The following is a 57,671-nucleotide window of genomic DNA, read 5'->3' as shown; positions in this document are numbered from 1 at the left end:
TGGGGAAGGAGGCACCGATGACGGACGCCGCTGAAAGGCTCGAAGCGGCCCGTGCCGTCCTGGCCAAGGTCGAGGACGACCTGGGCCTGCGCGTGGGTGGGACCGGCCTTCGCCCCGGAGGGGTCCTCGAAGTGCCCAGAGGGTGTGGTGCGCGACTGCGGGCAGCGGCGGCCCTCACACCCGAGGGTGGCTGGGCAGCTTTCCTTGGTGTGCGCGACGTCGGATGGGAGGCGGCCGGGGTCTTCGGCCTGGACCTGGACCGGGTCCTCGTCGTTGCGGATCCGGGGCCCTTGGCACCGGAGGCGGCGGCTCTGCTCATCGAAGGGGTCGATCTGCTGTGCGTGGGAGAACTGTCCCTGAGCCGCATCCAGCAGCGTCGCCTCGCGGCCCGCGCCAGGAGTGAAGGGACGACGATCCTCGTCGAGTCCCCGTGGGTGGGACTTTCCCGCAGATGGGCAGGGGATGCCCCCGTTCTCGCACGGGGTGTGTCATGAGACGCGTGGTCCTGTGGGTCCCGGAGTGGCCGGTCAGTGCCTTGGCGGTCGATGCCCCACCCGGTGCCCCCACCGTCCTGGCGGAGGGCCCACGCGTTCTCCTGGCCTCGACGGCCGCCCGACGCCACGGAGTTCGCTCCCGGATGCCCTTGTCCACCGCACGTCACCTCTGCCCCCGTCTCCTGGTCCTCCCACGCGATGACGACAGGGAAGGCAGGGCCTTTGAAGTGGTCCTGGAGGCCTTCGACTCCCTTGCGGCGCATGTCGTCTGCCTCAGACCCGGGCTGGCGTGGGCCCCCTCACGAGGACCGGTCCGCTGGGCCGGCTCCGAGGAGGCACTCGCCGAGGAACTCATCGACGCCGTCGCCGCGGCCTGCGGGGCAGAAGCACAGGTCGGCATTGCCACGGGAGCCCTGACGGCCCTGGCCGCCGCCCGCAGAGGAGTCATCGTTCCCAAGGAGACACATCGTGAGTTCCTCGACACCGTTCCCCTGCCCGAAGCCCTCCCCCTCCTTCCTGCGCCCCGTCAGGACGAGACACAAGAGCTCCTCGACTCCTTGGAGGTCCTGGGCGTGCGCACATGTGGTGATCTGCGCGCCCTCGGCGCCCGCGCCTTCCTCACGAGATTCGGCGGGCCGGCGGAGCACCTGTGGGCCCTGGCCGCCGGTGGGGAAGTGCCCGTCGTGACGTCCGGACGAGTTCCCGGTGACCTGCGGACGGAGATCGACCTCGACCCGCCTGCCGTCCGGGTCGAGGACGCCCTGCTGCACCTGCGTGCAGGTGCTGTCGACTTGGCCGCCCATCTCCACCGCAGTGGCGTCGGCTCCCATCGACTCACCGCCTGCGCCAGGACTGAAACCGGTCAGGAACGACAACGAGTGTGGCAGGGGGTCGACGCCCGGGACGTCGACCGCGTCGTCGAACGCCTGAGGTGGTTGGTCCGCGGCTGGAGCGACCTGGTCGGCACAGGGGACGAGGGCGCCCCGAGCGGCGGCCTGGTCCACATGGTCCTGATCGCCGGCGAACTCGACCCCCGACCGGACCAGCAGGCCCTGTGGGGCCGCGGTGAGGCCGAAAGGCGCCTCGAACGCTCCGCCACGCGGATCTGTTCACTACTGGGGGACGAGGGGCTGTGTCAGCCGATTCGGCAGGGGGGCCATGATCCGCGCACACGAATCCTCATGCGCCCCTGGGGGCATGACGTACCGGGTGTGCCAAGAGACGGGGAATGGGACGGCGGGCTCGAAGACGCGCCTTCCACGGTGTTCGAGGCGCCGGTGCCCGTGGACCTGCTCGGTGCCACCACTGCAGGCGGGTGGGAACCCGTGCGAATCGACGAGCGTGGACGCGTGCACCCGCCCCCCGGGCTCATGCGCATGCCTGCAAGAACACTGCCCGATCCCTTCAGACAGGAAAGCCGTGCGAACGTCGCCCAGGTCCACGAACCGTGGCTGGTCCTCGGGCGTTGGTGGGAGGACCGGAACAGTGCCCGTGGCCCACGCGCCTACCTCCGCCTGGCCCTGACAGGCACGTCCACACGCTCCTGTCCGGCCCCCGACATGCTCCTCGTCCAGCGGGCGGGCCAGTGGTTCCTCGAAGGGTTGTACGACTGATGCCACCCCGCCACGACACTTCCTGGACGCGTGCCCCAACGCCTCGGCCTTCCCGCCGCCCGAACCGGGTGCCCTCGCCGAGGCGACGTAGACTGGCGGGATGGGCACGAACGCGGAACTCAGGGCGGCAATCGCTGCCCTGGACGACTCCGACATCATGGCCATGGTCGGTCCCGCCACATGGGGCGCCGCCCTCGTCCTGCGAAAGAACGGGTCTCCCGCGCAGGTGGAGGACCTGGAGGACGGGCGCATCCGCGGGCGTGTCGCCGCCACCGGCGTCACGTACAGCGCATGGGTCGGCCCGGGCCCCGGCGCCCCGCTGCTCACATGCGCGTGCAGCATCGGCCGCGACTGCAAACACGCGCTGTCGGTCCTCCTCGAAGTCCAAGAAGCCGAACGTCGTCGTGCGGAAACGACCCCCGAGCGGGACTGGCGCGACACCCTGGCCGACCTCGTCGGTGGCAGTGGAGCCACAGGAGAACCACTGGCCCTCCTCGTCGACGCGAGCGACCCTTCCCAGCCCGTGCGCCTGTCGCCCCTGCGCCCGGGACGCACCGTCACCTGGACGGCCAAACGCGCCAGCTGGGCGGACATCACCTCCACCCAATGGGCATCCGTCGTCGAAGGACTCAACCCCACCCACATCTGCCTCATGCGCGAGGGCTACCGGCTCTCCCGCGAAGGTGTGGCGTGGCGTTCCAGAGGAGAGGTCTGCCTGGAGGACCTCGGCGAGGGGGCCATCCCGTGGCTGCGTCAACTCGTGAGGTCCGGGGTGACCCTGCTTGCCGCCCTCGATCCGCTCACACCCCTGCACCTGGACCCCGCGTCCTGGGACTTGGCCCTGGACGCGCATCTGGGGCCAAAGGGCCTGCACCTGGAGGTGGTGGCCACTTTGGGGGACGAGATCCGCCCGACCACACGCCTGTCGGCAGACCATGGGCTGCTCCTGCTCGACGGAGGGACACGGATCGCGCATGTGCGAGTGGGGGAGACCTTCGCCGCCCTGCTCCCCGACGGCCTCCACGTCCCCGCAGCCGACCTGGCCGAATTCCGGACCCGGTGGTTCGACCGCACCCGCAGCCAAGTGCGAATCCTGTCCAGCGACGCCTCCTTCAGTGCCGAGGTGGAACAGAAGTGCGCGCTCGTGGCCACCGTCCGCGTCGAACACGGACGTGGTCTGGCCGTGCGATGGTGGGTCGAGTACGACTTCGACGGTGCCCGCTCCAGGACCCTGCTGGACCCGGCCGCCAGCGACCCGGATCTGCGTGAAATCTGCGCCAGGGTCGACGCCCAGGGCAGACGTGCGGCCGCCCATTGGTGGCAGCCCGGCCCCTCCACCATTCACCTGCAGACCTGGCGGGCCCCGGAGCTTCTCGCGGCAGTCGAGGCGATCCGCGACCCCGACCTCATCTGGGACGTCTCCGACGAGGTCCGCGCAATCCAGGTGGACCCCGAAGGCATGAGGGTCGACCTGGTGGTGGACGAGGACGACCAGCACGACTGGTTCGGCCTGCGCATGCGGATCCTCCTTGCGGGCCATGAGGTCGAGATCCGTGAGGTGCTCGACGCCCTCGCGCGTGAACAGGACCATGTCGAGGTCGACGGCGTGTGGGTGCGCTTGGACGGTCAGCGCATCGAGACACTGCGTGCCCTGCTCGCCCAAGCTGCCACTCTCACCGACTCCGACCCGGAGGCTCCACGCCTGCGCCCCATCCACCTGGGAGTCCTCGACGGTGTGTCCGACATGGTCGACACCGTCTGCGCTGCACCCAAATGGCGTGAACGCGTCGACGCCCTCACGCAGGCGGATGTGGAGGCACGCCTTCCCGCATCGACGCGCGCACGGGTCGACCTGCGCCCCTACCAGGAGCAGGGGCGCCAATGGCTCGTCACCCGGGCAATGCTTGGCCTTGGCGGAATCCTCGCCGACGACATGGGCCTGGGTAAGACCATCCAGATCCTCTCCGCGCTCCTGAGCCTCAAGGAAGCCGGACTGCTGGAGGGCCCCGTCCTCGTGGTCACCCCCACCTCGGTCCTGCCGACCTGGCGGGACGAAGCCGCCTCGCGATTCCCCGATCTCGTCCTGCGGGTCGTCTCGGCCACTGGCCGCAGGCGTGAGGAGAACCTGTCCACCATTGCCGACGGCGCCGACGTTCTCGTCGTCTCCTACACGCTGGTGCGCCTGGAGGCGCAGGACTGGGCCGAGGTCGCTCTGGGCGGACTGGTCCTGGACGAAGCCCAGGCGGTGAAGAACCCCAGCACCGCCATCCACGGGGCTCTGCGCGCCCTGGAGACCCCGTGGACCTTTGCTGTGACCGGCACCCCGGTGGAAAACTCTCTGGGGGACCTGTGGTCGGTGCTGGCCCTGGCCACTCCGGGCCTGTTGCCCGGTCAAAAGGCCTTCAACGAGCGCTTCCGCAAACCCGTGGAAGCCGGGGACAGGCGCATGCTCACCCGCCTGCACGCCCTCGTCGGCCCCTTCGTCCTGCGACGGACCAAGGACGAGGTCGCTCCGGACCTTCCCGACAAGACCGTCCAAGTGGTCCCGATCGACTTGGGAGTCGAACACCGGCGCATCTACGAGCAGTACCTCACCCGCGAGCGCGCACGGATCCTCGGCCTCATGAAGGACATGCGGCGCAACCGGATGGATGTCCTGGCCTCCCTGACCCGTCTGCGCCTGCTTGCCCTGGACCCCGCGCTGGTCGACGAGAGGCATGCCGGCGTCGGTTCCGCGAAGGTCGAGTACTTGGCCGACCAACTGGACCAACTGCTGCCGCTGGGACACAAGGTGCTCGTCTTCAGTCAGTTCACCTCCTTCCTGACCCGTGTCCGGCTGGTCGTCGAACGCCGTGGGCACACTGTGGCCGAATTGACCGGAGCCACCCGTGACCGTGAAGCCGCGGTGGGAGAGTTCCGCGGTGGGGAGGCTCCGGTCTTCCTCATCTCCCTCAAGGCCGGTGGGACGGGTCTGACCCTGACGGAGGCCGACTACGTGTTCCTCATGGACCCGTGGTGGAACCCCGCAGTGGAGGCCCAGGCGATCGACCGCGCCCATCGGATCGGGCAGACGAAGAAGGTCAACGTGTACCGCCTCGCGGCCTGCGACACGGTGGAACAGAAGGTGTTGGCCCTGCAGGAGAGGAAACGGGAGCTGGTCTCGGCGGTGGTCGACGGTGGTGCAAGCGGTACCAGGATCTCGGTGGCGGACCTCAGGGCGCTTCTGGAGTCCTGAGGTGCGTGTTGCGTGGACGCTGGCACCCGACTCGAACAGGTGTTCGATGTCCTGGTAGTCTGGCAGGGTGCATCTCGTCCCTGAGGCTGAGCCCGCCTATGCCGAGCTCCACGCCCACTCAGCCTTCACCTTCCTCGACGGGGCCGACCAGCCCGCTGCCCTCGTCGCCGAAGCGGCGCGCCTGGAACTCGACGCCTTGGCGGTCCTCGACGTCGATGGCATGTACTCGGCCGTCCAGACCCAGACGGCGGCCAGGACCCACGCCCTGCCCGTCGTCCACGGGGCCGAACTCACCCTGGAGCGGGCCGACCTTGCCCGGATCCTGCCCGGAGCGGGGCAGAACGGATGGGGGCTGGTCCCAGGAGCCGAGGACCCCGGCATCCGCCTGCCCGTCCTCACCTCCTCACCGCAAGGACGACGCCACCTGTGCCGAGCCATGTCCGAACACGTCCTGTCGCGCCCCGGGCAGCGCGAGTGCGCCCACCACCTGGCCGACCTCGCAGCCCAGGCCCACGACTGGACGATTTTGACCGGCACCGGCCGAGGGCCTCTGCGGCGCGCCCTCGCCGCCGGGGGCGAACTCGACGCGAAACGTCTACTCGATCACCTCATCAGCCTCTTCGGCGCGGAACACCTGGCCATCGAATCCGTCCTGACCCCCACCAGCCCCCCGCACTTGGCCGACACCCTGGCCGCCTTGGCCCGCCGCCGAGGCCTACGACTGGTCGCCAGTGGCGCGGTGCGTTGCGCCTCGCCCTCCTCCCAGGCCCTCGGTGACGTCCTGGCAGCCACACGAGCACGCGCCGACCTCGTGGGTGCGGAGAAGCACCTGCCGGCGCTGCGCGCCTTCCTGCGCAGCCCGCGGGAGATGCTCGCCCTCCACTCGCGCCACCCGCAGGCCGTTGCCGAAGCCGCCGCCCTGGCGGCCACCCACGCCTTCGACCTGCGCCTGTCCGCCCCGCACCTGCCACGCACCCATGTGCCCGACGGCCACAGCCCAGCGAGTTGGCTGCGTGAACTCACGGAAGAGGGGGCTCGGCGACGCTACGGCACACGTGCGCAGAATCCTCGCGCCTGGCAGGTCATCGACCATGAACTCGAGGTCATCAACACCCTGGACTTTCCCGGGTACTTCCTCATCGTCAAGGAGATCGTCGACTTTTGCGCCTCGCGGAGCATCCTGTGCCAAGGCCGCGGATCGGCCGCCAACTCCGCGGTCTGCTACGCATTGGGCATCACCGCCGTCGACGCGGTGCGCCACCGCCTCCTCTTCGAAAGATTCCTGTCCACAGGCCGTTCCGGGCCGCCGGACATCGACATCGACATCGAGTCGGGCAGGCGCGAGGAGGTCATCCAGCACGTCTACGAGCTCTACGGCAGACGCAGGGCCGCCCTCGTCGCCAATGTCATCAGCTACCGGCCCCGCTCGGCCGTGCGTGACGCCGCCAAGGCCTTGGGGTACGCCCCGGACCTTGCCACCCAATGGTCCAAGGCCTGCCGACGGGGCGCCGAGGGCGAGGAGGACGCCGTCCCACAACACGTCCTGTCGGTGGCTGCAGCCCTGCAGCGCCTGCCGCGCCACATGGGCATCCACCCCGGGGGAATGGTGCTCACCCAAACGCCTGTCGCCGAAGTCTGTCCCCTGAACTGGGCGGCCATGGAGAAGCACTCCGTCCTGCAATGGGACAAGGACGACTGTGCGGATGCCGGCCTGGTGAAGTTCGACCTGCTGGGTCTGGGCATGCTCACCGCCCTGCGAAAGGCCTTCGACGCCCTGGGGAAGATCGAGGTGCGAGGCCGTGACGGGCAGCCATTGGGATTGCACAACCTGCCGGAGGAGGATCCGCGCGTCTACGACCTGCTCTGCGCCGCCGACACCGTCGGCGTCTTCCAGGTCGAGTCGCGCGCCCAGATGAACACCTTGCCGCGCCTTCGCCCACGTTGCTTCTACGACATCGTCGTCGAGGTGGCCCTGATCCGCCCCGGGCCCATCCAAGGGCACGCCGTCAACCCGTATCTGCGCAGGCGGAGCGGACGTGAACCGGTCACCTACTTGCATCCGCTGCTTCGACCCGCACTGGAAAAGACCTTGGGCGTGCCCCTCTTCCAGGAACAGCTCATGCAGATCGCCATTGACGCGGCCGGTTTCACCCCGATGATGGCCGACCAGTTGCGCCGCGCCATGGGGTCCAAACGCAGCCCCGAACGCATGGAGGAACTGCGCCCGCATCTCATGGAGGGCATGGCAGCGCGTGGAGTCGGGCAGGACGTGGCCGAGAAGGTCTTCGACCAGCTGCTCGGATTCGCCGACTTCGGCTTCCCCGAGTCACACGCCTTCTCCTTCGCGCACATCGTCTACGCCTCCGCATGGGTCAAGGTCCACCACCCGGAGCACTTCTACGCGGCGCTGCTGGCCAGCCAGCCCATGGGTTTCTACTCGTCCTCGTCACTGGTCCACGACGCCAAGCGCCACGGGGTGAGGATCGGGCCGGTCGATGTCCAGATCAGTGCTGTCGAGGCCGAGGCGGCACCGTGGACGGGCATGGGGGAGGAAGGCCGTGCGGAGGAGTGTGCTCCGGTCCCCCTGGACGTCCACCTCGATCTGTGTGTGCGTGTGGGCCTGGCGTCGGTCAAGGGGCTGGGGGAGGCCGCCGAGCGCATCGTGGAGGCGCGGAAGGAGGGGCGCTTCCTCGATGTCGCGGACTTGGCGCGTCGGGCCCGTCTGTCCACCCGGGAGGTGGAACTCCTGGCGAAGGCCGGGGCCCTTGCTTCCTTGGGGATGAGCCGGCGGGAGGGACTGTGGGTGGCCGGGGCCGTCGGGTGCGGCGACTGGGTCCAACCCTTCATCCCCGGTACCGAAGTGGGGACGAGGGCGCCGCTTCTGCCGGAAATGTCTCCGGCCGAGGAACTTGTCCACGACCACCTGTCCATGGGGCTGACCTGCGGAGACCATCCCATCGCCCACGTGCGCGAGTGGCTTGCGACTCGGCAGGTGCGCCGATCCGAGGAATTGTCCGACATCGAGGACGGCGAGGTCGTCACCGTCGCAGGGCTGGTCACCCACCGGCAGCGGCCCCACACCGGGCGCGGCATCACCTTCATGTCTCTGGAGGACGAGGCCGGTCTGGTCAACGTGAGCTGTTCGAAGGACGTGTGGGCCGCGAATCGGCGCACGGCGCTGTCCTCGCGCGCGCTGCTGGTGCGCGGGCGCATCCAGAAGGGTGACGGCGCAGTGGGAGTACAGGCGCATCGCATGTGGGAGTTGCCCATGCCCCTGCCGGTGCGATCACGCGACTTCCACTGACACAGGTTCCGGACCCCCGACGCAGCACCAGCTCCCTGGGGCAGGTGGGGTTCGTCCGCGCAGGCTCGATCAGTGGGGCAGGAGAAGCCGCGACAGCGCCGCAGGGTCCGCGGCGAAGGCGTCCGCCCCGTCCAGCTCACCCTCGGACGCGTATCCCCAACCGACTCCGATGACCGGGACACCGACCGCTCGGCCTCCCTCGATGTCGAAATGGCGGTCCCCGACCAGCACCGGGCGAGAGGTGTCGGCGCCAGCGGCCCCCAAGCGGGCCAAGGCGTCGCGCAGCACAGTCGCCTTCGTGCACGCCGGATCCGGGGTTGCACCTGCCACCACCGTGAAGTGGTCGAGCAACCCCAGGTGTTCGAGCTGGGCCAGAGCCAGTGGCTCCTGCTTGGAGGTGGCGGTGGCCATGGCAACGCCTGCCGCCGACAGGTCTTTCACCACCTGGTCGATCCCCTCGAAGAGGGGCGGGTCGAGGAAACGCTCGTGGTAGCGGCTCCGGTAGTTCGCGATCACCGTTTCGAGCATGTCCTTTGGGGTCCCGAGTTCCAACAGTGAGCTCCACAGTGGGGGACCGACGTGGCGACGCAGGTGTTCCCGAGAAGGGACGGGCAGGCGGTACTCGGTGAGCACCTCGACGAAAGTGTCGATCACCGCTCCGCCCGAGTCGACCAGAGTGCCGTCCACGTCGAAGAAGACGCAAGTGAAGGAAAGTGATTGCTTCGGAGTTTCGACCATCATATTTGAGTACCAGTATTCAGACATTGAAAATCCGTGATTTTCGGGAATCCGTGCGCGTCGGGCATCGTCGTCGCAGATAGCATGACGGCGACAAACGCGCAACGGGCACAGGATACCTGTTGCGTCGGACCAACGAACAGGACAACCAGTGACCATGCCATCCCACATGAATCTGACCGAGGATTCCTCGAGCGAGAACGGCGTCGCTTGGCGCGCATTCTTCCGTACCCTCAGCCAGCTCACTTCAGTCCTCGAGACGCGCCTGAAGCGTCACGTCGGGCTGTCGCTGCCGGACTACCACGTCCTGCTGGCACTGTGGGAAGCCCCCAACCAGACCCTGCGCATGGGCCAGTTGGCGGAGTCCATCAGCTTCTCGCCCTCGCGTGTGTCCTACCTGGTGACCCATCTGGAGCGCGACGGCCTCGTCATCCGCGAGACTTCCGCAGGTGACAAGCGCGGCTTCGACGCCACCTTGACCGAGAGTGGACGCAACGCCACCGCAAAGGCGACCCGTATCCACCAGGATCTCGTTCGCGAGCAGATCCTGGACGGAATGGACGAGAAGACCCTGGGCGTCTTGGTCGACTTCTTCGGTCGCTTGGAATCCAGCCTCGACAAGGTCGCGAGCTGATCCGCACGGATTCGCCAGTCGATTTCATCCACACTTCGACGGGCCCCCTCAGTGACCCTCGTCACCATTCCCTCATTTGCGGGGACTCCGCTTCGACACCCTGACGGACGAATCTCGCAGGGCGACGGACGAATTTCGCGGGACGGCTGGGGCGGGTGGGAACCGACGGGAAAAGCCCGGGACATCATTTCGATGTCCCGGGCTTTCGTGCCGTGCGCGGAGGGGGACTTGAACCCCCACCCTCTAATACGAGGACTAGCACCTCAAGCTAGCGCGTCTGCCTATTCCGCCACCCGCGCAGGTGACCGACGAACGCTTCCATCCGTCGAGGGCGGGAAGACTCTATCACGAGGCCGGACACATCCACCAAATCGGTGGCCACACCTTGCCTGCCGTCCCTCCGGGCGCCGAGGAGCGCGAGCGGCGCACCGGGGGTCGGCGTCCACGTTGGTAGGGTGCATTCCAGGTCGGCCACCGCCCCGACCTCGCGGGAAGGAGCTGGCCGCCATGAGGATCGACATGTGGGTGGACCTCGGATGCCCGTGGTCCCACCTCGGTTTTCGCCACCTGAGGACCGCGCTGACGCAGGTCGACTTTGGGGGCGAGGCCGAGGTCCTCGTCCACCCCTACTTCCTCGAACCCGACCTTGACCGCACTCTGAAGGAGCCCTGGATCCAGCACCTCATGGACTCCGAAGGCATGGAACTCGAACAGGCGTTGGCGCACACGACCCGCCTGAGCGACCTGGGGGCCGCCGAAGGCATCCGCTACGACTTCGCGCGCCTTGTCGTGGCACCCACGGTCAGCGCCCATCGAACAATCGCCGCCGCGCGCGACCTCGACATGGAGGGCGAGGCCACCGAAGGGGCGGACACCCACGTCCTCAGGCTCACCGACGCGTTGTTCAGGGCCCGCTTCGAAATGGGACTGGACCTGTCGGACCCGGATGTCCTCGTCGGATGCGCCCAGGACGTGGGGATCGATGCCGAACACGTCATCCCCGCCCTGGGGGACGAAGCGCGGGCGAGCCAGGTGTGGTCCGACTTCCAGATGGCGATGCACATGGGCGTCGACGCGGTGCCCACCCTGCTGCTCGACGACACCTTCGTCGTCCAGGGAATGCAGCCGACCACCGCCCTCGTCAATGCACTGACCACCGCACACGCCGAGTCCCGGAGGAACTGACATGGCGATCACCCCATTCACCGTGGAAGGCACCAGGGTCAACCTGGTGCCCGTCTCACCCGAACACGCGGGGCAGTTGCACGTGATCCTCGACTCCAGCGACGAATACTCGCGGTGGACCAGCATCCCGTGGCCCTACACCGAGGAAATGGCCGAGCAGTGGACGGGCGGCGCAGCCGGCCGCTGGGAGGCGGGCAGCCCCGACTGGGCGCTGGTCGAGGTCGCCACAGGCGCCATGGTGGGAGTCATCAGCTTGTTCGCGGGCGTGAGGAACCCCGGCAGCTTCGAGATCGGCTACTGGTTGGACAAGGATCGCTGGGGTGAGGGTCTCATGTCCGAGGCCGTACGCCTGAGTGTCGAGGCCGCCTTCGAACACCTGGGTGCCACCCGGGTGGAGTGGCTGGCCGACGTGGGCAACTGGGGCTCGTGGAAGCCCGTGTGGCGCTGCGGATTCAGACGGGAGGGCGTCCAGCGTCGCGCCGGCAGGAGACTGTGGGTCGCGGGCCTGCTGGCCGACGACCCCCGCGAACCCGCGTGCCCGTGGGACGGCCCCGGCCCCACGGCCGCACACGGTCAGGCTCTGGACCCCTCCAGGCCCGGGGCGCTGGTCGCCCAGTTCCACTCCACCTACTCCATGCCCAACCGTTTGGCCGCACACCAGGAACCCACCCTGGACATCGAGCGCCTGGGAATGCGGATGAGCCTCATCGGCGAGGAGTTCGCCGAGTTGGTCGGAGCCGTCCACGGCGCCCGCGCCTGCGCCCTCGTCGAAGAGGCCGTGGCGCAGGCATCGGCGGCCGACGACGGGGCACGCGACGTGGTGGAGGCCGCCGACGCCTTGGCGGACATGATCTACGTCATCTACGGGATGGCGTTGGAGTGCGGGATCGACCTGGACGCCGTCCTGGCGGAAGTGCAGGCCTCGAACCTGTCCAAACTCATGCCCGATGGCACGGTGAAGCTTCGCGAGGACGGCAAGGTCCTCAAAGGCCCCAACTTCTTCCCGCCCGACGTGCGCCGCGCCCTGGGCCTGGTCTGAGCGCCTACGGGCCGGGTCGACGCGGGTGAAGTGGGTCATGTCGGCTCAACGTCCCAGCGCGTCAGCGGGCATGGATGAGACGATGAACCCAGATCGAACGAATCGAACCGAGGAGGCAACTGTGGCCCGAGTCGTGGTGGTTGGTGGAGGATACGGCGGAGTGACCGTTGCCAAGGGACTGGATCCCTTCGCCGAGGTCGTCCTGGTCGAGCAGAAGGACGAGTTCGTCCACCATGCTGCGGCCCTGCGAGCAGCCGTCGACGAGGTCTGGCAGCACACGATCTTCATGCCCTACACCAACCTGTTGAAGAACGGAAGCTTCGTACAAGGCACCGTCTCCAGGGTGGAGGGCACCACCGTCCACGTCTTCGGTCGTGAGCCCATCGAGGCCGACTACGTCGTCCTGGCCACAGGGTCCTCCTACCCCTTCCCGGCGAAGTACTCCTCCTCGCGCGCCCAAGTCGCCAAGGCCCGCCTGGACCAGCTCCACGCCAACCTGCGTGACGCCAAGTCCGTGCTGCTGGTCGGTGGCGGCACCGTCGGCATCGAGTTCACGGGCGAACTGGCCAGCTCCTTCCCCGACCTGGAGATCACGATCGTCGAACGTGAGTCCGACATCCTGTCCACCCCGGGATACTCCGAGGAACTGCGATCCGAGATCCGCTCCCAGCTCGAAGAGCTCGGGGTCCGCATCATCACGGGAACACAGCTCGCATACCTGCCTCCCCACAACGTGGGCGAACTCGGGCATTTCGTCGTCCACACGACCAGCGGTGAGGCCGTCGAGGCCGACACATGGTTCCAGTGCCACGGGGCACGCCCGAACTCCGGGTACTTGGCCGGCACCGAGTACGAGGCGCGCCTGCATCCCAACGGTACGATCCGCGTGAACGCGAACCTGCAGGTGGTGGGCTCCGACAGGGTCTACGCCGTCGGTGACCTCACTGACGTGCGCGAGTCGAAGCGGGCCGATGCCGCGCGCCAGCAGGCGCGGGTGGTCATGGCGAACATCTGCGCCCAGATCGACGGGGGAGAGGCCACCCACGTCTACCACCCGACGAAGGAATGGGTGATCCTTCCCCTGGGGCCGACCATGGGCGCCTCCCAGCTGCTCGACGCGGACGGGAACTCGCGTGTCATCGGCGCCGAGCAGACCGCGGAGATCAAGGGGACCGACCTCATGGTCTCGGTCATCCGCGCGCAACTCAACCTGCCGTGAGAGCGATAGGCTGAGGACATGGCACAGGACCCGCGACTCGCACTGAACCGCCTCATCGCGGCATTCGAACACCACTACGACGCCTCGCGGGCGGCCAAGGACGGTGACGGTCGGGGCTTGGAGGCGGCTGAGGAGAGGCTCCGCGACGCCTTCTTCACCTACGACGACGAGCTGTTCACGACCTTCGAGGTCGAGTTGCCCTTCGACCTGCTCGACGACTTCGACGACGACTTCGACGAGGACGATGACGAGGTCCTCGACATCCTCGCCGACTGAACCGCCGCCGGTCGCGGCCGCCCGGGGCGCTGGGCGGGCCAAAGCACGGTCGTGTCGCTCACGCCGACGGGCTGCTCACAGACCCGCGACCTCGTCGAGCACCGACCTGATCGGTGTGGGCAGGGGCTCGGTGGCGGCGAGCATCGACTCGAGTTGGCGCAGCGTGCGCGGTCCGACGATCGTGCTGGCCACCCCGGGGTGGTCCTTCGCCCAGACGAGGGCGACATCGGCCATGGACCGGTCCAAGCCCTGCGCGGCTCGCGCCAGCGCTTCGACGACGTTGCGCCCCGAGGCGAAGTAGGGGACCACCAAGTGGGACAGGTGCTCGGAGGCTGCGCGTGAATCCGGCGGAGTGGTGCGCCGGTACTTTCCGGTGAGCACCCCACCGGCCAACGGGGAGTGGCCGATCACCGCAATGCCGGCGGCCCGGGCACGATCGCGGAGCTCACGCCCTTGCGTGGCTCTGAGAAGGGAGAACTCCTCCTCGATCGCGACCACGGGAGCGCGCCCCGCGAACTCGGAGGCGGCGAGCGCCCTTGACGTGTCCCACAAGCCCCGATGGGACAGGCCCACGTAGGCTGCACGGCCACTGCGGTGGGCGCGCTCCAGAGCGGACAGGGACTCGTCCAGGGGGACGTCCGGGTCCGGGCAGGCCAACCACAGGTCGACGTGGTCCGTCCCGAGGCGCTGCAACGAGTCGTCCAGGGAGGCCAACATGTCGCCTGCGGCGCTCGACGGCACTTGGGTGCCGCCACCGACGAAGCGAGTACCTCCACGCCACACGATGACCACATGGCGCCGGCCGACCACTGGCAGGCACGAGCCGATGACGTCAGGAGCGGCTCCGTCCCCGTGCCACGGGGCGCCCTCGACCACGGTGCCGCCGGCCTCCAGGAAAGCCTCGAACATCTCCAGCGCCTCTGCCGCTTCGGTGTCACGACCCCAGGTGAGGGTGCCCAGGCCCAACTCGGAGACCCGCAGACCCGAGTGTGCGCACAGTCGATGTTCCATGCCTCAAGACTACCCGGGTGTGGGGTACCTCCCTCCGGCAGGTTCGAGGCCACCAGTGGGCACGACATACTCTGGTGGTCATGACTTGGATCGAGGCACTCATCCTCGGGATCGTCCAGGGACTCACGGAGTTCCTGCCGGTCTCTTCTTCCGCCCACCTACGAATCGTCGGGGAACTCTCCGGATCCCAGGACCCCGGTGCCGCATTCACGGCCATCACCCAGATCGGCACCGAGAGCGCCGTCCTCATCGTCTTCTGGAAGGACATCGTCCGCATCCTGTCGAAATGGTTCCGCGCCCTGCCGCTTCTTCCCGCCTCGCGCCGCGTCCCCCAGTCCGACCCGGATGTGCGCATGGGCTGGATGATCATCGTCGGATCGATCCCCATTGCCACCCTTGGGCTGCTCCTGGAGGACTGGATCGACTCCACCTTCCGCAACCTGTGGGTGACGGTGTCCATGTTGGCGTTCTTCGCGATCCTGCTGTGGATCGCGGATCACTACGCGCCTCGCCGCAAGACCTTGGAGCAGCTCACTTGGGTCGACGCGATCCTGTACGGGCTCGCCCAGGCCATGGCCCTGATCCCCGGGGTGTCACGCTCGGGCGGTACCATCACTGCAGGTCGCGCAATGGGATACTCGCGCGAGGCTGCCGCACGCTACTCCTTCCTGCTGGCCATGCCCGCCGTGTTCGCCTCGGGTCTGTACAAGGCGCTCAAGGTCGTCACCGGTGGCGACCACGTGGACGTGGGGCCGACCCTTCTGGCCACCGTCGTCGCCTTCGGCGTGGGGTGGGCCGTCATCATCTGGTTCCTCAAACTGGTCTCGACGAAGTCCTACGACATTTTCGTCTGGTACCGCCTCTTCCTGGCCGTCTTCCTCGCCACGCTGCTCCTCACCGGGGCCTTGAGCCCCGTCTCGGCGGCCGTGACGTCATGAGCAGTGACGTGGAGGAACCAGCCGTGAGCGACCTGCCCGCAGCCGTGCTGCTCGACTTGGACGGTACCTGCGTGGACTCCGAACCCATTTGGGAACACGTCGAACGCACCTATGTCGAAGCCCATGGCGCAGTCCTCACCGCCGAGCACCGACGCCGCGTCATCGGTGCCCCCATGTGGCTGACCACGCAGGTCATCGGAGAGGCCACCGGCGTCCCGCAGGACCCTGCGGTGCTGGAGCCGCTGCTGGTGGCCGGGGTGGCCGCACGCTACCGGGAGGTCGGGGTTCCGTGGATCCCCGGGGTGGCCCGGTTGATCCGATGGATGCATGACGAGGGCGTCCCGGTGGCGTTGGTGACCGCCTCGAACAGGGAGGTCGTCGACGTGGTGCTGGCCGACGCCCCGGGCGGCGGTTTCGACGCGGTGGTCTCGGGCAGCGACCGGGTCTCCCCCAAACCGGCTCCCGACCCGTACCTGCTGGGCGCCGAGCGCGCAAAGGCCGACATCTCTCAGTGCCTGGTCATCGAGGACTCGGAGACCGGCATCGAGGGGGCCATGGCCAGCGGAGCCCGCGTCCTGGGAATTCCCCGCTTCGTGGACATCGCGCCCCGGCCGGGCCTGAATCGCCTGCGCGACATCCGGGACCTCGACGCGCCGACCCTCGCACGAATGATGCGCGGTGAAGGCGTCGACGCCTTCGACGGGGAAATGGGGCTGGCTCCCTTCGCCGTGCGCGACTGACGACTTGACGAGGGAAGCAATCCCCGGTGAGACCTCGCCGAGGTGGTGCCCGGCCAGAGCCCGCAGGCGGTCCCGCCCTCGTCAGGCGCTGACACGGGTGGCCAGGAGCTTGGCCACCCCCTCTTCCGGAAGGTCGGGTGTGACCCCGTCGAAGAGCGGGCACATGGCGCGCACCCCGCACCAATTGCACAAGGGATTCTTGCGCGCCTCGAAATGGCCCCGGCGGGCGTCGGATTCGATGCGCTGCCAGAGCTGTTCGATCCTGTCGGCGAAGGAGCGGATGTCCTGGGGCTGCGGGTCCAAGGTGAGGACCTGGCCCGAACGCAGGTAGAGCAACTGCATGCGACGCGGCAGGCGGTCGGCCAGGTCCAGCAGCAGTGCGTAGAAGCGCATCTGGAACAGGGCCTCTTCCGTGTAGCGCGGGGACGGGGCACGCCCCGTCTTGTAGTCCACCACCCTCAGGTCGCCCGCGGGGGAGCGGTCGACACGGTCGACGATTCCGCGCAGACGCAACCCCTGTTCGGTGACCACGTCGATGCGGTGTTCCCTGGCCACTGGTTCCAGCCAGCGGGGGTCCTCCACGCCGAAGTACTGGGTCAGGACCTCACGCACCTGCTTCCACCACTGCTGGCGGTCCGCCTCGTCGTCGAAGAGGTCGAGGACCGCCGGGTCACGTTCGACCGTCGTCTTCCACGCCGCATCCAGCAGTGTGAGCGCGTACTCGGCCTGCCTGAGCGCCGCAGGCGCATCGAAGAGTCCTTCGAGGGCCGAGTGGATGAGGGTCCCCATGGTCGTGGCCCGGGTCGGAGGCTCCTTGACGCCATCGACCACGTGGAGGCGGTACTGGAGCGGGCAGCGTTCGTACTCCTTGGCGCGTGAGGCCGACAGAGCCGGCAGCCATGTACGGGTCGTCATGGAACAACCGTATGACGCCGCAGCCACATCTGTGACGGACCACCCCGAAGGCCGCGACGCCCTCGGCGGTAGGATCGTGCGCGATGAGCACAGACAACTCCGCCCTCCGCAGCCCCACGACGGGTACCCCCGACGATGCGCAGACACTTGGCCCCATCGGGCAACAGACCCGACGAGGCCCCCTGCGTGAGGGGGACCGCGTCCAGATCAAGGATCCGAAGGGCAGGCTCCACACGATCACCCTGGTCAAGGGCGGCTACTTCCAGACCAACCGCGGTGACATCCACCACGACGACCTCATCGGCCGGCCGGACGGACAGGTGCTCACCACCGCCGAGGGACGCCAGTTCCAGGTCCTGCGTCCTCTGCGCCACGACTACGTCATGGGAATGCCCAGAGGCGCCGCCGTGGTCTACCCGAAGGACGCCGGCACCATCGTCCACTACGGAGACATTTTTCCCGGCGCCGTCGTCGTCGAGGCCGGTGCCGGATCGGGGGCGCTGAGCCTGGCACTGCTTGACGCAGTCGGACCCACGGGGCGTCTGGTCTCGGTCGAAAGACGCGAGGACTTCGCCGACATCGCCCGTGCGAACGTCGACCTGTGGTTCGGACGCCCTCACCCCGCGTGGGACCTGCGCGTGGGCGATGTGGCAGAGGAACTGGCCGCCATGGATGCGGGCACGGTGGACCGAGTGGTCCTGGACATGTTGGCCCCCTGGGAGAACATCGAGGCCGTCGCGCGTGCCCTCGTGCCCGGAGGCGTCGTGGTCTGCTACGTCGCCACGGTCACCCAGATGTCGCGTCTGGTCGAGGACCTGCGCAGGCACGGCGGTTTCACCGACCCCGAGGCGTGGGAGACCCTGGCACGCGGTTGGCACCTGGACGGCCTCGCCGTGCGGCCCGACCACAGGATGGTCGCACACACGGGTTTCCTGCTGACCACACGACGTCTGGCGCCCGGCGTCAGCTCCCAGGAACGCAGCACACGTCCCTCGCCCTCGGCCGAAGGCAAGGGCGGCATGTGGGACCAGGAGGAGGCGTGGAGCGATGCAGCGGTGGGTCAGCGGGTGAGCAGCCCCAAGAAGGTCCGCAAGGTCCGTCGGGACCTGGCGGCCAAGTCCGCCGCCTGGGTCCGTGGGGACCAGGACGGCGCCGGTCCGGACCCCGACGGGACGAGGACGGAGGACGGCGATGAGTGAGGACTTCCAGGCCCATCGTGCCGAAGAACTCCAACGCCTCGTCGAGTCGATGGAGGCCAAGAACCAGCGCCTGTCCAATGCGCTGACCCAGGTGCGCGGCGAGATCCTGAAGATGCAGGAGAAGTTGCGGCAGGTCAACCGCCCCCCGCAGACCTTGGCCGTCTTCCTCGAGGCCGACGTCATGGCACGTCAGGTGGTCGTCATGGTCGCCGGCAGGCGGATGCGCCTGGCGGCGGGCCCCGACCTGGACATGAACACCCTGTCCGTGGGCCAGATGGTGCGCCTGGACGAGTCCATGGTGGTCGTCGCCCTCGACTCCTTCCCACGCACCGGCACCATGGCCGCCGTCCGAGAGATCGTGGGGCACGACCGGGTCCTGGTCACCACCGAAGGAGGTCAGGAGCACCTGCTGGAACTGGCCGGGCCGCTGCGGCACGGAAACCTTCGCCCCGGGGACTCCGTCATGGTGGACCTGCGCGTGGGCCTGGCCGTTGAAAGGCTCGTGCGCTCCGACGTCGAACAGTTGCTCACCCCCGAGATCCCGGATGTCACCTACGACGACATCGGCGGCCTGGACGCCCAGATCCAGCAGGTGCGTGACGCGGTGGAGATGCCTTTCCGCCACCCCGAGCTGTACAGGACCTTCGGGCTCCGCCCACCCAAGGGCATCCTCCTGTACGGCCCTCCCGGATCCGGCAAGACCCTCATCGCCAAGGCGGTTGCCAACTCCTTGTCGACGGCGCAGGCGGGACAGCGCACGTACTTCCTGTCCATCAAGGGGCCCGAGCTGCTCAACAAGTTCGTGGGGGAGACCGAACGCCAGATACGCGCGATCTTCGCCCGGGCCCGTACCCTTGCCCAGGGCGACGTGCCAGTGGTCCTCTTCTTCGACGAGATGGAGTCCCTGTTCCGCACGCGCGGATCGGGAATCTCCTCCGACGTCGAAACGATGATCGTCCCGCAGCTGTTGGCCGAGATGGACGGTGTGGAGGCCCTGGACAACGTCGTCATCATCGGCGCCTCCAACAGGGCGGACATGATCGACCCGGCGGTCCTGCGCCCCGGACGCCTCGACGTGCGCATCCGCGTGGAAAGGCCCGACAGGGACGGCGCCCGCGACATCTTCCACAAGCACCTGGGTCCGGACGTCCCCCTGGTCGGCGGCCTCGAAGCGGCGGTAAGTCGCCGGGACATGGTCGAGGCCGCCCTCGACCTGCTCTTCACCCGAGACCAGGACACCGCCCTCTTCGATGCCGACCTGCCGGGAGGGCGCACCCGACGCATCCACTTGGCCGACGTCATCTCCGGCGCCATGATCGCCGGCATCGTGGAGCGCGCCAAGAAGGCGGCCATCAAGGACTCCATCGACTCCGGCACGGTCGGCATGAGAACCGCACACCTGCTGCACGGGGTGGCGGAGGAAATGCGTGAATCCATCGACTTGGCGGCCACGACCACCGCCCAGGACTGGGCGCGCACCATCGGACTGGGCGAAGAGATCCTGGCCGTCCACCCCATCGGGAGGCACGCATGAGCGTCGACCGGATCATCGGCACCGAAACCGAGTACGGCGTCTACCAGAGCGGCAACACGTGGGCGAACCCGGTGGTCCTGTCCACCCGGGTCGTCGAGGCCTACGCGCGCCGCTCCCGGCGGGGCAGTGCCTGCGAGGGAGCCGAGGCCGTGCGATGGGACTACACGGCGGAGGACCCTCTCAACGACCTACGGGGCACCCGCATGTCGAGGGCAGCAGCCGACCCGTCACTGCTCACCGACGACCCCTACCACCTTGCCCCCTCCGGAGGCAGCGAGAGGATCAAGCGCCCGAGCGCCGAGGAGATGCTGCTTCCCGCTGCCACCACCGCGGTCCTGACCAACGGGGCGCGCCTGTACGTCGACCACGCCCACCCCGAGTACTCCGCGCCCGAGACCCGCGGCCCGAGCGACGCCGTCCTGTGGGACCGCGCGGGCGAGGTCATCGCCCGGCGCATCATGGAGGACCTGACGGAGGCCGAAGGCGGCGACATCGTCCTGGTCAAGAACAACACGGATGGCAAAGGCGCCGCCTACGGCACCCACGAGAACTACCAGGTGCGCCGCGATGTCGACTTGGAGGACCTGGTCCGCTGCCTGACCCCATTCTTCGTCACCAGACCGGTGCTGTGCGGGGCAGGGCGAGTGGGCCTTGGCCAGAAGAGCCAGACACCCGGCTTCCAGATCTCCCAACGGGCTGACTTCGTCGAGAACGAAATCGGCCTGGAGACCACCTTCAACCGGCCCATCATCAACACGCGCGACGAACCCCACGCAGACCCGGCGCGCTTCCGCCGCCTGCACGTCATCGGTGGGGACGCGAATCTCTTCGACGTCTCCGCATTCCTGCGATTCGGAACCACCGCCCTGGTCCTGTGGGCCATCGAAGCCGGAGTCGGCCTGGAGTGGGACGCCTTGGCCCTGGACGATCCGGTCGAGGAGACAAGGCAGGTGAGCCATGACCCGTCACTGCGCCACACCCTGTCCACCGTTGGCGGCCGCTCACTGAGTGCCCTGGAAGTGCAGCAGGTCATCCTGGACCTGGTCCTGGCCACCTTCGACCGCCTCCGAATGGACCCCGACCCGGCCAGCCGGGAGGTCCTCGACCTGTGGCAGTCCGTCCTGGACCGGATGCGCGCCGACCTGTTCAGCGTCGCCCACGAGGTCGAATGGGTCGGCAAGTACCAACTGCTCCAACGCCAGATGCAGCGTCTGGGCACCGACTGGTCCGACCCGCGCCTTGCGGCAATGGACATCCAGTGGGCGGATCTGCGCCCCGAGAAGTCCCTGGTGGCTGCCCTGGACCGGGCCGGGCGGGTCCACCGCCTCTTCACCGCCGAGGAGGTCGAGGCCGCGGCCGACACGGCGCCGACGAACACCCGGGCCCATCTGCGGGGGCTGGCGGTGGCCAACGTGCCGAACCTCGTCAAGGCCTCGTGGACCTCACTGGTCCTCGACCCGGGTGACGGGCCGCTCATCCGCGTGCCTGTGCCCGACGCCAGTGAAGGATCCGCCGACCTGGTACGGCGGACACGGGAGGGGCGGCCCCTGGTCGACTGAGCCGCACCGCCCACAGCCGCACACCACCACTGAAGGAGACAACGACCCATGGAACGCACACAAGTCAACGCCGGCGGCGGCGACCACGGTTTCGACGAGGACGAAGGCGCAGGCCTCGTCCAGGCGCGCACCAGCGAGATCGACGACCTGCTCGACGAGATCGACACGGTGCTCGAAACGAATGCGGAAGCCTTCGTCCAAGGATTCGTCCAGAAGGGCGGCCAGTGAGGTGAGACGACGGGTCGTCGGGATCGAGACCGAGTACGGGATCACCAGCGCCACCACGACGGGTGAGTGCTCGTCGATGGACGCCGAGGGCGCCGCACGTGAACTCTTCGATCCGCTGCTCGACAAGGGACGCTCCTCCAACCTCTTCCTGCGAAACGGGGGACGCCTGTATCTCGACGTGGGCGCCCACCCCGAGTACGCGACAGCCGAATGCGACCAACTTGAGGACCTCCTTGCCCAGGACCGTGCCGGCGCACGCATGCTCGCGGACCTGGCCGCGCAGGCGGATGCGCGATTCGCCGCAGACGGGCGACCCGAACGACTCCACCTCTTCCGCAACAACCTCGACTCGCAAGGCAACTCCTTCGGCTGCCACGAGAACTACCTCCTGCACCGCAGGCGGGACTTCCGCCAAGTGGCGGACGCCCTGGTGGCCTTCTTCGTCACCCGCCAATTCCTCGTCGGCTCCGGACATCTTCGCCGCACCCCCGGCGGCGTCTCCTACTGCTTCTCGCAGCGCGCCGAACAGATGTGGGACGCGGTGTCCTCGGCGACGACACGGTCCCGCCCCATCATCAACACCCGCGACGAACCGCTGGCCGACTCCGGCTCCTACCGGCGGATGCACGTCATCGTCTCCGACACCAATGTGTGCGAAGCGACGACCGCCCTGAAGGTCGGCTCGACCGAACTGCTCCTCCACGCCGTCGAGGACGGCCTGCACATCGAGGACCTTGCCCTGGCCGACCCGATGCGGGCGATCCGGGAACTCAACACGGATCTCACGGGTCGTACCCGCGTCGAACTGGCCGACGGGCGCCACATGAGCGCCGCGCAGATGCAGGAGGAGATCCGCAGCCGCGTCCTTGCCCGCATCGACGGCGCAAAGATCGACCCGCTGCACACCTACGTCGCCGACCTGTGGGGAAGGGCCACCCGCGCCCTTGCCACGGGCGACTGGGAGGAGGTCGCCACCGAATTGGACGTCGCCATCAAACGTCGACTGCTCGAATCCTATGTGGCGCGTTCGGGCGCAGGGTGGGACGACCCGCGCGTGGCTCGTCTGGACCTTTCCTACCACGACATCACGGCGACAGGTCTGGCACCCCGGATGGAAGCGGCCGGTCTCATGAAGCGCCTGACCAGCGAGGACCAGGTGAGCCGGGCACTGACGGTGGCGCCTGCGACCACCAGGGCACATCTGCGAGGGCGGATCATCGCTGCCGCCGAGGAGGCGCGCATCGACCTCGGCGTGGACTGGGTCCACGTGCGTCCCGAGGGGATCAGCGCCGCGCCCCTGTCCCTCCAGGACCCCTTGGCCACCGAGGACCCGCGGGTCGACGCCCTCCTCGCCTCCTTCGCCGCGCACTCGCCGGTGCTTCCCGCATGAGCCCATCCAGGAACTCTGCCGAGCACCGCGCAACCTCCACCACCGGTGAGCAGGGCAAGCGCGGGGGCCGCCCCGTGCTGCTCATCGCCCTCGTCCTGGTCCTCCTCGTCTCGGTGGCCGCCACGTACGTCCTTCTCCAGGGGGACTACTTCGCCGAGTCAGTCGTGTCCGGGCCCCAGTCCGACACCACCCAGAGCGAGGCGACCTCCGTCTTCGACCTCATCGAAGTCTCGGGCCGGGTGGGCGCCACACCCGTCGTCTCCGTGTCCGGACCGGTCCGCGTCTCAGGTGCGAAACGCACCATCGTCACGCCGGGAGCGGGCCGAACGATCACCCGCGGTTCCCCGGTCCTCGTCGCCGTTTCGGTCTTCGACGGCAAGGACGGTTCGACCCTGTCCCCGGGCGGAGTGCCCCAGCTCTCCGTGGGCATGGCCACGGAGGACTCGATCGGGGCGGACCTCGCCCGCGCAGTGACCGGCCAGAAGGAAGGCACGCGATTGCTCTACGCCCGGGCCGTGGCACAGGGGGCCGCTGCGACCTCCACGGCCTCCGACGTGGAGATCGACGTGGTCGACATCCTTCCCAGCGTGGCCGTCGGTGTGGCGCCCGAGAACGCCGGCGCCGGGCCGCTCCAGGTGACCTTGGGTGACGAGGGGCCCGTCATCAAACACGGCAACCCCGTGCCCACCGCGGTGACCGTCCAACCGCTGCTCATCGGCGACGGGGCACAGGTGGGCGTCGACGACCGCCTGGTGGTCCAGTACATCGTCACCGGCTGGAAGGACGGAGTCGTCCGCGACTCGACGTGGACCACCGGCCTGCCGAAGGTGCTGCGCATGGCCGACGCCATGCCGGGTCTGAGGCGCGCCCTGGTCGACCAGCGCATAGGTTCACGCCTGGCCGTCACCGTTCCTCCGGACCTTGCCACCGGCGACGACACCCTGTGCATCGTCATCGACATCCTCGGCGCGCAGCCTCAAGTGGCCGCCACGGACCAGGCGGCCTCGGCAGGACAGAGCGGACGCGAGGTGGACGCCTCCTCCTCGGCGTCTCCTTGACAGTAGGATCGCCCCATGCCGGTAGCCGTTCGCCTCATTCCCTGCCTGGACGTCGACGCCGGGCGTGTGGTCAAGGGAGTCAACTTCGAGAACCTGCGTGACGCCGGTGACCCTGTGGAACTGGCGCGGACATACGGTGAGCAGGGTGCCGACGAGATCACCTTCCTCGACGTGTCCGCCTCCATCCAGGCACGTGCCACCATGCTCGAGGTCGTTGCCGCCACCGCCGAACAGGTCTTCGTCCCATTGACGGTGGGTGGGGGAGTGCGCAGCGTCGAGGACGTGGCCCGCCTGCTCGCCCACGGCGCCGACAAGGTGGGGGTGAACACTGCCGCGGTCGCCGACCCGGACCTCATCGCACGGGTCACCGACCGTTTCGGCGACCAGGTGCTGGTCCTGTCCGTGGATGCACGCCGTTGCCCGCAGGGCGTCCGCACCGAATCCGGGTACGAGGTGACCACCCACGGCGGAAAGCGTTCCACCGGCATCGACGCCCTCGAATGGGCGTGCAAGGCCGCCGAACTGGGTGCCGGGGAGATCCTTTTGAATTCGATGGACGCAGACGGGGTCCGCTCCGGATTCGACTTGGAGATGCTCCGCGCTGTGCGCTCCCAGGTCGACATCCCCGTCATCGCCTCAGGCGGGGCCGGAGCCGCCGAACACTTCGTCCAGGCCGCCCTTGCGGGAGCTGACGCCGTCCTGGCCGCGTCGGTCTTCCACTTCGGCACCGTGTCCATACCCGAGGTCAAGGCCGCGATGTCCCGGGCGGGTCTGCCGGTGCGCCTGACACCCGCGTGTGGCAAGTCCGAGGGACGAACGCACGTGTGATCGAGAGCACGTGGGAGGCTATTGTGACCGTGGTCCCATTGACTCCCCACGAAGGACACCCATGCGATCACACCGCTTCGCCGGCGCTGTTGCCGGCTTCAGTGCCCTCGTCCTGGCAGGCCTGACATTCCCGGTCGCCGCACTGGCCCAGGACGACCCCCAGTCCAGTCCGGTTGGGACAAGCCCCCAGTCCTCCACCTCTCCGACCGCCCCTGAGCCCCAGGGCGAGCGCGCACCGGACACGGCAGCCCCAGTACCTGGTGCGACCCCGGTCGCGCCCGTGACCCGCGCTGCCGGAACAGTGGACATCGACGTGTACAACATCACCGACCTGCACGGTCACCTGGAACGTGTCGTCGACGCCAAGTCCGGTGCCGTTGTCGACCCGGGTGGTGTGGTCCTGGCCTGCGAGATCAAGAGGGCCCGAGACGCGAACCCGGCGATGGTGCTCACTTCCTCGGGCGACTCGATCTCCGGCTCCCCCTACGCCAGCGCGATCCTCAAGGACGAGCCGACCCTCGACTACCTCAACGCCGTCGGCATGCAGGTCTCCGCCCTCGGAAACCACGAATTCGACCGCGGGTCCGCCGACCTGGAGGGGCGCGTCCTGCCCAAGGTCGCCTTCCCCTACTTGGGAGTCAACGTCGACGGCTCGGCGGCCATTGACGCCGAAGGCTCCGGCAAGGGCTACTGGCTCACCGAAGTCTCGGGCGTCACCGTGGGCTTCGTCGGTGCCACCACCGCCGAGACCCCGACGATGGTCGCCAAGGACGGAATCCCCGGCATCACCTTCGATGATGCCGCCGAGCGCGCCCAGGCCAAGGCCGTCGAGCTCAAGGACGGCAACCCCGCCAATGGCGAGGCCGACGTGGTCGTCGTCCTCATCCACGACGGCATGGACGTGTGGAAGGACTCCTTCGGCCCCGAGGTCGACGCCGTCTTCGGAGGTCACACCCACGTCGACGGCACCGAGAAGGCCACCGTCAAGGGGGAGGACCAGGCCCGCATGCAGACCGACGAGTACGGACGTCGCCTGGGACACGTGCGCCTGAGCCACGACACTGCCACCGGCGCCACGACCGTCGCCCTTCTGGACAACAAGGACCTGGCCACTTCGGACTGCACCCAGGACGCCTACGGCGCCGAAGCCATCATCACCAAGATGGTGGACGACTCGGCCCTGGCCGGCGAAAAGCCGGTGGGGCGCATCAACTCCGACCTGCTGCGCGGCGCCAATGACGGAGTCAAGACCGGTGACAACCGCGGCACCGAGTCCAGCGCCTCCAACTTCATCGCCGAGAGCTTCCGCTGGTGGCTCGCCGCCAACATCAAACCCGATGGCGAGCGCTACATCGGCATCATGAACCCTGGCGGCGTGCGCGCCGACTACCTGCTGGCCAAGAGCGGCGCCGAGGCCGAGGACGGCATCGTCACCTTCGCCGAGGCCTTCCGCGTCCAGCCCTTCGGCAATCAGATGGCCTACAAGACCCTCACCGGAGAACAGCTGGCCAAGGTCTTGGCCCAGCAGTTCCAGCCCGGTGCCAGCCGCCCGGTCCTCATGCTCGGCACTTCCGACAATGTCGAGGTCTTCCTGGACCAGGAGGCCGCCGACACCCTGCACGAGCTCCACCAGGACATCAAGTCCGGCACCGCCCCGGCCGATGCCGATGCCCGGGTGGCCGCCGCCCGGGCCAAGCTGATTCGGATGATCCGCGTCGACGGCAAGGAGCTGCGCAAGGCGGACACCGTCGTCGTCGCCTCCAACGACTTCCTCCTGGCGGGCAATGACGGGTTCACGGCACTTGGAGATGCGGGAAAGAACACGAACACCGGCGTCATCGACCTGGACGCCACCAGTGCCTACCTGGCGGATTCCACTGTCCCGGTGCGCAACCACGCCGCAAAGCACCAGTACGGGGTCACCTACGCAGCCAACAGCGACGGTACGCCTGGATACTCGCTGGCCCTGACCGGACTGGCGATGTCGGTGGCCACGGAAGCCCAGCCCAGGACTCTCGCGGTGGCCGGGGAAACTCCAGCCGCCGTGGACCTCACACCTGTGGCCAATGGACCGGAAACCGGCAAGGCCTCCCTACGAGGAACGGTGCAGCCACGAGCCGCCTTCGAGTGTGAGGCCTCGGCCAGTCGGTGGTGCACGACCATCACTGTGGATCTTTTGCTGGCCGATGGAAGCACTTTCCATTCCCTTGCGGTGCCCGTGGAGACCCTGGCGCCCACGAGGTACACGGTGAGCGTGGACAAGACGAGGGTGCGTCCGGGCGAGAAGATCACTTTCACAGCCGCGGGCTTCCTCCCGCGCGAGAGGATCGTCTTCCGCGTCCATTCGACCCCGATCAACGCCGGAGTGGTCGAAGCGGGGGCTGACGGAGTCGCCGGCCTGACATGGGCCGTGCCCGCCGACATGGAAGTGGGCACACATGAAGTGGCTGCCTTGGCCACTTCCGGCGGGGCAGAGACCACCTTCGAGGTGGTGGCAGGCGAAACACCTGCCCCTCACCCCTCGACCCCCGGCACCCCGAAGACCCCTGGTGCCCCGAAGGGCTCGGGCGCCTTGGCCAAGACCGGCGCGGACATGCTGCCCATTGTCGGCACGGCAGTGGTCGCCCTGACCGCAGGCATCCTGCTGGTCCTGCGTCGTCGCATGCGATGACCTGACAGGTGCAGGTGATGCCCCGGCCGGACCATCCGGCCGGGGCACTTCGCACTGTGGAACACTTGGCCCATGCTCAATTGGCTCACCGCAGGTGAATCCCATGGACCCGCACTGCTGGCCACCATCGACGGTCTGCCGGCGGGCCTGGAGGTCGACACGGAGCTGCTGGAGCGGGCGCTGGCCCGCAGGCGCCTCGGACACGGTCGCGGCGCCCGACAGAAGTGGGAGAAGGACGAGGTCCAGATCCTCGGCGGTGTGCGTCACGGTCGCACGACGGGCGCACCCGTGGCCATCCGGATCGGCAACTCCGAGTGGCCCAAGTGGCAGGTGGTCATGTCGGCCGACCCCGTTGCCCCCGAGGCGCTGCTCGTCGACGCCGGCAGCGGGGACGAAAGGGAGGTGGCCCGCAACAAGCGCCTGACCCGCCCTCGTCCCGGACATGCCGATCTGGCGGGCATGCTCTCCTACGACCACGATGACGCCCGCAATGTCCTCGAACGCGCTTCGGCCCGAGAGACCGCGGCACGGGTGGCGCTCGGCGCACTTGCCGAGGCCCTCCTCGACCAGGTGGCAGGCATTCGCCTGGTCAGTCACGTCGTGGCCGTCGGCGAAGAACTGGCCCGCCCGCAGCGGCGCCTGCCCACGCCTGAAGACTGCCTCGCCCTTGACGCCTCTCCCGTGCGTACCGTGGACCCGGAGGCCGAAGCACGATTCGTCGCACGGATCGACGCCGCCAAACAGGCTGGTGACACGGTTGGGGGAGTGGTCGAGGTCATCGCCCACTCCGTGCCCGTGGGCCTGGGGACCCACGTGAACGCGGCTCGACGCCTGGACGCGCGAATCGCCGCAGCCCTCATGTCGATCCAGTCCGTCAAGGGCGTGGAGATCGGTGACGGTTTCGCCCAGGCCAGGCTTCCTGGATCGGCCGCCCAGGACGAGATCCTGCGTGGCCAGGACGGCTCGTTGGTCCGCGGAGCCAACCACAGTGGTGGCGTCGAAGGAGGCACGTCCAATGGGCAGCCCATCATCGTGCGCGCAGCCTTCAAGCCTATCTCGACGATCCCCCACGCACTGCGCACCGTCGACCTCGACACGGGTGAGCGGGCCAGCGCCCTCCACCAGCGCTCCGACACCTGCCACGTGGTGCCAGGCGCCCTCATCGCCCAGGCGGAGCTCGCCCTGGTCCTGGCCGATGCCTTGTCCACCCACGCGGGCGGAAACTCCGTTGTCGAAATGCGCCGGAACCTCACGGCGTACCTCGCCCATGTCGACACCCGCACACGAAAGGAGCGCCTCCCATGAGCCACGACATCGTCCAGTGGCCGCTGAGGCTGCCGATCGTCATGGTCGGTCTGCCCGGCGCCGGCAAGTCCAAGGTCGGCAGGCTCCTGGCCCAGGCACTCGGCGTCGTCCACGTGGACACGGACGACCTCGTCGAAGCCGACCAAGGCCGAAGCGTCAGTCAGATCTTCGCCGACGAGGGTGAGGCCGCTTTCCGCGAACACGAGGCGCGTGCGGTGGCCCGGGCCCTGGAGACCGGGGGAGTGGTCTCATTGGGCGGCGGTGCGGTGTCCACCCCGACCGTCAGGGAGCTGCTGCGCGGACACGATGTGGTCCTCATCGACGTCGAGCACGACGAATTGCTGCGCCGAGTGACCCGCAAGACCCATCGACCCCTGCTGCGCGAGGATCCCGACGGCGCTTTGAGGAGGCTCCGCGAGGAGCGCGAGCCCCTCTACCGTGAGGTGGCCACACACGTGGAACCCTCTGATGACGGGCCCGCCGAGGAAGTGGCCGACAGGATCCTCGCCCGCGTCGCCGGAGCGCCGCGAGTCGTGCGTGTGGCAGGGGCGACGCCCTACGACGTCCTGGTCGGACGGGGCTTGGGAGCCACGCACGTACGTGCAGCCCTTCGCGAGGACTGCACGAAGGTGCTGCTCGTCCACGCCGGGGCACTGGCGGCGCGCGCACAGGACATGGCCAATGCGTTGCGCCTGTCCGGACTGGAGGTGGTCACCTTTTCCCACCCGGAGGCCGAGGCCGGCAAGACCATCGAGGTCGTCGCCGAACTCTGGGACATTGCCGGAGAGATGCGCCTGGGGCGCCACGATGCGCTGGTCGCCATGGGAGGCGGCGCGACCACCGACATGGCGGGTTTCGTCGCGGCCACATGGCTGCGTGGAGTGGACGTCGTCCACGTACCCACGACGCTGCTGGGCATGGTCGATGCTGCTGTGGGAGGAAAGACCGGCATCAACACCTCGGTCGGAAAGAATCTCGTGGGCAGCTTCCACTGTCCACGCAGGGTCGTCGTCGACCTGGACCACCTGCACACCCTTCCCGTCGACGACTTGCGGGCGGGAATGGCCGAAGTCGTCAAATGCGGCTTCATCCAGGACCTGACGATCCTCGACCTGGTCCGTGAGCACGGCCTGTCAGTCCTGGATCCGTCCTCGTCCGTGTTGGAAGAGTTGGTCATCCGGGCCATCTCGGTCAAGGCCAGGGTCGTGGCCGAGGACCTCCAGGAGGCAGGGCTGCGGGAAATCCTCAACTACGGCCACACCCTGGCCCACGCCATCGAACGCCGGGAGGACTACCGGTGGCGCCACGGAGACGCGGTGGCGGTCGGCTGCACCTTCGCTGCGCGACTGTCGGCCCATCTCGGACTTCTCGATCCGGTCCGGGCCGAAGAACATTCAGGGCTCCTGGCGGCGCTCGGCCTGCCGACGACCTACTCGGGGGCGCGGCTGGACGAGCTCATCGAGGTGATGACCTCCGACAAGAAGGTCCGAGCGGGACAACTGCGTTTCGTCCTCCTGGAGGACAATGGTCGCCCCATCGTCCGTTCGGTCGATGCGGCGGAGCTGACTGTGCCCGCGAAGTGGGTGGGTGTCGATGTCCGGTGAGGCGCCGAAGAGCGCCCTCGTCCTCGTGGGAGCCTCGGGTGTCGGAAAGTCCACCGTGGCCACGGTCCTCGGCGCCCGGTGGAGGATCCGGGTGTTCGACGTCGACGAGGTCGTGGCCGACCGCCTCGGAGCCTCGGTGGGCGACCTCGTCATCGCCAAAGACACACGCCTGGAGGAGGAGCGGCGCAGGGTTGCCCTTGCCGGCCTCGCTGTGCCTGCCACGGCCGAGGAGGCGAGGATCGTCGTCCTTGGCACCTCGCAGGTCCTTGACGAGGAGGTTGTCGGCGCCCTGCAGGTGGCGCGCCGGCGCGGGGCGCAGGTCGTCGAGCTCACCGCCGACACCGCCGAGATCTCGCGCCGCGAGGGTCTGAACGCCCCCCGCTCGGTGGGCCTTGGAGCCCCCAGGGCAATGCTCACCGCCATGCTCCGCACGCACCACGCGGCCTGCGAGCCCCTGGCCGACACGAGCATTGACACGTGCGAGAGGACACCCGAGCAGGTCGCCGACGCTGTGGAGGCGACGTGTAGACTGTCCGACGGTCGAAATTCTGCTCATTCCCGACAGTGAGGATCCACTCGTGGCAACCACCAATGATCTGAAGAACGGTCTGGTCATGGTCATCGATGGCCAGCTCTGGCAGGTCGTCGAGTTCCAACACGTCAAGCCCGGCAAGGGCCCCGCCTTCGTGCGCACGAAGATCAAGAACGTCATGTCCGGCAAGATCGTCGACAAGACCTTCAACGCGGGCCTGAAGATCGAGACCGCCACCGTCGACCGTCGGGACATGACCTACCTGTACCAGGACGGCAACGACTACGTCTTCATGGACACCTCCACCTACGAGCAGATCAACGTTCCGGCGGAGACCGTGGGCGATGCGAAGAACTTCATGGTCGAGAACCAGGATGTCATCGTTTCCCTGCACGAGGGCAATGTGCTCTTCATCGAGCTTCCCGCCACCGTGGTGCTGACCATTGCCCACACCGAGCCGGGCCTGCAGGGTGATCGTTCGAATGCCGGCACCAAGCCCGCGACCCTGGAGACGGGCTACGAGATCCAAGTGCCGCTCTTCCTGGAAGAGGGTGTGCGCGTCAAGGTCGACACCCGTGACGGTTCGTACTCCGGCCGCGTGAACGACTGATGTCGAAGAAGTACTCCTTCACCTCGAGGACCAAGGCCCGCAAGCGTGCGGCTGACGTCGTCTTCGAGGCGGACCAGCGGGGGATGGGTCGCGACCCTGAGGTGCTGCGTGACCTGTTGCGTGAACGCAAGGTCGTCACGGCGGCCCTGACCCCTCTGCCGGACTACTCGATCCGGATCGTCGAAGGTGTCGCGGACAACCTGAGCAGGATCGATCACCTCATCGCCGCGCACGCGAATGTCCCGGGCCTGGACCGGGTGGCGGCGGTGGATCTGGCGGTCATGCGTGTCGCCGTGTGGGAGATGCTCGCCAACACGAAGGACGTGCCCGCAGTCACCGCGATCGACGAGGCGATCTCCATCGTCAAGTCCATCTCCACCGACTCCTCCGCAGGGTTCGTCAATGCGGTGCTCGATGCCGTCCGCAGGGAGTTGGATGCGCCCGCATGGTCGCGCCAGCCGGTGGGTTCCCCGGCGGAGGAGGACTCCTCCGAGTCCCCGTTCGAGGAACCGGTGGGGCCCGACGAGGGTGGGGACGTGCCGCGCGGCGAGGGCGGTGAGGACGGGAAGCGCCACCTGAGGCTGGAGGACATCACCGCCGCAGACTTGGCGGAGTTGGACGAGTTGTTCGACGAGTACTGAGAGTTGCTGATGGGCAGGGGCGTTGCGACGCGGGTCGCAGCACCCCTGCTCGTTCCTTTGGATGAGATGTCGCCTGGGCGGATGTGGAATACGCGTGCTGTGCTGAATTGTCCCGTGAATTCCGATGACCGCCTCGATGAGTTCTTGCGGGTGAGGTGAAATGGGCGCGCCAGTGCGCAGGTAGAGGAATGTTGCCTTCTCCCGTTCTGGCCGGGCCTGTGATAGATTCACAGAGGATCGTCCACTGCTGACAGCAGGTGGACTCGCTGGGAGGTGAAGGGTGACCTTTCCTGGAATCAATCGTCTGACACTGCGTGAACAGGTGTGGGCGTCACTTCGTGAAGAGATCCTCGAGGGCAGGCTGCCTGCGGGTGCACGACTCGCCGAGGTCGAGTTGGCCGATCAATTGAAGGTCAGTCGTGGCACGGTTCGGGAGGCGTTGCGGCGCCTTCAGCAGTCGGGCCTGGTCCAGGGGGAAGACCGTTTGGGGCTGTCGGTGACCACCTTCACTCCGGAGGAAGTGGTCGAACTCTTCGAGGTGCGCGGTGCGCTTGAATCCCTGGCCGGAACTCGCATCATTCGGGAAGGCCGACACGAAGAAGCAGCCGACCAGCTGGAGGAAAAGCTGCCGGAATTTCCCGAAGGCACGGCAGTCACGACGCGTCTGGACATTGATCTGGGTTTCCACGAACTTCTGTGTGAGTTGTCCGGAAGTCAGACCCTCGTGCGAATGTGGTGCGAACTCAAGGACCGAATGTGTGTGGCAATCCTGGCCGACCAGTCGGACGCAAGACTCTTCCAGATGCAGGCGAACTTCCACCGTCCAATCGTCGATGCCCTTCGTTCGGGTGACCCGGCTCGTTTCGACGCCGTCATCATGGGTCACATGGACGACGCCGCCCGCACCTGGAGTCTGAAGGCCGTCGACGCCTGACCGGCTCTCGCCGTGCGGCGATCCGGTGGGCCGCGGGGCGCACATCCCTGAACTCTTCTGCGGCCCCTGATTCCAACGCGAGCACTCCCGTGGTGAGGGGTGCTCCGATCACAGTGGCCTTTCGTGTCCTGGATGTCGAGGCTCCGTCCCGACATTTTGCTGCCGCGCGCGTCATCGCCTGGCCGGAGCCGGGATTCGAGGGCGCCGACCTGATCCGGGTGTCGCGGCGCGGGTGCCGGGCCGGACATGGGGCCGGCACCTCCTTCGCCGTGTGCCACCACAGTGATTGACACCACTCGGTTGAATGCTTACTGTTGACAATGTCAGGCAATGGAGCCTGGCGTCACGAAGATGCGGAGTTTCACCATGAGCTATGGCACCGGAGTGGGGCAGCGCACTGCTGTGGTCACTGGAACATCGTCCCTCAGGGGTATCGGCTACCAGAGCGCCCTGAGGTTCGCCCGAGAAGGTTGGGCCGTCGCAATGCTGGACATCAACGAGGCGGGTGCGAAGGAGGCCGCCGAAGCGGTCCTTGCCGAAGTTCCGGAGGCGCCCGTGCGCGCCTTCGCAGTCGACGTCGCCGACGAGGACAGTGTCGCCAATGTCGTGCGCCTCATCACGGAATCGGATCTGCCTCCGGTCGGCGCCCTGGCGAACATCGCCGGAATCCCGTCACCGGTCGCCTTCCTCGAACTCACGCTGGCCGAGTGGAACAAGGTCCTGGCCGTCAACCTCACCGGCTCCTTCCTCCTGGCCCGCGCCGTGGTCCCCCTGATGATCGACGGCGGCTACGGCAGGGTCGTCCACACCTCCTCCGTGACGGCCCAGCACGGCGGGGGAGTCTTCTCGAAGACCGCCTACGCGGCCGCCAAGGCGGGCGTCCTCGGCCTCACACGCGCAATGGCCCGCGAACTGGCCGCGGAGGGAATCACCGTCAATGCGGTGGCCCCGGGGGTGGTCAACACCGAGATCCGCGTGGGCACCGACGAGGAGACCGAGAAGAACCTGGCCGAGGCAGTCCCCCTCAAGCGTCAGGCCGAACCCTGGGAGATCGCCGCCCTCATCTGCTGGCTCTGCTCCGAGGACGCCGCCTACATCACCGGCTGCACGCATTCCATCAACGGCGGCGCCCACATCGCCTGAGACCTCGGCGCTGAGGCAAAGGAGACGACGAATGCACCGACACACACGATTCGTGGGCGCAGTGGGAGCCGCCACCGTCCTTGCCGCACTCCTGGTGGGGTGCGCCGGAGGTTCTGGCCCCCGCCACACCGACAGCATCCGCATCATCCTCGGACACGGCGCAGCGCCCGGCAATCCTCGCTCGGACGCCGCCCTCAAGTTCGAGGAACTGGTGGAGGACAAGTCCGGACACTCCATCGACATCCAGATCCTCGGCCAGGAGACCGTCGGCTCGGACACCGAGATGATGGTCTCGGTGGCTGCGGGCACCCTGGACATGACCGTCAACTCGCAGGGGCCCTTCGCCACCTACGTGCCCGAGGCGGCCCTCATCGGCCTGCCCTTCCTCTTCGAGAACTCGGCGCACGCCCACGAAGTGGTCGACGACCCCGAAGTTTCCGGCTTCCTCGCACAACAGGCCGAACGCAAAGGATTCCACGTCCTCGGCTTCTGGGACAACGGAATGCGCGACCTGACCAACTCCAAGCGCGAGATCAACACACCCGAGGACGTGGCAGGACTGAAGATCCGCACGCCCGACGACACCATGACGATCTCGATCTTCAACCAGCTCAAGGCGAACCCGACCCCCATGGCCTTCGGTGAGCTCTACCTGGCGCTCAAAACCGGCGCAGTGGACGGCCAGGAGAACCCGGTGACGAACATCAAGAGCTCCAAACTCGACGAAGTCCAGCCGAATCTCGCGGTCACCGGCCACAAGTACGAGTCGAATCCCTTCGTCATGTCCACCTCGCGTTGGGAGAGGCTCTCGCCCGAGCAGCAGAGGATCATCCAGGAGGCCGCCAACGAGGCGCGCGACTTCCAGCGCTCACTCATGGCCGACCGTTCCACCCAGATCTACGAGGAGTTCGAGGGCAAACTCACGGTCACCCACCCAGACAAGGACGCCTTCCGCGAGGCCACCGCTCCGGTCTACGAGGAGTGGAAGGCCAAGTACCCGGAGTTCTTCGAACTCATCAAGGCCGATGCGGACGAGTCGCGCGCCGCCCACGCAGAAGGGAACCAATGATGTCCCGCCCAGACAGTGCACCCACCGGTGCGCCCCCGACGAAGGTCATCACCGAGGACGACATCGCCGCCCTCGACACCCAGTCCGTCCTCGACGAACCGCTTGAGGCAACCGACCCCGTCAACGCGGTCTTCCTCAAGGTCGGGTCGTGGGCTGCCGGAGCGCTGACAATCGTCATGATCGTCCTGGTCACTGCGGCAGTGGTCATGCGCTACGTGTTCAACTCGAGCATCGACCTGGCCGCTGAAGGACCCAGCTACATCCTTCCGTGGCTCATCGCCGCCGGCGCAGTCATCGCGCAGGCCCAGATGGCCCACGTCGGCGTCAACTTCTTCCTGGAAAAGCTCCAGGGAAAGGCCTACCAGACCATGTCGGTCGGCATCTGGGTCTTCGTCGCCGTCCTCATGTTCTACCTGACCTACCTCGGGGCGTACATGGTGGGGCCGATGTCGGCGCAGGTGACCCCCATCATGGGCTGGCCGCAACTCGGCAGCTTCGCGGCATTCATCGTCATGACCGCCTGCCTGGGCGTGCAGGCCGCAGTTCGTGCGTGGTTCTTCTGGAGGCACGGCGCCCTGCACAGCATCGACATCGGCACCGAGGTCGCTCCCGAGGATGCCGTCAAGGAGGTCCACGGTGTTTGAGGTTGCACTCGCCCTCGTCGTCTTCATCGGTCTGCTGTTGCTCGGAGTGCCTGTCGCCTACTCGGTGATCGCAGGAACGGTGGTCGGCCTGTTCGCCATCGGCTCGCTTCCGATGGAAGCCCTGGCCCAGCAGTCATTCGCCGGAGCCACCGACTACTCGATGCTCGCCATCCCCTTCTTCATTCTCACCGCGGACCTGCTCTTCTCCGGCAAACTCGGTGCCCAGGTCATCGGCCTGGCCACACGCCTGGTCGGACGCTTCCGCGGCGGCGTCGGCATGACGTCGGTCCTGACCAACGCCGTCTTCGCCGGTGTGTCCGGCTCCGCGGTCGCTGACGCCACTGGCCTTGGCAAGGTCATGATCCCGTGGACGAAGAAGCTCGGGTACCCCGCTCAGTACGCGGCCGCCGTCAATGCCTCCAGCTCCGTCCTGGGCGTCATCATCCCGCCCTCGATCCCGATGATCCTCTTCTCGGCTGCTTCAGGCGCCTCGGTTGCAGCGATCTTCAATGCGGGCCTGCTTCCCGGCATCGTCATGGCGGTGTTCCTCATGTTCGCCTGCTGGTTCATCGCCTGGAGACACCGCTATCCGCAGGTCAAAGCCAAGCTGACGATGAAGAGGCTTCTCATCGACCTGCTCGTCGCCACACCGGCGATCCTCATTCCCGTCATCCTCATCCGAGTCTTCCTGTTCACCGGCACCGCCACGGTCACTGAGGTCTCCGTCCTGGCAGCCGTGTACGCGATCCTCATCCGCGTGACGATGTACCGTGACCTGAACTGGAAGTCCTTCATGCGTTCCGTGGCCGAATCGGCGGCATCGACGGCCGTGGTCATGGTCCTCATCATGTTCTCCGCGGCCCTGTCGTGGCTGCTCACCATCCAGGAGGCGCCGCAAAAGCTCGCCACGACCCTGCTCGGCACGACGGACAACCACCACCTCATCGTCCTGTTCATCGTCGTCATCCTCATCATCACCGGCATGTTCCTCGACATGGCTCCGGCGATCCTCCTGCTCACCCCGGTCCTCATGCCGCTGGCCGACGCGATCGGCATGGGAACCATCCACCTGGGAATCCTCATGGTGTGCACCTTGGCCATGGGCCTGTACACGCCCCCGGTGGGCACCACCTTGTACATCTCGGCGGGCATCGGACGTGTGGGCATCACGAAGGTCACCCGTGAACTGCTGCTCTTCTACGCACTCATCCTGGTCTTCGTCCTCGTCATCGCCTACGCACCCCAACTCATGCTCATCCCGTTGTAGTGAGGCCCCGCGGGCACTGCCCGCCGACCCGGAGCACGACAAGACCCGTGAAAGGAGAAGAGACGATGGTGAAGGACGTCTCCACCGACGAATTGAAGGAATGGGCCAAGAAGTTGCGCAAGACCTCTGTCCAGATGGTCTATGAGGCGCAGTCGGGACACCCCGGAGGATCGCTTTCCGCAGCCGATGTCGTGGCGAACCTCTACTTCCGCGAAATGCGCTTCGACCCCGCCGACCCAGGGTGGCAGGACCGCGACCGCTTCGTCCTGTCCAAGGGACACGTGGCCCCCGTCCTGTACTCGGCGCTGGTGCACACCGGCGTGGTGGACCCCGAGAACATCCACAAACTGCGCAAGAAGGGATCCCCCTTCCAGGGACACCCCGACTCCAAGAAGTGCCCGGGCGTCGAGATCTCCACCGGCTCCCTCGGGCAGGGCATTTCTGCCGCCGTCGGCATGGCCCTCGGCCTCAAGCGCGACGGCAAGGACTCACGCGTGTACACGCTGCTCGGTGACGGTGAGATGCAGGAGGGCCAGGTGTGGGAGGCGATCCAGTGCGCCCACACGTACCACCTCGACAACTTCACGGCGATCATCGACGTGAACAATCTGCAGATCGACGGCCACTGCGACGAGGTCAGCCCCAATCTTGACCTGGCCGAGAAGCTCCGGGCCTTCGGCTACGACGTCATCGAGATCGACGGCCACGACATGCAGGCGATCTCCGATGCCTTCGACAGTCTCCGCTCCCGCGCGAACGGGCAACCGAAGGCACTGGTGATGCACACGGTCAAAGGCAGGGGCGTGTCCTACATGGAGGATGTGGCCGCCTGGCACGGCACCGCACCGAACACCGAAGAGTACGAACAGGCCGTTGCCGAGATCGAGAAGGGACTGCAGTGATGAAGGTTTCGGTCGACAATGCGAACAGGATCCCCACCCGCGTGTCATTCGGTGAGGAGATCGTCGAACTGGGCAAGGAGCGCCCGGAGATCTTCGTCGTCGACTGCGACATCGCCAAGTCGTGCGGCACGACACGCTTCTCCAAGGAGCTGTCCGCCCAGCACGTCAACGTGGGAATCGCAGAGCAGAATGGCGCCGGGGTGGCCGCAGGCCTGGCGACCACGGGCAAGATTCCCTTCGTCGTCACCTACGCCGTCTTCGGCTCCCTGCGCATGGCCGAGCAGATCCGCCAGTCGATCTGCTACCCGAACCTCAATGTGAAGATCGCATGCAGTCACGGTGGCCTGACCCCAGGCAATGACGGAGGCTCCCACCAGGCGATCGAGGACATGGGCACCATGCGCGGCCTGCCCGGAATGAGTGTCGTCATGCCGGCGGACCACCACTCGGCCCGCAAACTCGTGCGCGCGGCTGCCGACTGGGTGGGGCCGATGTTCCTGCGTTTCACCCGCGATGCGATGCCCACGATCTACGGTCCCGACGAAGAGTTCGAAATCGGCAAGGCCAAGGTCCTGTCCGAGGGCGAGGACGTCGCGATCATCGCCAACGGGGACACCCTGCGCCTGGCCATCGAAGCGGCGGGCATCCTCCAGCGCGAGGACGTCTCGGTACGTGTGACGGACATGCACACCGTCAAGCCTCTGGACCGGGACGAGGTCCTCAGGGCCATGAAGACCGGCAGGATCATCACCGTCGAGGACCACACGATCCTGACGGGCCTGGGCGCCGCAGTCAGCCAGGTCGTCGCAGAGGTCGGCGGTGCACGCGTGCGCCAGGTCGGCATCCAGGACCGGTTCGGCCAGTCCGCCACCTACGAGGAGCTGCTGGAACTCAACGGCATCACGGTCGACGGCATCGTCACCGCAGCCCGCGAGCTGCTCGCCTGAGATCTGCGCACCCGGCACCCCTTCCAGGAGAGGGGCCGGTACGCCACACGCGGTGCCCCGAGCACGGGCTCGGGGCACCGCCCGTGTCCGGGCGTCCCTCGGCAGGAGCGGCCCGCCCCAACCGGCGGACACTTGCGCCACGCCGAGGCCGCATGGAGGTAGCATCTCGACGGAAGCATTCCTTTAAGGCCCGTCCGGAGAGGCGGGGAAGGAGGTCCGCATGGACACTGTGCACCCTGTTCACGGCGACGTGAAGGAGGTCCTCGGAGCCGAGGACATCTCCAGGTCACTGACCCGCATCGCCTTCGAGATCGTCGAGAAGAACCACGGCGGCGACCTCGTCATCGCCGGAATCCCCACGGGCGGCGCCCACCTGGCGCGGCGACTCGTCGCCAAACTCACCGAAATCTCCGGATCCGCCCCCGACCTGGCCGTCGTCGACACGACGATGTACCGCGACGATCTCGCCGACCACCCGCTTCGCGCCCCCAAGCAGAGCACGGTTCCCCGGGCCGGCGTCGAGGGGCGCACCGTCGTCCTCGTCGACGACGTCCTGTACACGGGCCGCACGATCAAGGCCGCCCTGGACGCCCTCGGAGCTTTGGGACGCCCACGTGCGGTCCAACTGGCCGTCCTCGTCGATCGCGGGCACCGGGAGCTGCCCATCCGACCCGACTACGTGGGCAAGAACCTGCCGACCTCCCGCAGCGAAACCGTGACCATCCTGCTGGCAGAGACCGACGGCCGTGACGGCGTGCTCCTCGGGAAGAAGGCGTGACATGAGCCTGGACCACCTCATCTCCATCCGCGACCTCGAATACCGCGATGCGCTCCTCCTTCTGGACACGGCCGAACAGATGGCCGCCACCCAGTCACGACGCGTGAAGAAACTGCCGACCCTGCACGGACGCACCGTGGTCAACCTCTTCTTCGAGGACTCCACACGCACCAGACTCTCCTTCGAGGCCGCAGCCAAACGCCTGAGCGCCGACGTCATCAACTTCTCCGCCAAGGGCTCCTCCGTCTCCAAAGGCGAGTCCCTCAAGGACACGGCCCTGACCCTGCAGGCCATGGGCGCCGATGCCGTCATCGTGCGCCACTCCTCCTCAGGTGCCGCGCACCGCCTGGCCCACGCCGGCTGGATGAACCTGCCCGTGCTCAACGCCGGGGACGGCACCCACCAGCACCCCACCCAGGCGCTGCTCGACGCCATGACCCTGCGGAGGCACTTCAACCGGGAGGTCCCGGACCCGACCGTGGCCCCCGTGGCTCCGGGCACCGACCTGAGCGGAGCCAAAGTCGTCATCGTCGGGGACGTGCTGCACTCGCGGGTGGCCCGTTCCAACGTCGACCTGTTGGGCCTGCTCGGTGCCGACGTCACCTTGGTGGCACCCCCGACACTGCTGCCGGTGGGCGTGGACGGATGGAAGTGCACGGTCGAGTACGACCTGGACGCGGCCATCGACTCCGACCCCGACGCCATCATGATGCTGCGGGTCCAACGTGAACGCATGAGCAGTGCCGGCGGAGGCTTCTTCCCCTCGCCGGGGGAGTACCACTCCGCCTACGGCCTGGACCGACAGCGCTTCGAGCGACTCGACCAGCGCACCATCGTCATGCACCCCGGCCCCATGAACCGCGGGCTGGAGATCTGTGCGGAGGCGGCAGACTCCCCGCGATCCGTCATCGTCGAACAGGTCTCGAACGGAGTCTGCGTCCGAATGGCCGCCCTCTACCTGCTGCTCGCGCCGGAAGGAAACACCCGTGACTGACACCCAGACCCGCGACATCCTCCTCACCGGCGTCGACCTGGTGGGAGCCGGTCGCACCGGCATGCTCCTCAAGGGCGGAGTGATCGCCGCCATCGGCGCAGATGCAGGCAAGGGCGCACATGACCCGAAGCGCATCGACTGCGACGGCCTCATCGCCCTGCCCGGCCTCGTCGACATCCACACCCACCTGCGTGAACCCGGCGGTGAGGACGCAGAAACCGTCTTCACCGGCACAAGAGCGGCCGCCGTCGGCGGCTACACGAGCGTCTACGCCATGGCCAACACGACCCCTGTTGCCGACACGGCCTCCGTCGTCGAACAGGTCCTGGAGCTCGGACGAAAGGCCGGTTGGGTCGATGTGCGCCCTGTCGGCGCCGTCACCGTGGCGCTGGAAGGACGACAGCTCTCGGCCATGGGTGCCATGGCCCGATCGCGCGCCAAGGTGCGGGTCTTCTCCGATGACGGCAAGTGCGTGTCCGACCCCGTCCTCATGCGCCGCGCCCTGGAATACGTCAAGGCCTTCGACGGGGTCGTCGCCCAACACTCCCAGGACCCCGCGCTGACCGAGGGAGCCCAGATGAACGAGTCGCCCCTGTCCGGTGAACTCGGACTGCCGGGCTGGCCCGCTGTCGCCGAAGAGGCGATCATCGCCCGCGACGTGCTGCTGGCAAAGCATGTGGGATCACGCCTGCACGTGTGCCACCTGTCGACGGCCGGCTCGGTGGAGATCATCCGCTGGGCCAAGCGCATGGGCGTGGATGTCACGGCCGAGGTCACCCCCCACCACCTCATGCTCACGGAGACCTGCGCCTGTTCCTACGACCCCCTGTACAAGGTCAACCCCCCTCTGCGCACCGCCGAGGACGTCGAAGCCGTGCGTGAAGGCCTGGCCGACGGGACCATCGACGTGGTCGGCACCGATCATGCGCCGCACCCCTTGGAGTCCAAGGACTGCGAGTGGCAGGCCGGCAGCTTCGGCATGACGGGCCTGGAGACGGCCCTGCCCGTCGTCATCGCGACCATGGTGGAGACCGGTCGCATGACGTGGGAGGACGTCGCCCGGGTCATGTCGACCACCCCGGCGCGCATCGGACGCGACCCTGGTCAGGGCCAAGGTCTGGTCGAAGGGGCTCCCGCCAATGTCACCATCCTGGACCCCTCCGTGCGTCGCACGGTCGACTCCGCGACCCAGTGGAGTCGTTCGACCAACAGCCCCTACCACGGCCTCGAACTGCCCGGACAGGTCCTCCACACGTTCTTGCGAGGGGTGGCCACCGTCTCCCAAGGAGAGCCGATCGCCAAGGAGAACCGGTGAGCGCGCGCGAGAACACTGCTCTTCTGGTCCTCGAGGACGGCGCGGTCTTCCGCGGACGCGCCTGGGGCGCGCGCGGACGCACCCTGGGGGAGCTGGTCTTCTCCACCGGCATGACCGGCTACCAGGAGACCCTCACCGATCCCTCCTACCATCGCCAGATCGTCGTCATGACGGCGCCTCACATCGGCAACACCGGCATGAACGACGAGGACCCCGAGTCCTCGAAGATCTGGGTCGCCGGGTACGTCGTCCGCGATCCCGCCAGGCGCGCCTCCAACTGGCGTTCACGGCGCGGCCTGGAAGAAGAACTGATCCAGCAGGGGATCGTCGGTGTCGCGGAGGTCGACACGAGGGCGATCACCCGGCACATCCGCACCCGGGGAGCCATGCGGGCCGGCATCTTCTCCGGCGACGCCCTGCCCGCCGGCGCCGAACACCTGGGCGACCAGGTCCGTGACGCCCTCGTGCGCATCGTCGTCGAGCAGCCGCGGATGGCGGGGGCGGCGCTGGCCGGTGAAGTCTCCACGGCCCACACCTACATCCTCGAACCCTCGGGGCATTTCGCCGGACGTGAGCCCCTGGTCACTGTCGTGGCCGTGGACCTGGGCATCAAGTCGCGCACCCCGGAGCACTTGGCCGAGCGCGGCGCCCGCGTCCTCGTCGTCCCCAACACCGTCTCCTGGGCGGAGATCCAGGCGCTGCACCCGGATGGGGTCTTCTTCTCCAACGGGCCGGGCGACCCTTCCAGCGCCGAGCGCGAGATCGACCTGCTGCGCGCCGTCCTGGACTCCGGCACCCCCTTCTTCGGCATCTGCTTCGGGCACCAGCTGCTCGGCCGGGCGCTTGGCTACGGGACCTACAAGCTGCCCTTCGGGCACCGTGGGGTCAACCAGCCCGTCAAGGAGCTGGCCACGGGCAAGGTCGAGATCACCTCGCAGAACCACGGATTCGCCGTGGACGCGCCGATCGGAGCCCCCTCCACCGCCCCCTTCGAGGGCGGCCGCTACGGGCGCGTCGAGGTCACCCACGTGTGCCTCAACGACGGAGTCGTCGAGGGACTGAGGGCCATGGACCTTCCGGCCTTCTCCGTGCAGTACCACCCTGAAGCCGCAGCCGGCCCCCATGACGGGGAACACCTCTTCGACCGTTTCATCCAACTCATGACCACGCACAAGGAGGGCAACTGATGCCCCGTCGTCCCGACCTGTCCTCCGTCCTGGTCATAGGCTCCGGACCGATCGTCATCGGCCAGGCCTGCGAATTCGACTACTCGGGCACCCAGGCCTGCAGGGTCCTGAAGGAAGAGGGCCTGCGGGTCGTCCTGGTGAACTCGAATCCGGCGACGATCATGACCGACCCGGAAATCGCCGACGCCACCTACGTCGAGCCGATCACCACCGAGGTGCTCACGGCGATCATCGACAAGGAGCGGCCCGACGCACTCCTGCCGACCCTGGGTGGACAGACGGCCCTGAACGCCGCGGTGGCGCTTGTCGAGGCCGGGGTGCTCGAACGCTACGGGGTCGAACTCATCGGCGCGAACATCGAGGCCATCCGGGCCGGCGAGGACCGGGAGGTCTTCAAGGGCGTGGTCGAAAGGTGCGGCGCGGAGGTGGCCCGCAGTTTCATCGCCCACTCCATGGAGGAGTGCCATGCGGCCGCCGCCGAACTCGGTTACCCGCTGGTGGTGCGCCCCTCCTTCACCATGGGCGGTCTGGGGTCGGGCTTCGCCCACACTCCGGCCGACCTCGAACGCATCGCCGGTCAGGGGTTGGCCGCTTCCATCACCACCGAAGTCCTTCTGGAGGAATCGATCCTGGGGTGGAAGGAGTACGAACTCGAACTCATGCGCGACACCGCGGACAATGTGGTCGTCGTCTGCTCCATCGAGAACGTGGACCCGGTGGGTGTGCACACGGGGGACTCCACCACCGTGGCGCCCGCCCTGACCCTGACCGACCGTGAACTGCAGCGGTTGCGCGACATCGGCATCGCCGTCATTCGAGAGGTGGGAGTCGACACGGGCGGCTGCAACATCCAATTCGCCGTCCACCCCGACACCGGCCGCGTCATCGTCATCGAGATGAATCCGCGTGTGTCGCGTTCCTCCGCCCTGGCATCGAAGGCAACGGGTTTCCCCATTGCGAAGATCGCTGCGAGGCTGGCCACCGGTTACACCTTGGACGAGATCCCCAATGACATCACGGGCTCCACGCCGGCCTCCTTCGAGCCGACCCTGGACTATGTCGTCGTCAAGGTCCCACGTTTCGCCTTCGAGAAGTTCCCGGAGGCCGACCCGACCCTGACGACCTCGATGAAGGCCGTCGGAGAGGCCATGGCCATCGGCCGCAACTACACCGAAGCCCTCCAAAAGGCTCTGCGCTCCATTGACAAGAAGGGCGTCCAGTTCCACTGGAACGGGCCCGCACCCGACGCGGAGCAGACCGCAGCCCTGGTCCGACAGGCCGCTGTGCCCACCGAGGGGCGTCTCGTCCAGGTCCAACAGGCGATCCGCGGCGGGGCGAGCATCGAGGACCTCTTCGCCTCCACCGCGATCGACCCGTGGTTCCTCGACCAGATGGTTCTTCTCGACGAGGTCGCCACCGGCCTGCGTGAGGCGCCCGCGTTGAGCCGCGAGCTGCTGCTGGAGGCCAAGCGCCATGGATTCTCCGACGCCCAGATCGCGGATCTGCGGGGGTTGTCGGAGACGACTGTGCGCGAGGTCCGTGCTGCATTCGAGGTGCACCCCGTCTTCAAGACGGTCGACACCTGCGCCGCCCAGTTCGCCGCCCGCACCCCCTACCACTACTCCAGCTACGACGAGGAGAACGAGGTCGCCGCACGCCGGCGGGAGGCCGTCATCATCCTGGGAGCCGGCCCCAACCGCATCGGTCAGGGCATCGAGTTCGACTACTCCTGCGTCCACGCGACGACGGCCCTGCGGGAACGCTTCGACACGGTGATGGTCAACTGCAATCCGGAGACGGTGTCCACCGACTACGACATCTCCGATCGCCTGTACTTCGAACCCCTCACCTTGGAGGACGTGCTGGAGGTGTACCGAGCCGAGTGCGCCGCGGGCCCCGTCAAGGGCGTCATCGTGCAGCTCGGCGGCCAGACACCCCTGTCCTTGGCGCAGGACCTGGCCCGTGCTGGAGTACCCGTCCTGGGCACGACACCCGAGTCGATCGCATTGGCGGAGGACCGGGAGGAGTTCGGAAAGGTCCTGGCCGAGGCCGAGTGCCCGGCACCTGCCCACGGTGTGGCGCGCACACCGGAGCGGGTCCTGGAGGTCGCCGAGGAGGTCGGCTACCCGGTCCTCGTGCGCCCGAGTTTCGTCCTGGGAGGTCGAGGCATGGAGGTCGTCAACTCGCCGGAGGCTCTGCGCGACTACCTGGACCGCCCTGACCTGGACCAGCTCTTCGAAGGCGGCCCGCTGCTCATCGACCGCTTCCTGGACGCCGCCGTGGAGATCGACGTCGACGCACTTTTCGACGGGACCGAGTTGTTCATGGGCGCCGTCATGGAGCACATCGAGGAGGCCGGTGTGCACTCCGGCGACTCGGCGTGCGTGTTGCCACCGATGACCTTGTCCGCTCGGGAGATCCAACGGATCACACACTCCACCGAGCGCATTGCCCGCGGAGTGGGTGTGCGCGGACTCATCAACATCCAATTCGCCCAACTCTCCGACACCCTCTACGTCATCGAAGCAAATCCTCGGGCCTCGCGCACGGTGCCATTCGCCTCCAAGGCCACCGGCGTGCCTCTTGCCAAGGCCGCAGCGCTCATCCAGGTCGGCGAGTCGATCGCCTCCCTGCGTGAGCAGGGGATCCTGCCGGCTCATGATGCGCGCGAACTGGCCGAGGGTGCGGCGATCGCCGTCAAGGAGGCCGTCCTGCCCTTCAAACGGTTCCGCAAGGCGGACGGGTCGGTGGTCGACACGATCCTCGGTCCGGAGATGCGTTCCACGGGTGAGGTCATGGGCATCGACCGGAATTTCCCGACGGCATTCGCCAAGTCGCAGTCCTCGGCCTTCGCCGAACTTCCGACTCAGGGCAATGTCTTCATCTCCATCGCCGACCAGGACAAGCGCGCCATCGTGTTCCCGGTGAGGCGTCTGCTGGAGCTGGGCTTCGAGATCTACGCGACCCAGGGTACGGCGTCGGTCCTGCACCGCAACGGGATTCCTGCTGCGATCGTGCGCAAGTCCTCGGAGGGTCGCGGCCCCAATGGGGAGCCGACCATCGTGGATCTCATCAACGAGGGCGTGGTGGACATGATCGTCAACACGCCCCAGTCCTCGTCGAACAGGCACGACGGCTACCAGATCCGCACTGCGGCCACGGCGAATGACAAGACCATTGTCACGACCCTTCAGGCTTTCAACGCGGTGGTCCAGGCCATCGAAGTCATCCTGTCGGGCCCCTGCTCGGTGCGCTCCCTGCAGGAGTGGGACGAGGAGAGGGTTCGCGCATGAGTGCAGTCATGCCTTTCGGGGACCGTCTTGCGGCGTCGATGGCCGCACACGGGCCCGTGTGCGTGGGGATCGACCCTCATCCGGGCCTCCTTGACGCATGGGGGCTCGAACGCAGTCCCACAGGAGTCCTCCGTTTCTCCCAGATCGTCCTCGAGGCGTTGGGCGGGTGCGTGGGCGCCCTCAAACCGCAAGCAGCCTTCTTCGAGGAGTACGGCAGCGGGGGAGTGTCCGCCCTGGAATCGCTGGTGTCGGTCTGTCGCGAGGTGGGCACACCGTGCATCGTGGACGCCAAGCGCGGAGACATCGGCTCGACCATGTCCGGATACGCCAGGGCCTACCTCACTGACGGCTCGCCGCTGGCCGGCGACGCAGTGACCTTGTCGCCGTACCTGGGTCTGGGGTCCTTGACGCCGGCGCTGGAAGCGGCCCTGGACTCCGGCCGTGGAGCATTCGTACTGGCTCTGACCTCGAACCCTGAGGGGGCGGCTCTGCAGCACAGCGTGGGATCGGATGGACGATCGGTGGCGGCACGAATCGTCGACGAGTTGTCGCCATGGAACACAAAGTGTGATGCGACTCACATGGGATCCTTCGGGGTTGTCATCGGCGCGACGGTCGGCACTGCGCTGGATGACCTCGACATCGACCTGACCACACTCGCCGGCCCTGTGCTCGCACCGGGTGTCGGCGCGCAAGGCGCCGGATCGGAGCAGGTGAGAGCCGTTTTTGGCGCATCATTGCCACAAGTGCTCGCCTCCACCTCCAGAGCGGTCCTGTCCGCAGGGCCCGACGCCGACTCCTTGAGGTCCGCCTACGTGCGGACCGTGCGTGACCTCGGCTTTGACGGTTGAGCGACTCGCGGAAGCGCCCGTTCCTGGGCAAGTTTCACGTCGTGGTGCAATGCTGAGTGAGACGTGACCAAGAACACGAGGAGGGAACTCCAATGGCACTTCCTGATCTGACCCCGCAAGAACGCGCAGCGGCACTGGAGAAGGCGACACGCGCACGTCGTCGTCGGGCAGAGGTCAAAGCGGCACTGAAGAACAAGGACCTCATGCTCTCCGACGTGCTCAAACTCGCCGAGGATGACGAGGCCTTGGCGAAGATGAAGGTCGTCTCCCTGCTCGAGTCCCTTCCCCGGGTCGGTGTGCACACCGCAGCCGTCATCATGGAAGAGGTCCGTATCGCGCCTTCACGGCGCGTACGCGGGCTCGGACCCGTCCAACGGGACGAACTCATTCGCCGTTTCGGCTGAGACGAGGCCCGATGGCAGGATGGGGCCATGACATCGCCCGTCCTGCTCGTCCTCGTCGGTCCCAGTGGAGTGGGAAAGGGAACCGTCGTACGGCGTCTGCGTGAGAAGCACCCGCAGATCGTCCTGTCGGTTTCCGCCACCACCCGTGCACCACGAGTCGGCGAGGTCGACGCAGTCCACTACCACTTCATCTCACCGCAGCGTTTCGACGCCCTCGTCACCGAGGGCGGAATGCTCGAATGGGCGCAGGTCTTCGGCCTCGACAAGTACGGAACTCCCCGCCAACCGGTCCTCGACGCCTTGGCGGAGGGACATCCCGTGATCCTCGAGATCGACCTGGAGGGCGCCCGGCAGGTGCGAGGCACCATGCCGGACGCCCTCTTCGTCTTCCTCGCCCCGCCCTCGCCCGAAGAACTGGAGCGTCGCTTGGTCGAGCGGGGAACCGAGGCCCCTGAGGCCATCGCCCGACGCCTGGCCACTGCGCGGACCGAGATGGCGTCCATGGGCGAATTCGACGCGGTTGTGACCAACGTCGACGTCGAACAGGCCGCGTCGGAACTGGCTCGACTCATGGGGCTGGAGTAGACTCGCCGGGTGGTCCGCCTCGCATCGGCGAGCGCGTGGACCCTCGGAACCAGGAGGAGTCGAATGTCCGGAATCGTCGCACAACCCGTGGGCATCACCTACCCGCCGATCGACGACCTGCTCAGCCGGGTCGACTCGAAGTACGCGTTGGTGATCTTCGCGGCACGTCGCGCCCGACAGATCAACTCCTACAATCTCCAGCTCGAGCAGAACATGATCCAGGTCGTGGGCCCCGTGGTCGAGGTCGAGCCGGATGAGAAGCCCTTGGCCATCGCCCTGCGCGAGATCGACGAGGGCATGCTCACCCTCGAGGCCAACCCCGACGCCTGAGGCCCCGTGTCCGCATCGGTCGTCCTCGGAGTCAGTGCGGGCATCGCCGCGTACAAGGCGGCCCACGTCCTGCGTCTCCTGGTCAAGGCCGGGATGGATGTGCACGTGGTGCCCACCCCTGCGAGCCTGTCCTTCGTCGGCGCCGCCACCTGGAGCGCCCTGTCGGGCAACCCCGTCCACACGGGGGTCTTCGACTCGGGTCTGGCGGACCACGTCGAGTTGGCGCGCACTGCCGACCTCGTCCTCGTCGTGCCCGCCACTGCGGACCTGGTCGCGCGGGTGCGCGCAGGCATGGCGGACGACCTGCTCACGACGACAATCCTTGCCGCCTCGTGCCCCGTCGTCCTTGCCCCCGCCATGCACACCCAAATGTGGGCCTCACCCGCAACTCGCGACAACATCACGACACTTCGCGCGCGAGGAATCCACGTCATCGACCCGGTCAGCGGGGACCTGAGTTCGGGGGACGCCGGAGTCGGACGCCTGCCGGAACCCGAGGACATCGTCGCCCAGGCGCTGCAGGTGCTCGACTCCGTCCCCGGTGGCACCCCTGCACAGGCGCAGGACATGCGGGGGCTGCGCGTCCTCGTCACCGCAGGCGGCACCCGCGAACCTCTGGACCCCGTCCGATTCATCGGCAACATCTCATCCGGACGCCAAGGTTGCGCGATCGCCCGCGCCGCCCGAGGGCGCGGAGCACAGGTGACCCTCATCGCCTCCAATGTGGACGGCGACCTGCTCCCCGCAGGAGTCGAGGTGGTCGATGCACCCACCGCAGCATCCGTGGACGAGGCCGTGCGCACCCGCCAGGGCGCGACGGACCTGCTCGTCATGAGCGCCGCAGTGGCGGACTTCCGCCCCGCCGTGGTCAGTCCCGACAAGATCAAGAAGGACCCGAACTCCCAAGGCGCCCCCGTCATCGCCCTGGAGCGCACCAGCGACGTGCTCGCACGTGTGTGCGCCGACGAGGTGCGTCCGCGGGTCGTCGTGGGATTCGCCGCCGAGACCGGTGATCTCGACGAGGTCCTTCGCCTCGGGCGCGACAAGGCCCTGCGCAAGGGAGCAGACCTGCTGGTCGTCAATCGTGTGGGTGGGGGACACGGCTTCGGGGACGTCCCCAACCACGTCCACGTCCTCGACCGTCAAGGGAATGTGCAGGTGGAGGCCTCCGGCACGAAGGACGACGTGGCCGAGGTCGTGCTCCGTGAGGCCCTCGAGGTGCTGGGTACGATGACACGGTGACCACGAACCGCCAGCTCTTCACCTCCGAGTCCGTCACCGAGGGCCACCCCGACAAGGTCTGCGACCGGATTTCGGATGCCATCCTCGATGCGATCCTCGAACAGGACCCCCACGCCCGTGTGGCCGTCGAAACCATGGTCACCACGGGGCTGGTGCACGTCGCCGGAGAGGTGACCACCGAGGGGTACGTGGAGATCCCACACATCGTCCGCTCGGAGATCTGCCGCATCGGGTACACCAGCTCGCGAGTGGGCTTTGACGGCGCTTCTTGCGGCGTGTCCGTCTCCTTGGGTGCGCAGAGCCCCGACATCGCGGGAGGGGTGGCCAGCTCCCTGGAGGCGCGCGGTGGGACCTCCGTCGATCCGCGCGACCGACAGGGCGCAGGGGACCAAGGCGTCATCTTCGGTTACGCGAGCAATGACACGCCCGATCTCATGCCGGCCCCCATCTGGCTGGCCCACCGGATGGCCAAGCGCCTGGCCCAGGTGCGCAGGGACGGGGAGTTCCTCGGATTGCGCCCGGACGGCAAGACCCAGGTGACATTGGGGTACGAGGGCGACCGGCCCGTCGGTGTCGAGACAGTGGTCGTCTCCAGCCAGCACGACGACGAGCTCCGTCAAGAAGATCTCCGAGCAGCCATCGGCGCCCTGGTCGTCGACCACGTGCTGGACGAGGCCGGCCTGGACCTGTCGCGTGAGAACATGCAGGTGCTCGTCAACCCTTCAGGTCGTTTCGTCCTCGGAGGGCCCGGCGGTGACGCCGGCCTGACGGGCCGAAAGGTCATCGTCGACACCTACGGGGGCATGGCGCGCCACGGAGGCGGCGCCTTCTCCGGCAAGGACCCCTCCAAGGTCGACCGCAGCGCCGCCTACGCGGCGCGGTGGGCCGCGAAGAACATCGTGGCAGCAGGCTTGGCCGACCGCTGCGAACTGCAGGTGGCCTACGCCATCGGACGCGCCCGGCCGGTGAGCGTCCTCGCCCAGACCTTCGGAACCGGCAGGGTCGACGACGCCCTCATCGCTCGCGTCGTGCAGGAGGTCTTCGACCTACGGCCCGCCGGCATGATCGAGGACCTGGACCTGTTGCGCCCGATCTACACGCAGACCTCCGCATACGGGCACTTCGGACGGGAGGGACTTCCGTGGGAACGTCTCGACAAGGTCGAACTCCTGCGAGCTGCGGTGGGCGCATGAGCGGGGAAGTGGAGGTGGACGAGATCGAGGATCGCGCACCCTTGGCATGGGTGAGGCGCACGAGCATCGAGATGATCCTCTCAGGCGTTGTGGGCCTGGTGGCCTCCTTCGTCTTGTCCATCGAGGCCTGGCAGCTGGCGATGGACGCGAACACGCGTTTCGGGTGTGACGTCTCAGCCGTCCTGTCCTGCTCCTCGGTCGCCCAGTCGTGGCAGGCACGAATCCTCGGATTCCCCAACGCCTTCCTGGGGATCCTCTTCGAGACGGCGGTCCTGTGCGTGTCGGTGGCGTTGATGGCCGGCGTGCGTTTCCCCCGTTGGTACATGCTCTGCGTCGAGGCCCTGTACACGGTGGGACTGGCCTTCGCCCTGTGGCTCTTCAGCCAGTCCTATGCCGTCCTGCACGTCCTGTGCCCGTGGTGCCTGCTCATCACGGTGACCACCACCCTGGTGTGGGCGGGCCTGACGCGCATCAACATACGTGAAGGGCATCTGCCGGCGCCTGCACTGTTGCGTTCGGCGGTGCGAAGCGGCGCCGACTGGGCACTCACCGGGTTCTTCCTCTTCGTGCTGGCCGCACTGGTCGGCGCCGCCTACGGGCCCGCGATGTTCGCCTGAACCCTCCCACATGTGGGTGGATCGTGGTCCACTGAAGACATGGATGTGGAGCAGGAAGCTTTGCCGGGCATGGCGGCACCGCCTCGACCGGAGGTCGAGATCGCGCACGTCCTCGTCGACGTCGACCTGCCGCACCTGGATCGCCCGCTGGACTACGTGGTGCCGGATGAGCTCGCAGATCGCGCCCACATCGGCCACAGCGTCGAAGTGCGCCTGGCCGGGCGCACACACGCCGGGTGGATCCTGGGGCGTTCCCGCGGGCGTCCCGAAATCGCCCTGCAGCCGATCCGGCGCGTGACCTCGACTGCGCCGGTCCTCGACAGGACCCTGGTCGCACTGGCGCGCATGGTTGCCGACCGCCATGTGGCCACCATGTCCCAAGTGCTCAGCCTTGCCGTGCCGCCACGACATGCACGTACCGAGAAGGCCGTCCTGGCCGAAGAACCGGCTCCGATGCCCCTGGCCCCGACACCCGTGGCCGAGGACGACCGCGTGGCGTGGGCGCACTGGAGTGGCGGTGAGGCGCTGGTGGCCCATTTGCACGCCGGAGAGTCCCCACGTGCGGTGTGGGGCGCCCTCGCGCCGACGCGCGAGAGGCAGCTCCGCGCCCTCGTGAGTGCGACGCTGGCCTCCGGACGCGCTTGCCTCGTCATCGAAGCCACCCTCGAGCGGGCGCGCGCCACTGCGCAGATGCTCGACGCGAGCCTCGGCGTCCCCGTTCGCCTCCAGTCAGGGGAGCTGGAGGCCCGGCAACGTCACCGCATCCACCTCGAAGGTCTGCTCGGTCGCCTGCATGTCGTGGTGGGAACCAGGTCGGCCGTGTGGACCCCCATGCCCGACCTGGGGTTGATCGTCGTCTGGGACGACGGGGACGACCGGTTGCGGGAGGTCCGTCACCCTCGCACCGATGCGCTCGAGGTCGCGATCCTGCGCTGCCATCAGCAGCGGTGTGCCTTGGTGACCGGAGGCTGGTCCCGGTCGGTAAGGGCCCAGGCGCTGGTGCGCTCCGGCTGGGCGGTGTCCGTCGACCCCGACCTGGCCACGCGGCGCGCGCTCGCACCCGTCGTGGACGTGCAGGACGAGGCCGACCTCGAACGCGAGGGACCGGCCGGTGCCAGCCGGGTCCCTCCCCAGGCCATGCGCCTGCTCCGCCACGCCCTGGACACTGGTCCGGTCCTCGTGCACGTGCCCTACGCCGGGTACGTTCCCGTCGTCAGCTGCGCAAGGTGCCGGCGAAGGGCACGGTGCACGCACTGCGCCGGCGCTCTGGCCTCCACGGCGCCCGAGCGCATCTCGTGCCGATTGTGCGGCGCCGACGCCTCGTCCTGGCGCTGCGACCAATGCCATGGAACCGAGCTGGTCCAAGGACGCGTCGGCTCACAGCGCATGGGAGAAGAACTCGGACGCGCATTCCCGGGAGTGCCCCTGCTCGTCGTCTCCGGCGGCCAGGACACCCCTCGGCACGTCGAGGCCTCCCCACGCATCGTCGTGGCCACTGCGGGCAGCGAACCCACGTGCGAAGGCGGATACGCGGCCGCCCTCGTCCTCGATGCCCGTGCGATCGCCGGACGTCCCGAACTGTGGGCGCCCGAAGAAGCACTGCGACGATGGTTCACCGTCCTCGCCCTCGTACGCCCCACAGGTCGAGCCCTCGTCGTCGGGGGAGTGGAACCCGCCCTGCGTCAGGCACTGCGCCGTTGGGACCCCGTGGACTTCGCCGAACGAGCCCTTGACGAGCGTGAGGCTCTCGGCTTCTTCCCGGCGGCCACCCTGGTGGCTCTCGACGGGCCCGCCAAGGACGTGCGCGCCGTCCTGGACGAGGCCGAGGGTGAGGTCCTGGGCATCCTTCCACGTCCCGGTGAAATGGGTGGCAACGTCCGTGGGCTCCTGCGCCTGACCCGTTCCGACGCGGCCGCGGGTCTTGCCAGGCTCCGCGCCATCCAGCAGACTCGTTCGGCCCGGCGCCTGACGCCAGTGGGCATCGACGTCAACCCTCCGGAATTGTTCTGACCCGCTCTGGCTAGACTTGTCGGGTGCGCATCGTCTTTGCTGGAACACCCGAGGCCGCTGTCCCCACCCTGGAGGCGCTGCTCTCCTCCCGACACACGGTTTCCGGGGTCATCACCCGCCCGCCGGCGCGAGCCGGTCGAGGACGTGTCCTCGTACCCTCACCCGTGGCCGAAGTGGCCCGTGCGGCCGACGTCCCGTTGTTGGAGGCCTCCCACCTTCGCAGCCCGGAAGCCGCCGAGTTCGTCGAGGGCGCCGGGGCTGACCTGGGGGTCGTCGTCGCCTACGGCGGGCTGGTTCCCACGCGGATCCTGGAGGCGCCGCGACTCGGATGGATCAACCTGCACTTCTCGGACCTCCCACGTTGGCGCGGCGCCGCCCCCGTCCAGTGGGCCATCCGGGAGGGGGACTCCGCCACCGCCTCCTGCGTCTTCCAACTGGAGGAGGGCCTGGACACCGGGCCGGTCTTCTCCCGGATCCGTACCCCGATCGGCCGCGAGGACGCCGGGGAATTGCTGTCACGCATGTCCAGGGAGGGAGCCACCCAGGTCCTCGACGTCGTCGAGGACCTGGAGCAGGGCACGGCCCTGGCCGTCGCCCAGGACCCCTTTGCCGAAGTGACCAGGGCACGCATGCTCACCCACGAGGACGGCTTCATCGACTTCACCGAGGACGCCGACCACGTGGACCGGGTCATCCGTTCCGTCACCCCCAATCCGGGGGCGTGGACGCGCCTTCCGGACGGGCGTCGCATGAAACTCCGGGCGGTCACCCCGCTGGCGCAGGACACCCCGGGACCGGGGCTCCTCCTCGTCTCCAAGAACGACGTGCTCGTCGGATGCGCCCAGGGGTGCGTGCGCCTGGGCGAAGTGGCCCCCGCAGGCAAGTCCTGGATGGGGGCGGCCGCATGGGCGCGCGGGTCGCGACCCGGCCCCGAGGACCGACTCGGAGCGCGCACGGACGAGGAAGGTCGTATCTGATGGCCACCACAGGCCACTCGCAGGGCTATCGACGCATCGGCCAGGCCGACCACCCCAGGCGCCTGGCCCACCGGGTGCTCACAGAGGTCCTCCGCGAAGGGGCGTTCGCGAACATCGCCCTTCCCCGCGCCCTGCGTCAGGCCCGCGCAGAGGGGCTTCTCGACGCCCGTGACGCCGCCTTCGTCTCCGAACTGGTCTACGGCACACTTCGCGGCCTCGGGCGGCTCGACTGGACTCTCGCACGCCACGTCTCACGTCCACTGGCCGAATTGGACCCCACGGTCGTGGACCTGCTGCGAATGGGGGCGCACCAAGTGCTCGACATGCGGGTGCCCGACCACGCGGCCGTCTCCGCCACCGTGGACCTTGCCCGTGAATGCGTCACCGACGGACCCGCCAAGTTCGTCAACGCCGTGCTGCGCTCCCTCACCCGCGAGGACGAGTCCACGCGGGTGGCCGACATGGCTGCCATCGAAGCGCGCTTTGCCCGCCTCGCCGTCAAGCACTCGCACCCGCAGTGGATGGTCGAGGCATTCGAGGAGGCCCTGCGCCGCCACAGCGGCGCAGCGGACGAACTCGAAGACCTTCTGGCCGCCGACAACGAGGCGCCGCTGGTCACGCTGGTCGCCCGCCCCGGCCTCGTCGACGTGGCGGACTTGGCAGACGAGGCCGCAGACCTCCTGGGCACCCGAGTGGCCCCCGGCGCGCTCAGCGAATACGCGGTCCTCATGGAGTCGGGCGACCCCGCCTCCCTGCCATCGGTGCGCGCAGGCCTGGCAGGAGCCCAGGACGAAGGCAGCCAAGTGGCGGCCATGATCGCTGCAGGCGCCCCCGTGGAGGGACAGGACCGCCTGTGGTTGGACCTGTGCGCCGGTCCCGGAGGCAAAGCGGCCCTGCTCGCCGCGCTGGCGGCCCCCAAGGGAGCAAGTCTGGTCGCCAACGAAGTGCACCCGCACCGCGCCCGACTGGTCGAGCGGGCCACCCGCGCCCTCGACAACGTCAACGTCATCTGCGCAGACGGCCGACGCCTGGGCGGGCCGGGAACCGCATGGCCCCTCGGCTCCTTCGACAGGGTCGTCGTCGACGCCCCCTGCTCGGGCATGGGCTCCATGCGGCGTCGGCCCGAGTCACGGTGGCGCAGACGCCCGGAGGACCTCGACGACCTGCTGGCCCTCCAGGCCGATCTGCTGCGCCGGGGACTTGCCCTGACCCGACCCGGCGGCGTCCTGACCTACGTCACGTGTTCGCCGCACGTGGCCGAGACCCTCGACCAGGTGGCGGCGCTCCTGGACGAGGGCGGCACGCAACTGCTCGACACGGCCGCCATCGCCCGAACCGTCGCCGTCGACGAGGCCCCCGAGATCGTGGGGACCGAAGGTCCCGGCGGGGTGGGAACCACCGTGCAACTGTGGGAACACAGGCACGGCAGCGACCTCATGTTCATCGCATGTCTGCGCAGACGGTGAGTGCGCACCGATACCCTTGTGCGCATGGAACCCACGATCTCCCCCTCGATCCTCAACTGCGACATCGGTGACCTGCGCGGGCAACTTGAGCTGATCCGCAGCGCGGACATCGCCCACGTCGACGTCATGGACAACCATTTCGTCCCCAACCTGTCGTGGGGTCTGCCCGTGGTCGAGTCAGTCGTCAACTCCGCCGTCCTGCCGGTGGACGCGCACCTGATGATCGAGGACCCGGACCGGTGGGCCCCCGGATACGCCGAGGTCGGCTGCCACTCTGTGACCTTCCACGTCGAAGCGGCCACCGCACCGGTGCGCCTGGCCCGCGAATTGCACCGATTGGGCTCCAAGGTGGGACTGGCCCTGCGCCCCGCCACCGACATCACGCCCTTCGTCGACATCCTCTGCGAATTCGACATGATCCTCGTGATGACGGTCGAACCCGGCTTCGGCGGACAGTCCTTCATCGAGTCGATGATTCCGAAGATCCGGCGCACCCGTGAGGCGATCCGCACAGCCGACCTGCCGGTGTCCATCCAGGTCGACGGCGGGGTTTCGCGGGCCACCATCGAGATGGCCGCCGAGGCCGGCGCCGACAACTTCGTCGCCGGGTCAGCCGTCTTCAAGGCCGAGGACGCCGCCTCGGAGATCGACCTGCTGCGCTCCCTGGCGGCCGCCCACTGCCACGCGCACTGACCGCACCTGCCACGTCGGGCCCGCGCATGGCACAATGGCCCCACGTGCTCCGGGGTCGGTGAGAGTCCGAACCGGCGGTGACAGTCCGCGACCCGCCTGACAGGCGGTTGAACCGGTGGGATTCCGGTACCGACGGTGAAAGTCCGGATGGGAGGAGTACGCGGCCTCGCGCACCGTCGTGTGCGCACACGCCCGTGCACCCCGGACGCCGGGAAGGACGTCGACATGACGCGTGCACGGGCTGACGAGCCGGGGCTGGGCATCATCGCTCCGCTCCTGCTGCTCCTCGTCCTCGTCCTCGGCTGGTGGGCAACCACCTCCTTCACCGGC

General features: G+C 67.8%; 51 protein-coding genes, 1 tRNA gene and 1 riboswitch (1 of these 53 only partly in view). Of the genes, 48 read left to right on the top strand and 4 right to left on the bottom strand.

Translation table 11 applies throughout. The features are described 5' to 3' along the window. The first annotated feature begins 17 nt into the window (after window positions 1–17). The 4 genes from I6B53_RS06090 to I6B53_RS06075 all read left to right on the top strand — a co-directional run bounded on the left by I6B53_RS06090 (window position 18) and on the right by I6B53_RS06075 (window position 8,646). Window positions 18–494: a hypothetical protein gene (locus tag I6B53_RS06090; RefSeq protein ID WP_216763352.1), complete on the top strand. Its 477-nt coding sequence runs from the start codon at window positions 18–20 to the stop codon at window positions 492–494. Then, window positions 491–2,107, top strand: a complete 1,617-nt coding sequence (locus I6B53_RS06085; protein WP_216763350.1) for a DNA polymerase Y family protein — start codon at window positions 491–493, stop codon at window positions 2,105–2,107. Before I6B53_RS06090 ends, I6B53_RS06085 begins: the two co-directional genes overlap by 4 nt. A 100-nt stretch (window positions 2,108–2,207) precedes the next feature. Beyond that, a complete protein-coding gene (locus I6B53_RS06080; RefSeq protein ID WP_216763348.1) occupies window positions 2,208–5,342 on the top strand; it encodes a DEAD/DEAH box helicase in 3,135 nt (1,044 codons plus the stop codon). A gap of 67 nt (window positions 5,343–5,409) precedes the next feature. Beyond that, window positions 5,410–8,646, top strand: coding sequence for an error-prone DNA polymerase (locus I6B53_RS06075; protein WP_216763346.1), 3,237 nt, complete (start codon window positions 5,410–5,412; stop codon window positions 8,644–8,646). A 69-nt stretch (window positions 8,647–8,715) separates the two neighbouring features. On the opposite strand, the gene I6B53_RS06070 is transcribed toward I6B53_RS06075, so the two are convergent. Then, window positions 8,716–9,411 carry an HAD hydrolase-like protein gene (locus tag I6B53_RS06070; protein ID WP_253953789.1) on the bottom strand — a complete coding sequence of 232 codons (696 nt, stop codon included), beginning with the start codon at window positions 9,409–9,411 and terminating at the stop codon, window positions 8,716–8,718. 130 nt (window positions 9,412–9,541) lie between these two features. Here I6B53_RS06070 and I6B53_RS06065 point away from each other — a divergent pair, with 130 nt between their 5' ends. Next, window positions 9,542–10,018 carry a MarR family winged helix-turn-helix transcriptional regulator gene (locus I6B53_RS06065; RefSeq protein WP_216765371.1) on the top strand — a complete coding sequence of 159 codons (477 nt, stop codon included), beginning with the start codon at window positions 9,542–9,544 and terminating at the stop codon, window positions 10,016–10,018. A 213-nt stretch (window positions 10,019–10,231) separates the two neighbouring features. Here the strand turns inward: I6B53_RS06065 and I6B53_RS06060 are convergent. Further along, window positions 10,232–10,317: transfer RNA gene (locus tag I6B53_RS06060), tRNA-Leu, on the bottom strand. Between the two features lie 208 nt (window positions 10,318–10,525). Between I6B53_RS06060 and I6B53_RS06055 the strand changes: the two genes are divergently transcribed. The 4 genes from I6B53_RS06055 (at window position 10,526) to I6B53_RS06040 (ending at window position 13,737) form a co-directional block, all read left to right on the top strand. Continuing rightward, a complete protein-coding gene (locus I6B53_RS06055; RefSeq protein WP_216763345.1) occupies window positions 10,526–11,203 on the top strand; it encodes a DsbA family protein in 678 nt (225 codons plus the stop codon). A 1-nt stretch (window position 11,204) separates the two neighbouring features. Next, window positions 11,205–12,242, top strand: a complete 1,038-nt coding sequence (locus tag I6B53_RS06050) for a GNAT family N-acetyltransferase (protein ID WP_216763343.1) — start codon at window positions 11,205–11,207, stop codon at window positions 12,240–12,242. A gap of 121 nt (window positions 12,243–12,363) precedes the next feature. Beyond that, window positions 12,364–13,461: an FAD-dependent oxidoreductase gene (locus I6B53_RS06045; RefSeq protein WP_216763342.1), complete on the top strand. Its 1,098-nt coding sequence runs from the start codon at window positions 12,364–12,366 to the stop codon at window positions 13,459–13,461. Between the two features lie 18 nt (window positions 13,462–13,479). Then, window positions 13,480–13,737: a DNA primase gene (locus I6B53_RS06040; protein ID WP_216763340.1), complete on the top strand. Its 258-nt coding sequence runs from the start codon at window positions 13,480–13,482 to the stop codon at window positions 13,735–13,737. Between the two features lie 75 nt (window positions 13,738–13,812). Here the strand turns inward: I6B53_RS06040 and I6B53_RS06035 are convergent, their stop codons facing one another. Next, window positions 13,813–14,748 carry an aldo/keto reductase gene (locus I6B53_RS06035; protein ID WP_216763338.1) on the bottom strand — a complete coding sequence of 312 codons (936 nt, stop codon included), beginning with the start codon at window positions 14,746–14,748 and terminating at the stop codon, window positions 13,813–13,815. 80 nt (window positions 14,749–14,828) lie between these two features. Between I6B53_RS06035 and I6B53_RS06030 the strand changes: the two genes are divergently transcribed. Next, the gene (locus I6B53_RS06030) at window positions 14,829–15,686 is read left to right on the top strand and encodes an undecaprenyl-diphosphate phosphatase (protein ID WP_216763337.1); all 858 of its coding nucleotides are present in this window, start codon (window positions 14,829–14,831) and stop codon (window positions 15,684–15,686) included. A gap of 23 nt (window positions 15,687–15,709) precedes the next feature. Next, complete coding sequence (locus tag I6B53_RS06025; RefSeq protein WP_216763335.1) at window positions 15,710–16,426, top strand: HAD family phosphatase; 717 nt, start codon at window positions 15,710–15,712, stop codon at window positions 16,424–16,426. Window positions 16,427–16,507: 81 nt separating this feature from the next. Here I6B53_RS06025 and I6B53_RS06020 read toward each other — a convergent pair whose 3' ends face one another. Further along, on the bottom strand, window positions 16,508–17,341 hold the full coding sequence (locus I6B53_RS06020; RefSeq protein ID WP_216763332.1) for a PD-(D/E)XK nuclease family protein: 834 nt from the start codon (window positions 17,339–17,341) through the stop codon (window positions 16,508–16,510). Between the two features lie 83 nt (window positions 17,342–17,424). Between I6B53_RS06020 and I6B53_RS06015 the strand changes: the two genes are divergently transcribed. From I6B53_RS06015 to I6B53_RS05835, 37 genes are all read left to right on the top strand, one after another. Continuing rightward, window positions 17,425–18,540, top strand: a complete 1,116-nt coding sequence (locus tag I6B53_RS06015; RefSeq protein ID WP_216763331.1) for a tRNA (adenine-N1)-methyltransferase — start codon at window positions 17,425–17,427, stop codon at window positions 18,538–18,540. Continuing rightward, the gene (arc, locus tag I6B53_RS06010) at window positions 18,533–20,074 is read left to right on the top strand and encodes a proteasome ATPase (RefSeq protein WP_216763330.1); all 1,542 of its coding nucleotides are present in this window, start codon (window positions 18,533–18,535) and stop codon (window positions 20,072–20,074) included. The genes I6B53_RS06015 and arc overlap by 8 nt, the downstream gene beginning before the upstream one ends. Further along, on the top strand, window positions 20,071–21,633 hold the full coding sequence (gene dop / locus I6B53_RS06005; RefSeq protein ID WP_216763329.1) for a depupylase/deamidase Dop: 1,563 nt from the start codon (window positions 20,071–20,073) through the stop codon (window positions 21,631–21,633). Before arc ends, dop begins: the two co-directional genes overlap by 4 nt. A gap of 48 nt (window positions 21,634–21,681) precedes the next feature. Then, window positions 21,682–21,861 (top strand): ubiquitin-like protein Pup, encoded by a 180-nt coding sequence (locus tag I6B53_RS06000; protein ID WP_216763328.1) that lies wholly within the window; start codon window positions 21,682–21,684, stop codon window positions 21,859–21,861. A gap of 1 nt (window position 21,862) precedes the next feature. Further along, window positions 21,863–23,251, top strand: coding sequence for a Pup--protein ligase (gene pafA / locus I6B53_RS05995; RefSeq protein ID WP_216763327.1), 1,389 nt, complete (start codon window positions 21,863–21,865; stop codon window positions 23,249–23,251). Then, window positions 23,248–24,309, top strand: a complete 1,062-nt coding sequence (locus I6B53_RS05990) for an FKBP-type peptidyl-prolyl cis-trans isomerase (protein ID WP_216763326.1) — start codon at window positions 23,248–23,250, stop codon at window positions 24,307–24,309. Before pafA ends, I6B53_RS05990 begins: the two co-directional genes overlap by 4 nt. Window positions 24,310–24,324: 15 nt before the next feature. After that, a complete protein-coding gene (gene hisF / locus I6B53_RS05985) occupies window positions 24,325–25,137 on the top strand; it encodes an imidazole glycerol phosphate synthase subunit HisF (RefSeq protein ID WP_216763325.1) in 813 nt (270 codons plus the stop codon). Between the two features lie 61 nt (window positions 25,138–25,198). Further along, a complete protein-coding gene (locus tag I6B53_RS05980) occupies window positions 25,199–27,808 on the top strand; it encodes a bifunctional UDP-sugar hydrolase/5'-nucleotidase (protein WP_216763324.1) in 2,610 nt (869 codons plus the stop codon). 72 nt (window positions 27,809–27,880) lie between these two features. Then, a complete protein-coding gene (aroC, locus tag I6B53_RS05975; RefSeq protein ID WP_216763323.1) occupies window positions 27,881–29,113 on the top strand; it encodes a chorismate synthase in 1,233 nt (410 codons plus the stop codon). Next, the gene (aroB, locus tag I6B53_RS05970; RefSeq protein WP_216763322.1) at window positions 29,110–30,717 is read left to right on the top strand and encodes a 3-dehydroquinate synthase; all 1,608 of its coding nucleotides are present in this window, start codon (window positions 29,110–29,112) and stop codon (window positions 30,715–30,717) included. Before aroC ends, aroB begins: the two co-directional genes overlap by 4 nt. After that, entirely contained in the window at window positions 30,707–31,285 is a 579-nt protein-coding gene (locus I6B53_RS05965) for a shikimate kinase (RefSeq protein ID WP_216763321.1), read from the top strand. The genes aroB and I6B53_RS05965 overlap by 11 nt, the downstream gene beginning before the upstream one ends. Before the next feature lie 10 nt (window positions 31,286–31,295). After that, window positions 31,296–31,859 carry an elongation factor P gene (efp, locus tag I6B53_RS05960; RefSeq protein ID WP_216763320.1) on the top strand — a complete coding sequence of 188 codons (564 nt, stop codon included), beginning with the start codon at window positions 31,296–31,298 and terminating at the stop codon, window positions 31,857–31,859. Then, entirely contained in the window at window positions 31,859–32,500 is a 642-nt protein-coding gene (gene nusB, locus I6B53_RS05955) for a transcription antitermination factor NusB (protein WP_216763319.1), read from the top strand. The genes efp and nusB overlap by 1 nt, the downstream gene beginning before the upstream one ends. A gap of 280 nt (window positions 32,501–32,780) precedes the next feature. Next, complete coding sequence (locus tag I6B53_RS05950) at window positions 32,781–33,434, top strand: GntR family transcriptional regulator (RefSeq protein WP_216763318.1); 654 nt, start codon at window positions 32,781–32,783, stop codon at window positions 33,432–33,434. A 366-nt stretch (window positions 33,435–33,800) separates the two neighbouring features. Then, window positions 33,801–34,577, top strand: a complete 777-nt coding sequence (locus I6B53_RS05945; RefSeq protein WP_216763317.1) for an SDR family NAD(P)-dependent oxidoreductase — start codon at window positions 33,801–33,803, stop codon at window positions 34,575–34,577. A 31-nt stretch (window positions 34,578–34,608) separates the two neighbouring features. Beyond that, window positions 34,609–35,646 (top strand): TRAP transporter substrate-binding protein, encoded by a 1,038-nt coding sequence (locus I6B53_RS05940; RefSeq protein WP_216763316.1) that lies wholly within the window; start codon window positions 34,609–34,611, stop codon window positions 35,644–35,646. Then, complete coding sequence (locus tag I6B53_RS05935; RefSeq protein WP_216763315.1) at window positions 35,646–36,290, top strand: TRAP transporter small permease; 645 nt, start codon at window positions 35,646–35,648, stop codon at window positions 36,288–36,290. Before I6B53_RS05940 ends, I6B53_RS05935 begins: the two co-directional genes overlap by 1 nt. Beyond that, a complete protein-coding gene (locus tag I6B53_RS05930; protein ID WP_216763314.1) occupies window positions 36,283–37,557 on the top strand; it encodes a TRAP transporter large permease in 1,275 nt (424 codons plus the stop codon). Before I6B53_RS05935 ends, I6B53_RS05930 begins: the two co-directional genes overlap by 8 nt. Window positions 37,558–37,622: 65 nt before the next feature. After that, window positions 37,623–38,459, top strand: a complete 837-nt coding sequence (locus I6B53_RS05925) for a transketolase (RefSeq protein ID WP_216763313.1) — start codon at window positions 37,623–37,625, stop codon at window positions 38,457–38,459. After that, the gene (locus tag I6B53_RS05920; RefSeq protein WP_216763312.1) at window positions 38,459–39,406 is read left to right on the top strand and encodes a transketolase family protein; all 948 of its coding nucleotides are present in this window, start codon (window positions 38,459–38,461) and stop codon (window positions 39,404–39,406) included. Before I6B53_RS05925 ends, I6B53_RS05920 begins: the two co-directional genes overlap by 1 nt. Window positions 39,407–39,626: 220 nt before the next feature. Continuing rightward, a complete protein-coding gene (gene pyrR, locus I6B53_RS05915; protein WP_301554127.1) occupies window positions 39,627–40,184 on the top strand; it encodes a bifunctional pyr operon transcriptional regulator/uracil phosphoribosyltransferase PyrR in 558 nt (185 codons plus the stop codon). A gap of 1 nt (window position 40,185) precedes the next feature. Then, entirely contained in the window at window positions 40,186–41,178 is a 993-nt protein-coding gene (locus tag I6B53_RS05910) for an aspartate carbamoyltransferase catalytic subunit (RefSeq protein ID WP_216763311.1), read from the top strand. Next, entirely contained in the window at window positions 41,171–42,493 is a 1,323-nt protein-coding gene (locus tag I6B53_RS05905) for a dihydroorotase (protein WP_216763310.1), read from the top strand. Before I6B53_RS05910 ends, I6B53_RS05905 begins: the two co-directional genes overlap by 8 nt. After that, window positions 42,490–43,680 carry a glutamine-hydrolyzing carbamoyl-phosphate synthase small subunit gene (gene carA / locus I6B53_RS05900; protein ID WP_216763309.1) on the top strand — a complete coding sequence of 397 codons (1,191 nt, stop codon included), beginning with the start codon at window positions 42,490–42,492 and terminating at the stop codon, window positions 43,678–43,680. Before I6B53_RS05905 ends, carA begins: the two co-directional genes overlap by 4 nt. Further along, complete coding sequence (carB, locus tag I6B53_RS05895; protein WP_216763308.1) at window positions 43,680–46,973, top strand: carbamoyl-phosphate synthase large subunit; 3,294 nt, start codon at window positions 43,680–43,682, stop codon at window positions 46,971–46,973. Before carA ends, carB begins: the two co-directional genes overlap by 1 nt. Beyond that, window positions 46,970–47,824: an orotidine-5'-phosphate decarboxylase gene (gene pyrF, locus I6B53_RS05890; protein ID WP_216763307.1), complete on the top strand. Its 855-nt coding sequence runs from the start codon at window positions 46,970–46,972 to the stop codon at window positions 47,822–47,824. Before carB ends, pyrF begins: the two co-directional genes overlap by 4 nt. 92 nt (window positions 47,825–47,916) lie before the next feature. Beyond that, complete coding sequence (mihF, locus tag I6B53_RS05885) at window positions 47,917–48,228, top strand: integration host factor, actinobacterial type (RefSeq protein WP_216763306.1); 312 nt, start codon at window positions 47,917–47,919, stop codon at window positions 48,226–48,228. Between the two features lie 27 nt (window positions 48,229–48,255). Continuing rightward, a complete protein-coding gene (gmk, locus tag I6B53_RS05880) occupies window positions 48,256–48,813 on the top strand; it encodes a guanylate kinase (RefSeq protein WP_216763305.1) in 558 nt (185 codons plus the stop codon). A gap of 63 nt (window positions 48,814–48,876) precedes the next feature. After that, complete coding sequence (gene rpoZ, locus I6B53_RS05875) at window positions 48,877–49,143, top strand: DNA-directed RNA polymerase subunit omega (RefSeq protein ID WP_216763304.1); 267 nt, start codon at window positions 48,877–48,879, stop codon at window positions 49,141–49,143. Window positions 49,144–49,149: 6 nt separating this feature from the next. After that, the gene (coaBC, locus tag I6B53_RS05870) at window positions 49,150–50,385 is read left to right on the top strand and encodes a bifunctional phosphopantothenoylcysteine decarboxylase/phosphopantothenate--cysteine ligase CoaBC (protein WP_216763303.1); all 1,236 of its coding nucleotides are present in this window, start codon (window positions 49,150–49,152) and stop codon (window positions 50,383–50,385) included. Then, window positions 50,382–51,578: a methionine adenosyltransferase gene (metK, locus tag I6B53_RS05865; protein WP_216763302.1), complete on the top strand. Its 1,197-nt coding sequence runs from the start codon at window positions 50,382–50,384 to the stop codon at window positions 51,576–51,578. The genes coaBC and metK overlap by 4 nt, the downstream gene beginning before the upstream one ends. Continuing rightward, on the top strand, window positions 51,575–52,195 hold the full coding sequence (locus tag I6B53_RS05860) for a vitamin K epoxide reductase family protein (RefSeq protein ID WP_216763301.1): 621 nt from the start codon (window positions 51,575–51,577) through the stop codon (window positions 52,193–52,195). Before metK ends, I6B53_RS05860 begins: the two co-directional genes overlap by 4 nt. Before the next feature lie 39 nt (window positions 52,196–52,234). Next, the gene (locus I6B53_RS05855) at window positions 52,235–54,205 is read left to right on the top strand and encodes a primosomal protein N' (RefSeq protein ID WP_216763300.1); all 1,971 of its coding nucleotides are present in this window, start codon (window positions 52,235–52,237) and stop codon (window positions 54,203–54,205) included. 23 nt (window positions 54,206–54,228) lie between these two features. Further along, window positions 54,229–55,182, top strand: a complete 954-nt coding sequence (locus tag I6B53_RS05850; RefSeq protein ID WP_216763299.1) for a methionyl-tRNA formyltransferase — start codon at window positions 54,229–54,231, stop codon at window positions 55,180–55,182. Continuing rightward, window positions 55,182–56,648, top strand: a complete 1,467-nt coding sequence (locus tag I6B53_RS05845; protein WP_216763298.1) for a transcription antitermination factor NusB — start codon at window positions 55,182–55,184, stop codon at window positions 56,646–56,648. The genes I6B53_RS05850 and I6B53_RS05845 overlap by 1 nt, the downstream gene beginning before the upstream one ends. Window positions 56,649–56,672: 24 nt before the next feature. Further along, window positions 56,673–57,341 (top strand): ribulose-phosphate 3-epimerase, encoded by a 669-nt coding sequence (gene rpe, locus I6B53_RS05840; protein ID WP_216763297.1) that lies wholly within the window; start codon window positions 56,673–56,675, stop codon window positions 57,339–57,341. Between the two features lie 41 nt (window positions 57,342–57,382). Next, a riboswitch (FMN riboswitch) is annotated at window positions 57,383–57,504 on the top strand. A 62-nt stretch (window positions 57,505–57,566) separates the two neighbouring features. Then, window positions 57,567–57,671 carry the start of an ABC transporter permease gene (locus tag I6B53_RS05835; RefSeq protein ID WP_216763296.1) on the top strand. Its footprint extends 684 nt past the window's final position, so the window shows 105 of its 789 coding nt (coding positions 1–105); the start codon lies at window positions 57,567–57,569; its stop codon lies beyond the right edge, outside the window.

This window comes from Schaalia sp. 19OD2882, from assembly GCF_018986735.1.
In the GTDB taxonomy this organism is placed as follows: Bacteria; Actinomycetota; Actinomycetes; order Actinomycetales; family Actinomycetaceae; genus Pauljensenia.
Note: the sequence above shows the minus strand (reverse complement) of the source record. Positions and strands in the feature narration are given on the sequence as shown.

Excerpts from the sequence above, each read along its gene's own strand:
- I6B53_RS05940 (WP_216763316.1), top strand. The coding sequence starts at position 34,609 with ATGCACCGACACACACGATTCGTGGGCGCAGTGGGAGCCGCCACCGTC.
- I6B53_RS06090 (WP_216763352.1), top strand. The coding sequence starts at position 18 with ATGACGGACGCCGCTGAAAGGCTCGAAGCGGCCCGTGCCGTCCTGGCC.
- I6B53_RS06080 (WP_216763348.1), top strand. The coding sequence starts at position 2,208 with ATGGGCACGAACGCGGAACTCAGGGCGGCAATCGCTGCCCTGGACGAC.
- arc (WP_216763330.1), top strand. The coding sequence starts at position 18,533 with ATGAGTGAGGACTTCCAGGCCCATCGTGCCGAAGAACTCCAACGCCTC.
- I6B53_RS06020 (WP_216763332.1), bottom strand. The coding sequence starts at position 17,341 with ATGACGACCCGTACATGGCTGCCGGCTCTGTCGGCCTCACGCGCCAAG.
- I6B53_RS05845 (WP_216763298.1), top strand. The coding sequence starts at position 55,182 with ATGGCCACCACAGGCCACTCGCAGGGCTATCGACGCATCGGCCAGGCC.
- aroB (WP_216763322.1), top strand. The coding sequence starts at position 29,110 with ATGAGCCACGACATCGTCCAGTGGCCGCTGAGGCTGCCGATCGTCATG.
- I6B53_RS06085 (WP_216763350.1), top strand. The coding sequence starts at position 491 with ATGAGACGCGTGGTCCTGTGGGTCCCGGAGTGGCCGGTCAGTGCCTTG.
- mihF (WP_216763306.1), top strand. The coding sequence starts at position 47,917 with ATGGCACTTCCTGATCTGACCCCGCAAGAACGCGCAGCGGCACTGGAG.
- I6B53_RS06065 (WP_216765371.1), top strand. The coding sequence starts at position 9,542 with ATGCCATCCCACATGAATCTGACCGAGGATTCCTCGAGCGAGAACGGC.
- hisF (WP_216763325.1), top strand. The coding sequence starts at position 24,325 with ATGCCGGTAGCCGTTCGCCTCATTCCCTGCCTGGACGTCGACGCCGGG.
- I6B53_RS06050 (WP_216763343.1), top strand. The coding sequence starts at position 11,205 with ATGGCGATCACCCCATTCACCGTGGAAGGCACCAGGGTCAACCTGGTG.
- dop (WP_216763329.1), top strand. The coding sequence starts at position 20,071 with ATGAGCGTCGACCGGATCATCGGCACCGAAACCGAGTACGGCGTCTAC.
- pyrR (WP_301554127.1), top strand. The coding sequence starts at position 39,627 with ATGGACACTGTGCACCCTGTTCACGGCGACGTGAAGGAGGTCCTCGGA.
- I6B53_RS06030 (WP_216763337.1), top strand. The coding sequence starts at position 14,829 with ATGACTTGGATCGAGGCACTCATCCTCGGGATCGTCCAGGGACTCACG.
- I6B53_RS05980 (WP_216763324.1), top strand. The coding sequence starts at position 25,199 with ATGCGATCACACCGCTTCGCCGGCGCTGTTGCCGGCTTCAGTGCCCTC.
- I6B53_RS05920 (WP_216763312.1), top strand. The coding sequence starts at position 38,459 with ATGAAGGTTTCGGTCGACAATGCGAACAGGATCCCCACCCGCGTGTCA.
- I6B53_RS06040 (WP_216763340.1), top strand. The coding sequence starts at position 13,480 with ATGGCACAGGACCCGCGACTCGCACTGAACCGCCTCATCGCGGCATTC.
- I6B53_RS06055 (WP_216763345.1), top strand. The coding sequence starts at position 10,526 with ATGAGGATCGACATGTGGGTGGACCTCGGATGCCCGTGGTCCCACCTC.
- I6B53_RS06035 (WP_216763338.1), bottom strand. The coding sequence starts at position 14,748 with ATGGAACATCGACTGTGCGCACACTCGGGTCTGCGGGTCTCCGAGTTG.
- carB (WP_216763308.1), top strand. The coding sequence starts at position 43,680 with ATGCCCCGTCGTCCCGACCTGTCCTCCGTCCTGGTCATAGGCTCCGGA.
- rpe (WP_216763297.1), top strand. The coding sequence starts at position 56,673 with ATGGAACCCACGATCTCCCCCTCGATCCTCAACTGCGACATCGGTGAC.
- I6B53_RS05910 (WP_216763311.1), top strand. The coding sequence starts at position 40,186 with ATGAGCCTGGACCACCTCATCTCCATCCGCGACCTCGAATACCGCGAT.
- nusB (WP_216763319.1), top strand. The coding sequence starts at position 31,859 with ATGTCGAAGAAGTACTCCTTCACCTCGAGGACCAAGGCCCGCAAGCGT.
- I6B53_RS05990 (WP_216763326.1), top strand. The coding sequence starts at position 23,248 with ATGAGCCCATCCAGGAACTCTGCCGAGCACCGCGCAACCTCCACCACC.
- I6B53_RS05945 (WP_216763317.1), top strand. The coding sequence starts at position 33,801 with ATGAGCTATGGCACCGGAGTGGGGCAGCGCACTGCTGTGGTCACTGGA.
- I6B53_RS05925 (WP_216763313.1), top strand. The coding sequence starts at position 37,623 with ATGGTGAAGGACGTCTCCACCGACGAATTGAAGGAATGGGCCAAGAAG.
- pyrF (WP_216763307.1), top strand. The coding sequence starts at position 46,970 with ATGAGTGCAGTCATGCCTTTCGGGGACCGTCTTGCGGCGTCGATGGCC.
- I6B53_RS05965 (WP_216763321.1), top strand. The coding sequence starts at position 30,707 with ATGTCCGGTGAGGCGCCGAAGAGCGCCCTCGTCCTCGTGGGAGCCTCG.
- rpoZ (WP_216763304.1), top strand. The coding sequence starts at position 48,877 with ATGTCCGGAATCGTCGCACAACCCGTGGGCATCACCTACCCGCCGATC.
- gmk (WP_216763305.1), top strand. The coding sequence starts at position 48,256 with ATGACATCGCCCGTCCTGCTCGTCCTCGTCGGTCCCAGTGGAGTGGGA.
- I6B53_RS05935 (WP_216763315.1), top strand. The coding sequence starts at position 35,646 with ATGTCCCGCCCAGACAGTGCACCCACCGGTGCGCCCCCGACGAAGGTC.
- I6B53_RS06015 (WP_216763331.1), top strand. The coding sequence starts at position 17,425 with ATGAGCACAGACAACTCCGCCCTCCGCAGCCCCACGACGGGTACCCCC.
- I6B53_RS06000 (WP_216763328.1), top strand. The coding sequence starts at position 21,682 with ATGGAACGCACACAAGTCAACGCCGGCGGCGGCGACCACGGTTTCGAC.
- I6B53_RS05855 (WP_216763300.1), top strand. The coding sequence starts at position 52,235 with ATGGATGTGGAGCAGGAAGCTTTGCCGGGCATGGCGGCACCGCCTCGA.
- I6B53_RS06070 (WP_253953789.1), bottom strand. The coding sequence starts at position 9,411 with ATGTCTGAATACTGGTACTCAAATATGATGGTCGAAACTCCGAAGCAA.
- I6B53_RS05860 (WP_216763301.1), top strand. The coding sequence starts at position 51,575 with ATGAGCGGGGAAGTGGAGGTGGACGAGATCGAGGATCGCGCACCCTTG.
- aroC (WP_216763323.1), top strand. The coding sequence starts at position 27,881 with ATGCTCAATTGGCTCACCGCAGGTGAATCCCATGGACCCGCACTGCTG.